Raw genomic sequence first — 57671 nt, forward strand, 5'->3', positions numbered from 1 at the left:
ACTTCTGGCTTCAGGTACTCACGGATTTACAACAGCGTGGATTGGAAGATATCCTGATCGCCTGCACGGATAACCTTAAAGGCTTTACAGAAGCGATTTTGAGCGTTTTCCCCAAGACCCAGGTGCAAAAGTGTATTGTACACCAGATCCGTAATTCCTTGAAGTATATCGCTTCCAAAGATCAAAAGGAATTTTTAAAAGACTTAAAGCGGGTTTACCGGGCCACCAATAAACAGGTGGCCGAAGACGAACTGTTGAACCTGGAAGAAAAATGGGGTCAAAAATATCCTGTAGTGATCGAGAGCTGGCAACGTAATTGGGAAGAACTTTCACAGTATTTTGAGTACACCGAACCGATTCGCAAGATCATTTACACCACCAATGCCGTAGAGGGCTTCCACCGCCAGGTGCGTAAGGTGACCAAGACCAAAGGAGCCTTTACCAACGATATGGCTCTGCTAAAGCTGGTGTATCTGGCCACCAAAAATATCGAGAAGAAATGGACCAGCCCCTTGCAAAATTGGAGTTTGACCATCCAGCAATTATACATTAAATTTGGGAACCGGATTCCCCTGGATTTAGCGGCCTCCCCTTCGGGGGGTACCCCCCGAAGGGGAGAACAATCAGACAGAGTTTAATTTACAGACCCCGGAAGAGATACTTATTTCCGTTTTACACCCTCTTAGACGAGCGTCAGCGAGGTTTATTTCGTCTTTAATTCTTTGATGTACTTATCTACATTAATTTCTAACTCAAGTAGAGTTATTGTCTTTAAATCCAATGCCTTGGCCAAAAGGATTAATTTATCTAAGGTAGGGTTTGCTTCTCCTCTTTCAACAGTCCCTATGAAGAATTTGGTTAAACCAGTATTACTGTCAGCGAGTTCTTGTTGAGAAATATGTTCTTTATCATACTCTTTACTTGGTATTTTTTCCCTAAGTTCTAATAAATACTTCCCAAGTTTTTCCTTTTCAGTCACGCCTTTTTTTATTTGGAATCTTTAAATTTCTTACTTATCTCAAGAAATAATGGTATGATATATCTTACCATTTATGATTTTTTATTATATTTGTATGGATTAATATAAATTTGCAATTCTTCAAATAGAAAATATTGGAAGCAATTGCTTTGAATCTCGAACAGAAAACTGGCACTTTTCATTTACAGCGAGAGGATAAGTAAGATTGCTCACGACCCGGGCGTGGGCTCTTTTATCGCTGTAAGGTATGCCAGTACCCCTGTTCGATAAGTAGAGTTCCACGCCCATCCATTTTCTATCATGGGCTTTCTCAATAACTCTTCTTTTCTAAAGCAAAGGTTTCTGCATAAAATCACTATGAAGTCTTGCAAGGGAATTTGTTGCCCTAAGTATTCCAAAAGCAAAATCCATCTGTAAAACTTTATACCCTATGAAAAGTATACACAATCCCTTGGCAAAGTATTTTGAGTTATTAAAAAGTGGGGAACCTTCTGCTTTAGAATACGTTCATGCTCAATATCGTGGTATCATATTTTGGGTCGGTAAAAGAATGCTAAATGATCATTTCGTCATAGAATCTTTGGTTCAGGATACTTTTTTAAAGTTATGGGTTCACAAGGATAGGATAGAAAGACCTGAGCACATTCTCTATTTCTTAAAGTTTGTGATGAAAAGGGAATGTATTTCATACTATACCAAACCCAGGAATAAATTTTTCAGGAAAATCAATTCCTTAGAGGATTACGACAATTACCAGGACTATATGGCAGGGTACGACCCGGCAAGTATGTCTGAAAACCTGGAAGACCAGGAGTCGGAGCAAAAGGCCTTCGACCGGATCAAAAGCGTATTACCCCTTCTCAATGCAGAAAGAAGGCATTTAATTGAACTCTGTTTAAAATACGGCTTTCGGTATAAAGCCATTGCCGAGGTTATAGGAAAGGGTATCACCGAAACCAGCAACGAGGTAAAAATGGCTATTCAGGACATTAAAACTATCGTCCATCATGGAAATACACCCACATACAGGCAAAAGTCTCCTGGTAGCGATATAAAGGTTTCGGACGTGATGAGCGAGGAACAGGAAAGGATATTGGAACTCAGATGCGACAAGAAATATTCCTTTGCGCTGATTGCCGAAACGCTGAACTTATCCCAAAAGCAAATTCACAAAGAATTTGTAACCGCGTATAAGTTCATCCAGGAGAAGCATAATCTACAATTAGAATCCGCTTAGTATGGAAAAATCTACCCTAAAATTGACCCGAAAAATCCAGTTACTGATTGATTTACCTACTAAAGAAGAACGGAAGGAAAAACTGGATAAACTCTACCAGTGGCAGAACAGATGCTTTAGAGCAGCTAACCTTATTGTTTCCCATTTGTATGTACAGGAAATGGTCAAGGAATTCTTCTATCTATCAGAAGGGATAAAGTATAAACTGGCCGATGAAAAAAAAGATGAGCAAGGAATCTTGCAACGCTCCCGTATCAATACGACCTATCGCGTGGTATCAGATCGCTTTAAAGGGGACATCCCTACAAACATATTGTCCAACCTGAACAGGACCTTGATCGCCTCCTTTAACAAAAATAAGTCCGAATACTGGAAAGGCGAACGCTCGCTGAAGAATTTCAGGAGGGACATGGCTTTTCCTTTTGGTCCCGAGTGCCTCAGCGGATTATCCTTTAACACGGAGAAACAGGTCTTTTGCTTTCGTTTGTTTCAAATCCCTTTTCGTACTTACCTGGGAAAAGATCACACCGATAAACGAAGACTATTGGAGCGAGTGATAAAAGGGGAAACCAAACTTTGTACTTCCCATATCAAACTAAAGGATGGTAAAATCTTCTGGCTGCCTGTTTTTGAAGTCGAAAAAGAAAAACATGGGCTAAGACCGGAAGTGATAGCGGAGGCTTCTTTGTCTCTTGAATATCCCATTGTAGTGAAGACTGTTAACGCCAGGCTCACCATTGGCACCAAGGAAGAGTTCCTGTACAGGAGATTGGCCATACAGGCAGCCCTTAAAAGGGCACAGATCGGGGCGACCTATTCCAGATCGGGCAAAGGGGTTGAAAGAAAATTAAAGGCGGTGAACAAACTCCGCAGTGCGGAAAGCAATTATCTACACCATCGTATACACGTATACAGCAGGAGATTGATCGATTTTTGCATTAAACATCAGGCAGGAACGCTCATTTTATTAAATCAGGAGGACAAGATCGGGATCGCTAAGGAGGAAGAATTTGTATTGCGGAACTGGAGTTATTATGAACTCATGACAAAAATAAAGTACAAAGCCGAGAAAGCAGGTATTGAACTCATCATAGATTAAGAAGTCTATCGAGGGTGCTTGTACACCCGTAAGGTGAGGTCAATGACACTCACTAAATACGAACAGTATATACAACGCGTGGGCTCTCTTATTTTACAGACCTAAATTTTCGGATAAACAGGGTCTGTAAATTAAACTCTGTCTGATTGTTCTCCCCTGCGGGGGGTACCCCCCGCAGGGGAGGCCGCCATTCCATTTTAATTCAACTCCATGGCTTTTAAAATTCTGCCATCACTTAATTTCCATTCCGTAAGCCCATTAGCACTTCTTCCCATAACAATAGCTGCGGCAGCCGACGGACTGGTAAATAAATAATCCTCTTTAAAAATATATTTACCATTGTTAAAAACAACCATCCCCTCTTCTAATAACCTTTCCCTAAGACGTAACCAATTTTTAGGAAATGATTTTGTGACAGATTTGGCTATTTCAGAATCTTTCAAAACCACAAATCCCTCAGTAGTACTTTGTCCTCGTGCATTGGCACCTCTGGCAGCTTCAATAAAAAAAGTATTATTGATTTGCTCTTCAACCGACTGATTATCTGGTCTTAGTTCCTCAAAGATTTTAAAACCAAGAGCATTAACAAGAAGCTTAATATTTTCAATAAATTCTTCCATTTCAGCTTCATCAGATTCAGCGATACTAGGCCGGGGAGGGATATTACCATTGTTTAAAGAATACCTGTTCACTTTAAGGGCAATTTCATAAAGGCGACTTTCAAGGTATTTAATATGGGCCTTGTTAAGGTTTTCATCTTTGCTAACAAAGACCAATGCTTCGGTCCAAAAATCTTTAGCAGATAGGTGCTGTGTAAGCCTTTTATAGATACCTTCGGCTTCTCCAATGTAGGCAAGATCCTTTTCATCAGGATCTTCGGATTTTCCAAATAAAATATATACCCCGGTGTTCTCTAGTTCTGGACGATCAAAAGAATCTTTTACCTTTTTTCGTGGTATCTTAAATGCTTTACCCGTCCAGTTAGATAATTCACATGTCATCCTACCATTGGGATGCCCATCAACAAGAAATATTTTAATGGTTTTGCCAAAGTTCTTCATTGATCAAAAATTCGAAAAATTAAATGTGGCACTTAAATATATAGCAAATTAATTAAACTGTCCTTTGTGTGTTTTTAAGTAATTAATTTTTAATTTCATACCATTAATATGATTGACAAATATTATGAAAAACATAATAACCTCCCATTCAGGACTCAACAAACAATAATCCACAATAGTATTCTGTCACAAATATTTACTAAATTTGTGACAAAACAAACATAACAAATATCCTTAAGTGACTAAAAAAGATATAGAAACAAAAATATTAAAATCTTCGAGAGGATCATTATTCTTCGCTGATAATTTTAGCACCTATGCCTCTCCGGATAACATACGTCAAGTCTTGTCTCGTTTAGAAAAAGAAGGTTTATTGGTACGTTTAGCCCACGGCATTTACCTCAAACCCAAAACAGACGAGATCCTTGGTGTCATTTACCCGGATACTGAAGAAATTGCCCGGCAAATTGCCAAACGGGACAAGGCACGAATCGCACCTACAGGTGTACTGGCATTATATCTCCTGGGCCTTACCACCCAGGTCCCTCTAAAAACCGTGTACCTTACTGACGGTTCGCAGCGAGAAATAAAAATCGGCAACCGCACCATAAAATTCAAAAAAACTGCTCCCAAAACGTTTGCCATTAAAGACGAACTGCTACAGCTTATTGTTCAGGCTTTTAAAGAAAAAGGGCAAAAAGAAGCAGTCGAAGATTTTTTGGTAAAAATACAACCTGCTATACAACAGCTCGAACCCAAAGTCATTGAAAAACAACTGCCATACGCCCCGGTATGGATTCAGAAAGCAGTCCGTAAACTTTATAAACCTGACAACGATGTGGAGTAATCTCAACGCGGAACAAAGGCAACAAATATTACAGCAGGTAAGTGCAAAAACCGGCTTACCTACCTATGTGATAGAAAAAGACTGGTGGGTTTGCCTGGTGTTAAGAGCAGTTTTTAAAACTCGATATGCCGGTTCCATTTTTTTCAAAGGGGGTACTTCGTTAAGTAAAGCCTATCAGCTTATCGAACGCTTTTCTGAAGACATTGATTTAATTATTGACAGGCATTTACTGGGTTTTGATGAATTAGACTCAAAAACCAAAATCAAGAAACTGAGAAAAGCTTCCGGTAGATTTATTATTACGGAATTTCAGAAAGCATTAACAGAGCAAATTAGCCTATTGGGAATAAAAGATCATCAATACGAAATACGATATAACGATCATGTAGATGATACAAGCGACCCTAATACCCTGGAAATAATATACGAGTCCCTTACCTCCAACCGGAATACCTATATTCAACCACGTGTTTTGTTGGAAATGGGTGCACGCTCGTTAACCGAACCTTCTGAAGACCGTTCTATTAACTCTTATATAGATGAGCAATACAAAGATCTGCCTTTTGCATTGCCAGCTTTTGATGTCCAGGTTGTAATTCCAGCAAAAACTTTTCTTGAAAAAACCCTGTTACTGCATGAAGAGTTTTCCAAACCAACGGAAAAAATAAGAACCGATAGGCTTACCAGGCATTTGTATGATTTGGAAAAATTAATGAACACTCCTCATGGTAAATTAGCTATAGAGGATGATGAGCTGTTTGCAACCATAGTAGCACATCGAAAAAAAGTAACTCCTTTGCGTGGTCTGGATTATTCCCGTCACAAAAAGGGAAAATTAAGCATTATTCCACCAGATACGGTTATCAAAGATTGGGAGCAGGATTACAAAACCATGCAGGAAAATATGATTGTGGGCGAAAGTCTGCCGTGGAGAAAACTCATGGAAAGAATGAAAGAAATAGAAAATAAATTGAACCAATTATAAAATTCAGAGATATTAAACTGTAGACTTCCCTTTTTAGGTGAGCCCATAAATTCCCTGACCGATTACAACCATTAAGAGGTCAGTCGCGACCGATTACGACCGATTAAACCCGTAAGGAGAAGAGCTATTTTACATACACTCCCCCAAGCACCACGCAAGTTACCCCGCATGTACCCCGCATGTACCCCGCATGTACCCCGCAAGTTCAATAATCTATATATTCAGTGGTAATGAAAAGCTAAAATATTCTCATTCAAGACGTAACAAAATCTATATATAATCGTCTTTCTATAAAATTTGGTTATAACAAAGGTTTTTACCATATCAACCCTAAGTCAAACAAAAAATGGATAACCAATTAATCGAACATAAAAGTTGGTGGAAACAAAACCGGAAATGGTTTGTCCCGGTTTGCGGAATGTTCCTGATTGCAGTTTATATCTTTTTCTCGTCCGGGGCACCCGGAGTTACCTCTGATATCGTACAAGCCTACAACGACACTGATCTTTATGAGAATGCGCTTAAAAAAGCAGCTTCAGACCCCAGGGTAAAAGATTTGTTAGGGGAAATAGAACCCATTGATAAAATGGCCATCATAGAAGGACAAGTTCAATATAGCAATAACAACATGACAGTAAATTCCACCATACGGATAAACGGGACTAAAGGTAAAGCCCGTATGGATATTTCGGCAAACAAGGTAAGGAATGCGTGGAATTACTCTAAAATAAACATCCGCATTAAAAATCCACCCGAAAAAAGACAAACTATTGAAATTAAAACAACGGATTAAAAAGCCATGTATATGACCCTTAAATCTGCACTTTTCAAAAGATTACACATACAGATTACTTTATCGGCTATCGGCTAAAAACAAACAAATATGAGCCGATTAAAAAGTTTAATTGGTTCAACACCGGAAATTTTCTACACCCATTCAGATATAATATCATCAAAAATAAAAGAAAGCAACTCAACCTGACACAACCTGAATTGGCCAAACACGCCAGTGTCGGGCTTCGCTTTATAAGGGAATTGAGACAGGGAAAAAACATCGGTTCGCCTGGATAAAGTGAATCAGGTTTTACCTTTATTCTCTATGATTTTTATTGTGCATCCTCATAATTCAAAAAATCTTTTTTCAGCCAGATGATATTCATCATGTCACAATTCGGTTTTACCGTTTAACTTCATCGTGAAATTTTAAAAACCGGAAAAATGAAAAGATTTGTTATATGGGCATTGTTACTGTGGGGAATCTCTCCCTATGCCCAGCATATTTCGGACATAACGAAAATAGGTCGCTGCTCCGAAGGACTTATTTCCGTGGAAAAGGACGGGAAATGGGGTTTTGTAGATACCGAAGGTACCCTGGTGATCAACTTCCGGGACGATATCGTAGCAAAGGAAAATTCCCCTTTTTACAGTGAAGGCCTTTGCCGGATCAGCGAGGTCAGGAACGGGATAGTATTTTACGGGTATATGGACCGGACCGGACAAACGGTCATTCCTGCACAATTTCTCAATGCCACTCCCTTTCACAATGGGTTTGCCATAGCTATTGTTACCTCAAAAAATATCAGGGGGAAAAATGAATACCTGAATATGGATATCGTAGTCAATGAATTCGACGAAGTAGTAATCAATACACAGGGCGAAATTGTCACCTACCTCAGGGAACTTAAGGGTATTTTATTATCCGGGAAGCGATATGAACAACCCAGGATAGCATCGGAAATGCTGTCAAACCATCTTGTGGCCATAAAAAACGAGGACGGAAAATGGAGTATTCATAAAATATAATATATCACGATCTGGAAGGCCGTTTTGTTCAACAGCCTTTTTCTTTCGGAAAAGTCGGTACAGGGTCTCAGAAAAGTTTACCCCCTAAAACAACTCAATAACCACTTCTCCTGAAACAATCAGTACATTTTAAACGTCATTACGGGAAACCGGGCGCGGTTGGCCACATCTTCGGCCAGACTGCCAATGAAAAAATGCGATAATCCTTTTCTCCCGTGGGTCGGGATCGCAATCAGGTCGGCCCCGGTCTTTTCGGCAAAGGCATAAATACCTTCTTCCTTGGTAAAAGCATTCCGGGAATATACTCTTTCCAGGTTCTTTAAACTTCCTTCGGCATGGTATAAAAAATGCTCGACTTTTTTATCGAATTGTACCGAATCCCGGAATTCTTCTCCCGGGAGGTTCACATAAAGCAGGCTGACCTCACTGTGAAAAGTGTCAAAAAAGCGCATGGCTCTCCGGTATACCTGGATACTTTCCAGTTCAAAATTGCAGGCGAAGACTACTTTCTTCATTTTAAACTTTTCCGCCGGTTTTTTAACCACCAGTACCGGGATGTCCGAGCTCCGCACTACTTTTTCCGTATTAGACCCGACAAACAGTCCGGATATCCCCCCCGTACCGTGAGACCCCATGACGATGAGATCTACTCCTTTTTCTTTGCCTACATCGTTTATTTCCGAAAAATCCTTGTAATTCTGTACCACTTCCTCCACACTTATCCCTTTTAAATAGTCTTTGGCCAGGAACCTGTCAAATTTTTTCCGGGCCAGTTTCATATAGTATATGGCTTCCGCGTATTCCTGTGATTCATCCTTGGTCAGGACTGCTTCAGAGACCCCTACCATATGGAACAGGACAATTCCTGCTCCTTTTTCCCTGGCGATATCCGCCGCAGTCTTTAATGCATATCCGGAACATTCCGAAAAATCCGTAGGGACGATAATTTTCTTCATGGTTTGTCGAATTTTTTGTTGTTTCTGAATTTCCGAAAGATAGTTAATGCTGTTCCGGATTTCCATGATAAATATCAATCGCTTCCTGTCCTGCTCATAATTTTTATGATTTTAGTCATTTTATACCTTAATTAGTACACCGTATTTTAGTTATAAGCAACAATGTATCAGACAAAAGGGATGACTTTAGTAAACAAACACGGGATCTTACTGGAAAAAACCGACAACAGTTTTGAGAACGAAGGAGTTTTCAACCCGGCTGTTGTGAAAGAAGGGAATTAAGTTAACCCGCTATTTTTTAATTGCGGGATAGACCGGACTCGCGTTATTCCGCCTTCTTTTCCCGCTGTCTTTCCAGTTTTCTGAAATACCCCCGGAACAAAAAGTTGTGTTTCAGGGCTTCCATGTTCTCGTTAAAACGGCCTGTTCCTTCTTCTATATGCTGCATGGTTTGTTCCAGTTGCCGGACGAGAACCGTATCGGTGGCCAGGTAATGCAGTGCGCCCTCGCCGTACCTGATCTCCGTGACCAGGGTATTCAGCTCTTTAACCGTTTGGCTGATCGTGATCGCCGAACTCTCCAGGTGTTCCAGGGTACTTTTCATTTTTCCTGTGGCCTGGGTATCACTGAGCAATACCCCCGCAACACTCTCTTCAAAACTTACCTCCTCCAGTATACGGTCCAGTTTGCCCACCACGCTATTGGCACGCATCCCGGCGTATTTCAGACCGGCTATGGTCTGCCGGAGGTCGGCGGCCATCACGGTATCGTTCAACAATCTTCCCAGTGTTCCTTTTCCCTGGGTAAGCGAACGGGTTACCTTTAAAAGATCGGCGGTAAGCAATGCTGCATTTTCGTTGGTAACACTCAGTGTATTCAGTATATCATCCGTTCCTATCCTGCTGTAAGACGGTATTTCATCTCCGTCCTTCACGTGCTCCGACGCATTCTTCCCCGGGATAATATTGACGATCATATTTCCTACAAGTCCGTCAGAACTTATAGTGGCCACCGCGTCTTTTTTAATATACCCCTGCATTTTTTCACTGATGGCCATGCTTACGCAGATGGCGGTATCATTCTCCATTTCGATGGCTTTTACGGTCCCTGCATCAATCCCGGAAAAGCGTACGTTATTGCCCTTCTGCAACCCGTTGACATTGGAGAAAACAGCTGTAACGGTAAAAGTCTTGCCGAACAGGTTCCGGTTATTACCGATCAGGTAGGCTGCTACCAGCAGGAAAAAAATGCCTGCTGTTACAAAAATACCCAGTTTTATGTTCTCTGAAGATTTTGTCATGATTCTGTTTATTTAAAAAAGGCTTTTACCTGAGGATCAGCTGACCGCTGTAATTCGCGGTAAGTCCCCTCCGCATAATTAATACCGTCTACCAGGAGTATCATACGGTCTGATATGACCCGGGCGCAATCTACATCGTGTGTAATGATGAGCGCAGAAGTACGGTACCTGGCCTGTATGATTCGCATCAGCTCAATAATTTCTTTGGCTGTTATGGGATCGAGACCACTGGTAGGTTCGTCATACAGGATGATCCTGGGATTCATAATTAATGTCCTCGCCAGTGCTACGCGGCGTTTCATTCCCCCGGAAAGTTCAGCCGGCATCAATGCTGTGGCATGCGAAAGCCCTACGCTCTTCAGGGCCTCCAGTACCAGGGTTTCGGTATCCGCCCGGTCCTTAAACCTTTCCTTGTGTCTTCTCAGGGAAAACTCCAGGTTTTCCCTGACGGTCATCGAATCGTAAAGCGCACTGCCCTGGAAGAGAAAGCCGATGTCGGCACGCAGCAGATCCAGTGCTGTCCTGTCCAGTTTAATAATGTCCTTTCCCATCACCTCTATACTACCACTATCGGGTTGCATCAGTCCCACAAGGCATTTAATCATCACGGTCTTCCCCGATCCCGACTTTCCCATAATGACCAGGTTCTCTCCCTGATGCAGTTCCATGTTGAAACCGTTGAGCACATGATTGTCTCCGAAACTTTTTCTGAGGTCCTTTATCCGGATGACTACCTCCTCCTCAGCTTCCCTGACAGGCAAAACAGGCGTTATGGTATTTTCCCTACTCATAATTCATAGAAAATATCAGAGATCAGCACCGCGATAAAATCCAGGATAAAAATAAGCATGGAAGCAGCTACCACAGCGGTATTGGCCGCAGTACCCACCCCCACCGTACCTTTGGCACAGTAATATCCCTTAAAACATCCTACCAGCCCTATGGCTAACCCGAAAAAAAAGGTTTTTACCGTATCCGGGATAAGGTCACTGAATTCCAGGGAATTAAAGACCTGGTTAAAATAAAGCTGAAAGGATACATTCCCCTTCAGGTGTTCTATAAGGAAAGAACCGTACAGTGCCAGCACATCGCCGAAGATCACCAGGACGGGAACCATCAGGGTGGTTGCGGTAATTCTGGTAACTACCAGGAACTTAAACGGATTGGTCCCGGAAACCTCCATGGCATCAATCTGTTCGGTAACCCGCATGGAGCCCAGTTCTGCACCAATACCGGAGGCCACCCTGCCCGCACAGACAAGAGCTATGATCACCGGGCCGATCTCCCTCACGATGGAGATCCCCACCATGGACGGTATCCAGGAAACCGCACCGAATTCCTGCAGGGTCGGACGGGTTTGCAGCGTCAGTACCAGCCCGATGATAAAACCGGTGATCCCCACCAGTGGAAACGACCGGTTCCCCACGCTATAGCACTGGTGCAGCAATTCCCTGATCTCGAAAGGCGGTTTCCATACTTCGGCAAAATAACGCCCGGCGAAACGGGAAAGTTCTCCGCTTAACCGGAAAAAACCGGCTACTTTTCCGGATATCCCCTTTATTCCATGCATATCCCTGCAATTATATATCCAAAGATATGCGCTGTTCGGCACTGTATAAATGATTAATATCATGCCTTGCCGACTGATATTTATCATTCCGAAACACCCGGAATACAGGTAATTTAGATGTGTTAATACTTAAATCATGAAACAGATCATCGACAATTCCGGCCTGCATTTTGAGCACAGATTATGGGAAAAGGAGATCCTCTTCTGGCTGGACGAAATCCGTTCTTTTGAGAACAGGTTAGAAGAAATACAAAGCAAGTGGACCCATCCTGATGTCCTGGTGGAAATGGGACAATTTCAGAACCAGTTTATTCTTCACCGGAATAAAATGGAAGAATTCAAAGAGGAAATAGAAACGCATGAACTTCGTATAGCCGGCCAGTTTATAACTCATGAAGATGCCATAGACCGGGTAGCCCTGAAGTATCACCAGGAAATGAGAGATAAGATGGAAACACAACGAGATCTGTATTTCAGTCTGAAAAAACGGTTTTTCTCCTTTCTGGGCAAATATATGTGACCACGGCTCGGCGAATATCCGGGCAAAAACCGGAAATATGCCGCACAAGCAGTCCGAACCTCTTAAAACAAACATAACATGAACATGATATTGCGATCGATAGCCCTCTTTGTTTTTCTCGGTGTAAATGCACAGCACCACCCGGATAACAATAATACTGCTGCGCAAAGATGGGCCCCTGTTTTGCGCGATATCACTATCGGGGATTATTTCAATTATATGGATTCGCTGGCAGACCGGTACCGTACCGGCTACCCCCTTACCGAACACCTCCTGGTACGGGCCAACCCCCGTATTATTGACTCGCTGGCCGATACGGATTACTACCGGCAGATGGCCCGCGACTCTTTTGTGTATGACCAGAAGAAAATGATTGCCCTGCACCGGGGAGATTCTCTTCTGATCCCCGATTCCATGACCGTTAATCATCTTCTGAAGGTTTTTGCCAACACCTTGATCGACATCAATATTCCCGAATTCAAGCTCCGGATCTATGAGGATACCGTATTGGTCCATACCTTCCCGGTAAGGGTAGGAAAAAACATGAAAAGATTCCTGGCCATGGGAAACCGGGAGACCAACCTGCGAACGATAAGCGGGGAAGGGACCATAGTAAGGCATGAAAGAAACCCCGTATTTTATAATCCTGTGAACGGCCGCCGCTTTTACCTCACCAAAAGAGATGACGAAAAAACCACCGTTATGCCCCGGATACCCTGGATAGAGACCGAGATCAACGGAGTGCGCAACGGGCAGATGATACATCCCACCACCAACCCGGAGACTCTCGGAAAAGCCTATTCCAACGGCTGCATAGGTACCCGGGAGGCCGATATGTGGTATATTTATTATAATGCCCCCATAGGAACAGCCGTTCGGATCAGGTATGACCTGGAGGTTACGGACGAAAAGGGCAACAGCATTACGCTAAAGGACATCTATAGCAAATATAAAGCTGCAGACGATGAATAATACTGTACGGCCGTACCAGCCATGCCGCCATTGTATCGAGAGAACCGGGAATTCCGGCCATAGTAGGGTGTATGAATGCCACAACAGTTTTGAGCTTAGTTCAAAGTGCGGTATTCATGGGGGGAATACCCTGTTTCCTTCTTAAACATCCGGCTGAAATGCTGCGGGTATTTAAACCCGAGTTCATAAGCGATCTCGCTGACGGTTTTCGTATCGTCAAAGATCTTTTCCTTAGCGACGGCCATGATCTTTAAATGAATATATTCCAGGGCGGTTTTCCCGGTTTCCTTCTTTACCAGTTCCCCGAAATAATTGGCTGAAAGGTTCAGTTTATCGGCAAAATACCCCACCTGGGGAAAGCCGGAAGTCTGTGGCAGATCCGAACCAAAGTAGGCATTCAACAACGTTTCAAACGATTCTAAAACTCCCTTGTTTACCGTTTCCCGGGTGATGAATTGCCGGTCGTAAAAGCGCTCGCAGTAATCTAAAAACAATCCGATATTGGATGCAATCAACTTCCTGCTATGTTTATCCAGCCGCTGGTCTATCTCATCAGACACCTTTGCAAAACACTCCAGCACCGTACGTCTTTCTTTTTCTGATATATGGAGGGCCTCATTGGTCTTGTAGGAAAAAAAGTCATAGCGGCCGATCTCCCTGCCCAGGGGAGTTCCCGTAATCAGGTCGGGGTGAAAAAGCAGGGCATGGCCTGCCGGTTGAAATTTTTTTCCGTCATTCTCCAGGGTAAGCACCTGGCCGGGGGCAAAAAAGACCAGGGTCCCTTCCTGGTAATCGTAATACGCCTTACCGTATTTAAAATCCCCGCATTTTACATCCTTCAGAAATACGGTATAGAAACCAAAGTTCAGCGAACCGTGACGGAGCGGTTTGCATTTTGAAAAATCTATAACGCTTACCAGGGGGTGCAGGGTTTCCAGCCCCAGCAGGGCATTGTAGTCTGCTATCTTTTCAAGCTGAATGATGTTGTCCATAATTCTTTTCCATTGAATACCACAAATTTACTACCTTATAATTTAAGAAAGGGCATGAAGTCTCCAGATCGGTAAAAATGGTATGCACCCCCGGACTTCCCGCCTAAGCCACGGTGGCCCTTAGCATCCAGGCAATTTTTTCGTGGTCCTCCATTAATCCGGTTAGAAAATCGGCTGTCCCTTCATCTTTATATTTTTCTGAAACAGGATTGATATGCTCCCGGATAAAAACAATGATGCTCTCGTGGTCTTCCAGGAGTTCCCTGAAGTATCCTTTGGTATCATTTTTTCCCTGGTAATGCTCTGTTAAATGAGTCAGTTCCAGGAATTCCTTTAAAGTCCCCGGAGCATAGTGCCCTATCTTACGCATCCTTTCCGCTACGGCATCTACAAAATCGTGAACCTGGTTATACTGGGTTTCCAGGTATAAATGCTGGGTATGGAAATCCATTCCTTCCAGATTCCAGTGTGCCTTTTGTGTTTTGGTATACAATACGTATTCATCCGCCAGTAACCTGGCCAGGATGTCGGCCACGGCACCGGTGTTCTGATTTGATATTCCAATGTTTGTTTTCATGGTATTTATTTTTTTAGTTATACTTCCCCAGAAAATAAACTGCCAGGCCATACATTCGCAGACAGCCGCTTTTCGCGTATCCGGAATTATACAATATAGTTTGCCACCCCTCCGTCTGCTCTCAGGGCAGCGCCATTGGTGGCGGAGGACAGCGGACTGGCAACATACGTCACCATATGGGCCACTTCCGCGGTATCGGCAAAACGCCGGATCAGGGATGTGGGCCTTCTTTTTTCAAAAAAATCTTCTATAACCGCTTCCACCGTCGTATCGTTTTCTTTCGCCTGGGCTATCAGGTCCTGTGTGTTGGCGCGGCTCATGGTAGGGCCGGGCAACACGCAATTGACCGTGACATCAGTGCCTTTGGTCAGCCTGGCCAATCCGCGGGAAACTGCTAACTGTGCGGTTTTACTGAAACCGTAATGCACCATTTCCGTCGGGATGTTCAAAGCGGATTCGCTGGAAATAAAAATGATCCTTCCCTCGTTCTTTTCCAGCATTCGCGGAAAATAATGCCTGGAAAGCCGAACGCCGCTCATGACATTGACTTCAAACATCTCAAACCACTCTTCATCTGTAATATCTTCAAAATCCACCTGGTTAAAGATGCCGACATTGTTTACCAGGATGTCCACATCCGGGATTTCTTTAAGCAGGTTGTCGATATCGCCTTTTTTTGAAAAATCGGCTACGATACCGGTGATCTCCTCATTCCCGGTTTCTTTTCTAAGGTCTTTGATCCGGTTTGCTACGTCTTCGGCTTTTCTTCCGTTAATAATAACGTGAACACCCTCGGCGGCCAGTCCACTTGCAATAGCATACCCGATCCCGGCAGTGGAGCCGGTAACCAGGGCGGTTTTTCCTTCTAACTTTAAATCCATGACGTATTAACTTTTTTTATCCGTAAATAATATCCTGTTGTAACCGGAAAAAAGGTAGAGCCCCACCAGGTAGATGCCGTAAAACATCTGAATGGATACTGCCGACCAATTTTCCTGGAATGAAGAACCTATGATCAGGATAACGATGGATATCACCCCGGCGGCAGAAACAGTTTTCATTTTCCAACCGGCAATAAGTACTATTCCCAGCAATAGTTCCACAAAGGGCCAGACCAGTGAAAAGGGCTTTACGATCTCAAGCGGGAACGGGGTCTCCGAAAATCCTTTTATCATGCCTTCGGAAAACTGCTGCAATTTGGGAATGCGGATAAACCCATGCCCCAAATAGCTGAAGCCGATAGGTAACCGGGCCAGGGTATACGCTGCTGTCTCGTTCTTCATGTCAGGAATTTTAAACAAAGTAACGAAGAGAAGCCGATAAATGTATTGTAAAAACAAGTGAATTTATTGTAAATTTGAATGATGAAACGCTATAAACAGTTCGACAGCCTGGTCATCAACGATTTTACCACATCGGTATGGGAACACCCGTTGCACAACCACAATCACTATGAATTTATTTTTATAGCCGGGGGAAAGGGAATGCACCATCTGAACAAACGGCTTTTGCCCTATCAGAAAGGATGCCTGTATTTACTGGGGCCGGAGGACGAGCACGAATTCCTGATCGACGAGGAAACGCACTTTGTCTATTTTAAATTCACCAAACTATACCTGGATTCTTTCCGTAATGAAGATGCCGGTGAGTGGAACAGGGACATTGACATTCTTTTAAAGATCCAGGAACACAAACGCGGCAACCTGCTGACCGATGCAGGAGATATGGTCCTTACAGGGCACCTTTTTGAGATTATAGCAGAGGAATACCGCTGCAACCATCTGTTGAGCAAGAAAATTATCTTTCAGCTGTTTAAATCCATTATCCTGGTGGTTAAGCGGAACAAGGTGGGTTATGGCATAAAAACAGGCCGTGATACAATGCCAGGGATTACCGGGGAGTTGCTGGAATATATCGAACTGCATATTTACGAGCCCAAAATGCTCACCAAAAAAGAAATAGCTGGTCATTTTCATTATTCCCCCCATTATATCGGTGCCTTTTTCAAAGAAAAGATCGGGACTTCGCTAAAAGATTATATCCGGCAATACCGCTATACCCTGCTCGAACAACGTTTAAAACACGGACACCACAGCACCAAGCAACTGGCCCTGGAATTTGGTTTTACCGACGAGAGCCACCTGCACAAGTTTGTAAAAGCATTTTCCGGCCAAACGTTTTCGGCGTTGAAAGCAAAGTATGATCAGGGAGTACCAGAGACCATCTCCCTTCCACAAAATTCTTTATCTTAGTGAACTCCCGTTTCGACAATTCCGGATTCCGGAGACTTAAACATACTAAAACCGCTTTATATGAAAACCTCATTCTTCCTGCTTATCCTGACCTTTACCGTACACTATGGCACGGCACAGAAAACCGTGGGAAGCATCGAACGTTCAGATCCCGGGCTCGATGCCATTATAGACCACACGGCCAGAGCCGAAGTCATAGCCGAAGGATTTACCTGGAGTGAAGGCCCTTTGTGGGTGGAACCGGAACAGATGCTCCTGTTCTCGGACGTACCGGAAAATACGGTATACAAATGGACTGAAAACGGGGGTACGGAAATTTATCTGAAGCCCAGCGGGTATACGGGAACAATACCCGGCCACAGCAAGGAACCGGGAAGTAACGGGCTGTTGCTGAATGCCGGGGGCAAGCTGGTATTATGTCAGCACGGCAACCGGCAGGTGGCCAGGATGGAAGCTCCGCTGGACGAACCCGAACCGGTGTTTCACACCCTCGCCGACCGGTATAACGGTAAAAAACTCAACAGTCCCAATGATGCGGTATACAACAGTAAGGGAGAACTCTTCTTTACCGATCCGCCTTACGGCCTTCCCGCACAAAACGATAACGATCCCACTAAGGAAATCGATTTTAACGGGGTTTACAAAGTAACAGCGGACGGACAGGTGGTACTGCTTACCGATAAGATCACCCGGCCCAACGGTATTGCCCTTTTTCCCGGGGAGAAAAAACTCCTGATAGCCAGTTCAGACTCCAACGCGGCCAACTGGTATGTGCTGGACCCGGAGAATACGGAAAAGGAACCGGAACTGTTTTACAGCGCCACCGATAAGAGAAAAGGACTGAAAGGACTTCCCGACGGACTAAAGATCGACTCCCGGGGCATCGTGTATGCCAGTGGCCCCGGGGGTATATGGATCTTTGACCGGAAAGGAAAAGTCCTCGGAAAAATACGATTGCAGGAACCCGCCTCCAATGTGGCCCTTTCCGGGGATGAAAAAACATTGTATATCACGAATGATATGTATGTACTACGGGTACGGTTGAATTAGGGAAAACGCTACTCTCCCCTGCTTTTCAATACCTCAAACAGCCTCTCGGGCTCGTCCGTAGTGATGACATCCATTCCGTGATCGAGCATTTCTTTCATATCTTCTTCCTTGTTTACCGTCCATACATTCAGGGTCATCCCTTCTTTTTTGGCTTCTGCGATCCACTCCGGGTTCTTCCGGTAAACCTTAATGTTATAGTCCAGGCCGGTATATCCCGCTGCCCTGGCCTCGGCAGGAGGCACATCGCCGTTCAGATAAGCCACCTCTGCCTCCGGGTCGAGCTCGTGTACCAGCTTACCGGCTTCGTAATTAAAGCAGATATATTCTACCATATCACGGGCATTCAGGCGCTGTACCAGGGCTACGGCCATACGGGTGAGTTTGAGGGTGCGTTCCGTTCCCGAAGGGGCGGTCTTGATCTCCAGGATCAGCTTTGTCCTGTCCTGTTTGAGCCCTTCTTCCAGGTATTCCTCAACCGTAGGGATATGTTCACCGTTGGGGAGTGTGGCAGCCCGCAATTGCTCATAGGTAGAACTCTCGATATCCATTCCCATAAAACCGGCATCGTGGTTTACCACCATCACATCATCGCTGGTCAGGTGCACATCGAATTCCGAACCATAGCATCCCAGGGCAATGGCATGTTGCAACGATGCGATGGAATTCTGGGGTAATCCTTCCGTTTTCCATGCCCCGCGATGTGCTATGACCTTATTGTTCTGTTCTCCGGATGTTCCGCAGCTTCCCAACAGCAATGCCAGTACCAGGGACATTGCAGCCGTTACGTTTACAAATCGTCTTATCATAATTGATTTTCATAAAAAAAGGTGCCCCTAACAATTGCGGGCACCCTGGTTATACTTAAACTTCTTAACTCATATTCAGCGTAAATGCTTTCGGACGTTCCATGCTTTCGGAATATTCCTTACCGAAGCGGTCTGTAACCCTGATCTCCAGGGTACTGTCTGCCGCACCGGCCTTTACCTTGAAAAAGTGGGCCGTCGTATTGGTCACAAAGGAAGAGGTGGGCACTGCCCCGGCATTGACGCGAAAAGCTTCATAGGAAACGATATGCAACGGGTCTTTCACCTTTACCCTGGTCACTTCCAGCGGGTTCCCGTTTTCAGTAACTTCCACCTTCCACTGGCTGTCATATCCCCATACGTTGATCAACACTTCATTTGCGGAAGCCGGTGTCGCATAAACTCCTGCATAGGGAGCCAGGTCGGCATCGCTGGCGTCAGGGGCAAATTCGGCTGCATTGATATGCACCTTGTTCAGGTCGTAGGCCCGGAACTGGTAATCTTCATCATAGCCTATACTCTTATAGCTCCACTGCAGGTCGGTGCCGTTGATCTTCCAGATACCGTATCCGCCGGGGCTTCCGTCTTTACAGATATGATTTCCGGCATAGCCGTTCCTGCCGGTCCACCACCAGGTTGCACAGATCGCCGCGGTATTGTGTTCCATGAGGTTGGATTCCTCCTCCACGGTATAATTGATATGCGTATGCCCGGAAAGTACATGTACGGTCGGGAACTCCTTCAGGCAATCTATCAGGGCACTTCCGTTGAGCAGGTCGATGGTGTCTGCCTGGTTTCCTCCGCTGTCCAGGGAGGGGTTTTTATACAGGGGAGTGTGCATGGCCACTACTACCGGGGTGCTTTTGTCCGTAATGGCTGCCAGGTCCTTTTTCAGCCATTCCAGCTGGTCGGAAGCGATAACTTCATTGTAATTACGCTGCCCTACATTACCTTCGGACCCCCCGCTGTTCAGGTATTCCACATCATCCAGTACCACATAGTGTACTTTACCCAGGTTAAAGGAATAATAGGTAGGGCCTATCACTGCCCTGTACTTATCCTCCGCTCCCCAGTCGTTGGCAACATAGGGGTCGTAATCGTGATTTCCTATAAGGTTAAACACCGGGCTGTTCAGTTTGTTCATATACGGGATATACTCGTTCAGCCCGAAGTTATTATTATACCAATAAGCATCCCAGGTCATATCGCCCAGGGTCAGCACATAGACCCTGGTACCGTCGGCGGCATATTTATCGATGGTCGCATTGACATCGGGCAATACCTTGCTGTTAAACTGGTCGAGGTCGTTATTCCTGTCGGCCAGGTGCCAGTCGGCCATAGGGATGACCACGTGATTTTCATTACTCACCCCGATCAGGGAAAAGTCCTGCTGCTCCACGGTCTGCGGGCTGCCGCTCAGCCGCTTAAAGAACTGGGGCGCATTTCCGTTGTTGGCCACCTCATAGTTTCCGGGTACCGAAATAAACACAAATCCCGTCTTTTTAAGCGAAGGCAGGTAATACCTTCCTTCCCCGTCGGTCACTGTGACCTCATACCCGTCGGAAACCACCACTCCGGGTATTCCTCTTCCGTCGGAATATACCAGTCCCTTAACCGTCATTCCCTCGATATCGGGAAGGTCGGTATCGGCTACCAGGTTGATCAGTACGCTTCCGAGCACCAGGCTCTCTTCGCCCCGGGTTACGGTAAGGCGGTATACCCCGGAAGTGAATTCTTCCGGTACGGGAAAGCTCACCGAATTATCGGTTACCGAACTCACCGTACTGCTGTATTCGGCGCCTCCGGACACCGTGGATGTAAGGGTGATAAGGTCTCCCGTCAGAAAGCCTTCCCCGGAAAGGGTCATTTCCCCTCCGGCCAGGACATCCAGCCCGGAAGGGATTACTACCTTTTTAATATTCAGGTTATTGTCCGGATCAAAGCTGTCGTCGTCATTTCCACAGCTTGAGAATCCCAGGCCTATACCGCTTAAACCGGCAAGGGTGGTGAGCCCTCCTATTTTTATAAATCGTCGTCTTGATTGGGTCATATGAACAGGTTTCATTTAATCTATGATTTCTACTTTAATATCATCCAGGAAAATACGGTTCTTGCCCTGGCCTACTCCGTTCAGGTCATAATCGTTACCGAGGAATTTGATCTGGGTGTCCGAAGTAGCCCCGGTAATGATAAAGCTGTAGGCCCGGTCTTCTGCCCAGATATCGTTTTCCACTCCCGCATCATCTTCGGCCCTGGAATTGGGAATATTGTCTATGGTAAAACTATCTGCGCTGGCTTCCCCGGCTCCGAGTGCAGATACCCTGAGGATCCTGTCGTCTACATTTCCTCCGGCAGAGATATAGGCTGCTGCCTTAAAGGTGACCTGTACATTGGCAGTCCCTTCTATATTCAGTTTCGGGGAAATAATATCTCCTCCTACATTGGTTTTGCCCAGTTTTACAAATCCCTGGCGGGCGTATACGATCTGCTGGTTGCCGGAAATTTCCACCGGGGTACTCTCCCACCCGTGGTTTTTCTCTTCCTGTGTCCAGGTGTCATAACGTTTCTCACCCGTAGTTTCATAGGGGATGGCATTTCCGTAAGACAACCAGCTGAAGTTTTCCTCGAGAATAACGGTATTGGACGATTGCGCTATGGTTACGGTCTGGTCCAGTTCCGGGTATTCCGGGGAGCTTACGGTAAGCGATACTTCACGCCCGTCACTCCTGTTTTCGGTACCCTGCAGTACAATACTGTTTTCAGTAACCTCCACCTCGGTAAGCCAGTCGTTGTTATCTACGGTATAGTCCCAGCCTACGGTAGCCTTGATGGCAATGGTAAGCTCGCCCCCCGCAGCAGGGATCGAATAGCCCGCTTCGGCACCTTCGAGGGTAATAAAGGGTACATTCTCCTGTTGTTCTACCGAAAACAGTACCGGTTGCTCTTCCCCGTTCACCACAAAGGCAAAACGGGCGCTCCGGGGCTGAATGGTCATATTCTCCTGTACGATGATACTGAAGATCCCCTCGTCATCACCTTCGTCAGGAAAGGCCCTTACCCAGTCGTTCTCTTCCTGGGCCACGACTTTCCACGGCTGGTTGGAACGCACTACGTATTTCCGGGTTGCTGCCGCAGGATCCACGGAAAGCCCTGTCGGGTCTCCCTCTATGGTAAAATAGGGATCTTCGGCCACCTCGTCGTCATCATTATTACACGACATAAAGACCAGGGGAAGGAACAACATCACGGCAAAAAGCCTCCTGAGTGTTTTTCCTGCACTGAAAATATCCTGTGTATTCATGTTTCTGTTTTTTTTGATTGGTTAGTTTCCTCCCTCTATGGCCTGTTTGCTCCACCATACGGGGGTTTTCATATTGTTTTCTCCTCCCATCCTGTCCAGGGCTTCCCGGGCATGGTCATTATTCGTAGCCATGGTAGTATTGGGATAGGCAAAACGGGTAGGCAGGATAAAGTCGTTATACACGGTCCCGTTTCCTATGGTGAGTTCCGGGTACCCGGTACGCCGGTATTCGTGGTAGGCTTCCATCCCTACCCAGAACAGGGCCAGGTATTTCTGGTTTGCGATCAGCTCCTCCTTGTCGGTTGCATCGTTCCAGGAAGCCAGCTCAGAATCGAGGAAGGTATCTATATCACTGTTGGAAATAGTGACAGGGGTTTCACTGTATTCCCCGTATTCAGACCACTTCTCCATAGAAGCCCTTATGGCGCTGGAATAGTATCCCTCAGCTGCAGACTCACCTCCGGGAATATCTCCTTTAAGGGCAGCTTCGGCGAAGATAAACTGCACTTCGGCATAGTCCATAAACCATCCCGGCGCATCCGGACGACAGAAAACGGCAGCGTTCAGCCAGGATGTGCCCCGGTCTACTTCGCCTTGCTCCTCCGGGGTACATCCGGCTACGGTACCTTTCCAGACATTGTTACCGGGATTTTTCTTCCCGATAATAGGTAAACGCGGGTCGGTATAGGTCTGTGCCCCGGTGCTGCTGGTTACCACCGTCATTTTTATAAGCTGTTCCGTAAGCTTCCTTCCCGAACTGGTAAAATCCCCCTCATTGGTCAGGGCAAATTCGTTCCGGTACGGATCACTTCCCGAAAAGATCACCGTGGCATTATCCGCATTAGACGTAAAAATGGGGTACCTGGACGGATTGTTCAGTATCTCGGTCATCTTGGCCGCCGTTCCCATTTCACTTCTTCCGCTTACCCTGCACAACAGCCGCAGGTAAAGGGAGTTGTTGAATTTCCGCCACTGTTCCATATCACCGCCATACATCCCGTCCAGTGCCGGCTTCAGGAATTCGGGGTTTGTAGCATAAAGGTCATTGGCCGTTTCCAGGGCCTCGAACAGCTGCCGGTATACCTCTTCCTGCGAATCGAATTTTGGTTTGAGGATCCCGTCGGCCTGCCGTGCCTGGAAGGCTTCCGTATATGGAATATCGCCAAAGATATCGGTAAGGTTAGACATATACATCACCTTTAAGGTCATGGCTATAGCCTGAAGGGATACATCTTCCTGCTCCACGCTCAGTTCATACATATGACTCACATTGTTCCCATAGCGGCCATACATATTCCACACGTTACTCCAGTTACTTTCACTGATGGAATACCTATGCTCTTGCCGGGTGGTTCCCCCGGTAAAGGCGGTAAACTGTATCAGTTCGTTATTCCAGAACCAGGTGTAATTCAGCCAGGCATTGGCCCCGTTATACAACAGGGGTTCAAACATCCCGCTGGCCTTTATCTGCCCTAACAGGGTAGCGTTCGGGTTCGTATTGATATCTTCGAAATCACCGGTACATCCCACTGTGAGAAGCAGTGCAAATCCGACTGTCTTTATTTTGTTTATACTTATCATAGCTGTTGAATTAGAATGAAAGTTTAACATTTAACCCGTAGGACCTGGTCATGGGAAAGGCCATGGACTCTATCCCCGGATGAATATCCGAACCATTCAGCATCCCGGTTTCCGGGTCGTATTGCGGAAAATCGGTCCAGGTAAACAGGTTAGTGGCAAAGGCCCCTATACTGGCACTCTGCAAAAACCCGGTCTTGCGGCATATCTCACCGGGAAAATCGTAGTCCAGGCGAACTTCCCTCAGTTTCAGGAAAGATGTATCGAAAGTATTCATCTCTACATTATCCCTGTTCCACACATACGTATTGTAATAGGTTTGTATGCTGTTGGTCACCGTAGTGTTTTTGGTATAGGTTACTGTACCGTCGGAATGCTCAATACGGTTAACCCCCGGATGTACCAGGCCGTCATACCTTCCTTTGAGGGAGTTTTTGAGTTTTCCCTGGTAGGAAAGAGAAAAGTTGGTCACCGAAAAGGCATTTCCTCCCCACTGCCCGGAAAAAGCGGCCATCAGTGAAAAGTTCTTATAGCGGAACCGTTGTATCATCCCTCCTCTCCAGTCGGGATTTACCTTTCCGATCCTCCGGTCCGGATTGGTATCAAGCTCCGGGTAGCCTTCAGAATTTACAATATGCATACCGGAAGCATCTACCTGTTCTCCGTTCTCGTCGACATAGAAAGCTCCTTCAGGTGCTCTCCGGAACCCTTTTCCGTAAATGACATTCATTTCTTCACCGAGATAGGAATACACGAAAACCCGGCTTCCGATAGTGGTTCCCCTACCCGGCTGATAAGGCTCGTCAGGGTCCCAGCCATCCTGCAGGCTTACCAGTTCATTAAAGTTCTTAGACCAGGTAAGGTCGAACGACCAGGTAAAATCTTCTGTTCTCATCGGCACGAACGTTCCGGCTACTTCAATCCCTTTATTTACGATCTCCCCGGCATTGATCTTCCGTCCGGTAGCCCCGGTAATCTGGTCGGTGGCAACCGTTATAATCTGATCAGTCATGGAAGAATAATACAAGGCGAGATCAAGTGAAATACGGTTCTTAAAAAGTTTGGTTTCCAGTCCTACCTCCCAGCTCTCCACATTTTCAGGCCGGATCAGCGGATCAGGAATGGTTCCCGGTACTACAGAACCTCCCGGAAATGAAGTGGTTCCATAGGTCTGATCTAACTGATAAGCATCGGTATCATTCCCCACATTGGCCCAGGAAAGGCGAAGTTTAAGCATATCTACCCAGGGCGCATTTTCCCGAAAGTTAAATATCCTGTCGGTCAATATACTTGCCGCTACAGATGGGTAAAAATAAGACCAATTGCCTCGTGCCAGAGTACTTGACCAGTCGTTACGCGCAGTGATATCCACAAAATATGTATCGTCCCAACTCAGCGAGGCCATTCCGTAAAGGCTGTTGATCATTTTTTTGCTATGAAAGTCATATACACTGGGAATTACACCGGTAGGCAAGTTGGTCGTGTGGTACACCCCTTCCTCCCCCAGCTCATCGAGGGTGGTTTTACTGTTGTGGTGTTTTTGGGTCATATTGTTTCCCCCCAACATCAAAGACAGTCCGAAACGGTCTTCCACAAGGGTATTATTGATATACCGCAGCATAAAATCGGTATTCAGTTCGTAATGCCCTATGGTTTGTTCCCGGTAAAAACCGTTCTGGTACCCCGCCGTATAAAACGGTTTACGCTGGGTACGAAAGTCATTAGACCAATCAAGCCCTGATCTCAGGTCAAGAGTAAGCCCTTCCATCAGGTCAAAAGACAGGGTCACATTTCCGAACACCCGGTTTTTATCATTACCGTTCAGCCCTTCGTACAGTGTCCTGTACGGATTAAAAGAATTGGCCGAAGGGTACACCAGTCCCTGGCCGTTCTCTCCCTGTGCATTCCAGTTGGTATAATTATAACGCCCTTCAAAATGTTCCTTCTTCCATTCGTCTATACTGTTGACATTAAATCCCCATACCAGGGCATACATGGGGTTGACCTCATCATATCCTCCTGCAGGCATATTATCGCTCTTCCGGTTGTAATAATTCACCTTGGTACTAAGCTTGATCTTGTCGTTCAGCGGTGTGGTAAACGACAAGGAAACCGAACGCTTATTAAACCCGGTATTGGGCAGTATCCATTCGTTTTCGTAATTGGTAAATGAAAACCGTGTGGAAGTCCCTTCCCCGTTACCTCCGCTTACGGTCACCGTGTTATTGGTAGTTACCCCGGTCTGAAAGAACCCGGTATACCAATCGTCCTGGTATACCCAGGGCAGCTTGGTATAGGTATTGTTATCCCAGTCTTTGGAGGCGTAGAGGTAACGCATTTTATTAGGATCGAATTTTTCCCCGAAAGTATATCTGGAATAACGGCGGGGGGTAGCCACCCCGTCAGGCGCCATTTCGGGAGTGAGTTCCCACATCGAAAATTCATTCAGCCCCATATCGGAACCATTCCCGTATTCGGTCTGGAAGTCGGGAAAATAACCGGCACGTTCAAAAGTCAGGGAAGAGTTTATGGTCACCCCAAGGCCCTTATCCTTACGTCCGGATTTGGTTGTAATGATAATCGCCCCGTTAGCGGCCCGTGAACCGTAAAGTGCAGCAGCAGCCGGGCCTTTAAGTACCGAAACGGACTCCACATCCTCCGGGTTGATATCACTGGCCCCGTTACCGTAATCTACCGGGGCATCTGCCTGGGCATAATTACTTACACTCCTGGTTGCTGTTATGTCATCATAAATGGGGATCCCGTCTACTACAAACAACGGACTGTTTTTGCCGTAGTCAAGAGACAGGTCGCCCCTGAGACTCGTTCTTACCGAACCGGCAGGGCCGGTACCTGCAGAAGAAAAGGATAATCCCGCCACTTTTCCCGACATATTGTTCATCCAGTTCCCGGTGACGGTCTTGGTCAGGTCGTCACCCTCTACCTTGGTCACCGCATAACCAAGGGACTTTTCTTCCCTCGTAATGTTGAGGGCGGTAACCACTACCTCATCGAGGGTCTCATTTTCCTCTTCCAGGACCACCTGGATATGGCTTCTGCCGTTTACGGCTACTTCCTGGCGTTTCATCCCGATATAGGTAAATACCAGCACGCCGTCGGCAGGGACCCCGCCAAGTTCGAAATTACCGTCAAAATCGGTTGTGGTCCCCAGGCTGGTACCCTTGCGCACAATGGTAACCCCTAACAGGGGCACGCCGTTGGCATCGGAAACGGTACCGCTCACCGCAGACCGCTGAACCGCCCTAAGGGTTACCGTATTTCCCGAGATGATATAGGTAACTCCGGCCGAACGGCCGATGCGGTCGAGGATGTTCTTTAAGGATTCGTTGTTAAAATTATAGGAGAACGACCTGCGGTCGTTAAGGATCTCATCGGAATACCTGAACTGGTAACCGGACTGTTGTTCCAGCTGTTTAAAAAGCTGGTCCAGCGTTGTATTTTCAATGTTAAGAGTCAGTCTTTCTCCAGCCTGGTTCTGCGCAAGAACCCCACTGGCCGGAAGGCACAGCAGGCATATCAAAAGGAGGTGCTGACACAGGCCTTTTACGAAAAGAAATTTCCCTTTTTCACGTAAACTTAATTTCATAACTTGGTAGTTTATTAATTTTAGTTAACTGAATTCCACAGAATTCACTTTCTTCCCACCGGAACTGGTGACGACAGTTCCGGTGTTTCTTTCGGTGCGATAGCGGTTTTTCCTCTTATAGTCGGTCTCCTTTAATGGTTATCGTATCGTTTTTAACTTCATACTTCATCCCTGTCATAAACTGCAGGCTCCGAAGTACGTTATCCAGGGATTCATTTTTATAAGTCCCCCTTATCGTACGTTGCAGAATAGCTTCCGATTCGCACTGCACCTTCACCCCGTACCAGTGTTCCATAATCTCAAAAGCCTCTCCGGCCGGGATCTCATCAAATCGCAAAATATTTTTACGCCATTCGGTAAAGCGGGCGGCCGCTACCGCAGCGGTGATAAATTTCTTCTTTTCCACATCGAAAAAGGCGCGGTTGCCCGGGGTCAGGATCACCCCGGCGCCGGTGTGTATACCGGATACCTTTACCTTTCCGGTCTCTACGGTTACGGCCATATCAGTGGTATCGGCATAGCTTACCCCGAAAGAGGTCCCCAGGACCGTAGTCCTGAAATCTCCCGAGCTTACCACAAAGGGCTGGTGCGTATTCTTCACAACCTCAAAAAAGGCTTCTCCCTCCAGCCTTACCTGTCTCTCCTTCCCTGAAAACCGCTCCGGGTATACCAGGCTGGCACCGGCATTGAGATAGGCCACAGAACCGTCGGGCAGGGTGAGTTGTTTTCTTTCTCCCTTCCCACTCATTGCGGTAACATACTCCGGGGCCGGCAAAAACATATCCGGGCCGGCAATATGGTAATATCCGAGCCCTATACTTATGAATACCAGTACGGCAGCAGCCCACTGTACCGCACGACGGCGCATCCGGTACCTTTTATGTACTGCCTCCGAACGAGCCCTTTCTATTTTTGAACGCAACATGCCAAGCCCCCTTTCCAGGCTGAATTCATCAGGACGGAGACCTGTATCCTTCTTCCATTCCCGGCTCAGCCATTCATACGCTTTGCGGTACGAGTCATTTTCCAGGTATCCTTTCAATACCCGCCGCTCGCTGTCCGAGGCTTCCCCGGTAAGGACTTTTGCTGCCAGTTCATAAAAGGCATCATTACTCATTAGGACATCGCTTTTTATTATTAAGACTGGAATTTGGTCAGGAACCTGCCATTGCAGCAGGTTAACAAATCGTTAACTAAACACCTGTATGCTTCAGAAGTGTACCTCCATCAACAGCAAACAGGGAATAAAAGAGGTCAGAAACCGGGATTCATACTGAGAAATATGCCTAATGGCCTCTATCATCTGCTTCTGTACGGTATTCACGGAGATCTGGAGCATTTCTGCTATCTCCCTGTATTTCATACCTTCCAGGCGGCTCAGTTTGAAAATGATCTTCCGTTGCGGGGGGAGTTCATCGATAATCGATGCTATATGCTTCTCCGTTTCCGAATACCGCAGCAGGGATTCCGCATTCATATCGGAAGCTTTCTCATGAGAACCGGAATGCTGTATTTCGAAGAAAGTCTCCCTGTTCTGATGCAATACCGTCAAAGATCGGTTTTTTATGGCGATAAAAAGATAGGATTTCAGATTTTTCACCTGAAGCTTGCGGCGGTTCTGCCAGATATTAAAAAAGACATCGGAAACCACCTCTTCGGCCACATCCGGGTTTTTTACAAAAGATCCTGCAAACTGGCAGAGCGGGTAATAATATTTTTGAAACAGTTGTTCCAGTGCCGACTGGTCATCGTCCTGTATCCGTTTCAGTAATAGATTGTCTTGCTCCATCCTTGCTGCTGATCTCCTTTTAACCGGGTTCATTTTTAGAGACGGGAAAATTACTGTGAAAGACATGCCTGTTTGTTATGGTATGGTTAAATAAAAATGGTGTTTATTACGATATTGTAATCACGTTTTCCGGAGGGTTTTGCACACGAGGATAAAAACCGATACTACCTCTTGTTTACTGTTGTATTTCCGGAAATATACTGGTCATTATGCTGTTATCTTCAGTTGTTGTTAAAAGCTCATATAGAGAAGGGCAGCCAGGGCAGCCCCTATTACCGGCCCGAATACGGGTATCCAGGCATATCCCCAGCCGTTACTGCCTTTTCCTTTTATGGGCAGCAAGGCATGGACAATACGCGGGCCGAGATCACGCGCCGGGTTGATAGCGTATCCCGTGGTTCCTCCCAGCGACAGCCCGATGGCCCAGACCACAAAGGCTACGGGAAGTGCCCCTATGGACCCGAGCCCTATGGTGGTCCCGTTTCCGTCATTGACTTCCGGGTCTGTAAAATAAAATACGCACACCAGCAGGACAAAAGTTCCGAGGATCTCACTGAGCAGGTTCCTGAAATTATCCGGAATGGCCGGATCGGTACAGAATACCGCTCTTTTAAGGCCGGGATCGTCCGTGGTATCGAAATGGTCCTTATACATGGAATAGGCCAGAAAGGCACCGGTCATGGCCCCGATAAACTGGGCCGCTACATACACGGGTACCTGTTCCCAGGAAAATTTTCCCGCAATGGCAAGTCCGACAGACACCGCCGGGTTCAGATGGGCCCCGCTGTATGGCCCTGCCACTACAACACCTACAAACACGGCCAGTGCCCATCCCGTAGTAATGGCGATCCAGCCACCGGCCTTTCCTTTGGTTCCGTTCAGAATGGTATTGGCTACGATACCTGCCCCGAGTAATATCAGCAGGGCGGTACCCAGAATTTCTGCGACAAATGGTGACATAAGCTAAAGATTAATGTTCCGTCCAGTATTCCAGCGCCCTGATCGCCTTATACCATCCCTCAATTCCTTTTTCTATCTGTTCCCTGTCCTGCGTTGGAGTATACCGGGTATCTTCCTCCCAGTTCTTATTGATCTCCTCCACGTCCTTCCAGTACCCCACGGCCAGTCCGGCGAGGTAGGCCGCTCCGAGGGCCGTGGTTTCCGTAATACGGGGGCGTACTGTTACCGTGTCGAGCACATCGGCCTGGAACTGCATCATCATATTGTTTACCGTAGCTCCCCCGTCTACCCTCAATTCTTCTATATCTATTCCGGAATCGGCTTCCATGGCCTTGAGGATATCCATGGTCTGATAGGCGATCGCTTCCAGGGCGGCCCGTGCAATATGGGCATCGGTAGTACCCCTGGTAATACCGAAAACAGTACCCCTGGCATTCTGGTTCCAGTGCGGCGCACCCAGTCCTGCAAAAGAAGGTACGAAATAGACTCCTTCAGTACTTTCTACCGATCCGGCCAGGCGCTCGACATCTTCAGACCGCTTGATAATATTCAGTCCGTCGCGGAGCCATTGTACAACGGCCCCTCCTATAAAAACACTCCCTTCGAGGGCATATTCCGTTTTACCGTTTATCTTCCACGCTACCGTAGTGAGCAGGTTGTTTTCCGACAGTATGGGTTTTTCTCCTATGTTCATCAGCATAAAACAGCCTGTTCCATAGGTATTTTTCACCATTCCGGGTTTGGTACACATCTGTCCGAACAAGGCAGCCATCTGGTCTCCGGCAATCCCTGCGATCGGGATTTTGGAAGCGAATACGGTGGTCTTGGTATGGCCGTAGACCTCACTGCTCTCTTTCACTTCCGGCAACATGCTTTCCGGAATGCCGAAGAAGTCGAGCAGTTCCCTGTCCCACTCCATGATATGTATATTGAAAAGCAGGGTACGGCAGGCGTTGGTCACATCGGTCACATGCAGTTCTCCCTTGGTAAAATTCCATATGATCCAGGTATCGATGGTCCCCATGACCAGGTCTCCCGCCTCTGCCTTTTCCCTGGCCCCTTCCACGTGGTCCAGTATCCACTTTACCTTGGTCCCGGAAAAATAGGAATCTATGACCAGGCCGGTTTTCCTGCGGATCATTTCGGCCTGCCCGGTTTTTTTCAGGTCTTCACAGTATGCCGAAGTCCTTTTGTCTTGCCACACTATGGCATTATAGACCGGTTTCCCGGTATGCCTGTCCCATACCACTACGGTTTCGCGCTGGTTGGTAATTCCTATCGCGGCTATATTAGTGCCGTTGAACCCGGCCTTGGTAGTAGCCTCGGCAGCCACTCCCGCCTGGGTAGACCAGATCTCGAGAGGATCGTGCTCTACCCACCCCGGTTGCGGAAAATGCTGTGTGAATTCTTTCTGGGCTACAGAGATAATACTTCCCTTCCTGTCGAAAAGAATGGCTCTCGAGCTGGTGGTACCCTGATCCAGTGCCAGAATATACTGTTCCATAATCTGTTTCGTTATTGTATGTTGGTTTTTATATATTGATCTCGTTTAAACTTCCTGTCAATTCAGCACATAATGCCCGGCTATCGTTCTGAAACTATCCACCTGTTTTTCCTGCCATTCCCCGTCTTTTTCCAGTTCACGGGCCATCATTCCCGCCACATCGGGGGCCATTTCTATCGCCGCCCTGGCATCGAGAAACAGCGCCCTCACCCTTCTGGCCAGCACGTCTTCGACGGTTCGCGCCATTTCGTGGCGGACCGCCCATACGACTTCTGCCTTCAGGAACGGAAGTCTTTCATGCAGCCGCTCCCCCAGTTCCGGATGTTCTGCTATCATCTGGTGTATACCGCTTTGGTCACTGCCGTATATATAGAGGTGGTTATTCCGGTCTACAGCTTCCATAGCCCCGTGCAACGGCAGTGATTTTGTCTTACAGGCCTTTCTGGGAAGCATTCCTGCCGATATGGCCTTATCTATGGTATCCTGGGCCATACGCCGAAACGTAGTCCATTTTCCTCCCGTAATGGTAATCAGTCCCGTTTTGGAGAGGATCACCTTATGGCTCCTGGATATTTCCTTGGTTTTCTGCGAGTCTCCCTGTGGTGCCGCCAGCGGCCTGAGCCCGGCAAACACACTCCGTACATCCTTGCGCGTAGCCGGTTTTACCACATACCTGTTAAAAGTTTTCAGGATAAAGTCTATTTCTGTTTCCAGTGCCGTAGGTTCCAGGCAGTGTTCATCCAGCATGGTATCGGTAGTTCCAACGATCAGTTTGTCATGCCACGGCACTACGAACAATATCCTTCCGTCATCGGTTTTCGGGATCATGATCGCATCTTCTCCAGGCAGAAAGGAACGGTCGAATACCAGGTGAACGCCCTGGCTGGGGCGAACCATATTCGGTGCTTCGGGGTTATCCATTTTCAGGATCTCATCGGTAAAGACCCCCGTTGCATTGATCACGGCCTTTCCCTTAAACCGGTAAGTCAGGCCGGTTTCCTCGTCTCTTCCTTCCACACCGCAAACCTTTCCTTCCCCATCTTTAAGCAGGCCGCTGACCTTAAAATAATTCAACAGGCACGCACCTTTTTCCAGGCAGGTCTGTGCAATATTCACGGCCAGCCTGGAATCGTCGAACTGGCCATCCCTGTAACTGACCCCTCCCCTTAAGTTGTCCTGTTTTATCGTTGCCAGCCTGCGTACGGTCTCTTCCTTCCCGATGTGGGTAGACTTCCCGAGGCTCAGCTTACCGGAAAGAAAATCGTAAACCTTGAGCCCTATGGAGTAATACATGCCTTCCCACCACCTGTAATTCGGGATAATAAAGGTCTCGTTCTTAACCAGGTGAGGTGCATTCCTGGAGAGAAGCCCTCTTTCATACAAGGCTTCCCTGACCAGGTCTATGTTTCCCTGCGCCAGGTAACGCACGCCTCCGTGAACCAGTTTGGTGCTTCTGCTCGAGGTTCCCTTGGCATAATCCACCTGTTCCAGCAATAGTGTCTTGAATCCCCTTGTGACACTGTCCAGCGCTACTCCCAGGCCTGTTGCTCCCCCACCTATCACAATAACGTCCCAGTCTTCGGTATGAACCAGCGAATTCAGTATGGAATTTCGGGAATAGATATTTTCAGGTGCCATATTTTTCTATCATTTCAATTTTTACCAAAAATAATAATTTTTTGTTAAAACGAAAGCAAAAACAATAATTAAATTAAAAACGAAACCCTAACACGAAAATATAAGAAATAAAAAGAGGGCCTCTCTTATTTCGTTTTTTATTAGTTTTATTTCGAAAATATAGTTTTTATTATCTTTGCCCTGATATCAAATTTTCCGCTTATGAAGAGACACCAGATTATTCTCGAAATCCTGCAAAAGGACAAATATGTATCGGTCTCTGATCTTTGCGAACGTCTTAAAGTCTCTGCGGTCACCATCAGGAAAGACCTGAAACTGCTCGAAGACAAGGGCCTGCTGTTCCGCACCCACGGGGGGGCATCGCTGGAAAACCCTTATATTACCGACCGGCCTGTAAACGAGAAAGAAAAAGTATATGTAGAGGAAAAACTGGGAATAGCCCAGGCGGCTGCCCGGCTGGTCAGGGAAAATGATTCCATCATCATCGCTTCCGGTACTACGGTACAGGCATTTGCCCGTTCCATTCAGCCGGCGGGACGCCTCAACGTGATCACCTCCTCGCTGAACGTAGCCTTGCAGCTCATTGAACATCAGAATACAGAAGTCATACAACTGGGCGGGCATGTCAGGCATACCTCGTCGTCTACCATAGGTAATTATGCCAAGGCCATCCTGGAAGATATTTCCTGTACCAAACTATTTATGGGTGTAGACGGCATAGACCTGGAATACGGTTGTACCACCACCAGCCTGGAAGAAGCCATGCTGAACAAAAAGATGATGGAAACGGCCCAGAAAAGCTATGTCCTGGCAGATTCCTCCAAATTCGGAAAGAAAAGTTTCGGAAAAATATGTGCGATCGAGGATATTCACCATATCATTACGGACAAGGGTATATCTCCGGCCATTGTAAAAAAGGTAAAGGAAATGGGCATCAAGATCACCGTGGTCTGACAGATTTCCGATCGGCTTCCGAAAAACGAAAGGTTTCGAAACAACCCTGACTATGTCGTGGCCACTCAGCCACCTTCGGGGCACCTTTTAAATCTAAACCAGGAACCTGTAAAAGACGAAACAGAGATGGCTGATTGTCCCGCCCTCCGGCCCGGATGTATCGAAGCCACCAGTACGAAAAAACACTCCTTATTTTATCAATGTGACAAAAATCTTCAAAAAGTTATAATTCTTTCCTACATCAGGGCAATAATTTCACAATTTACGGGTTACCCTATAGTATTGTTTAAATTTTATTCCATTTTACAGCCCTATGAACAAAATCCAGAAATTAATCGTCAAGAAAATGGCCGACGGATACAATCAGCAGGAAGTATCCAATTATCTGAAAAAAAGAGAGATAAAGCCCAATAGTCTCAGTACTATAGAAAAGGAGCTCAAAAAGCTGAAAAAACAGTTCGGCGCCCATACGATCATTCACCTGTTTATGATACTGGTCAAGGAAGGACGCCTGAAAGTTTGAGAAAACAACCTCTTTTCCACAACCGGTCTATGCATATCAGGCACGGCTATGATGGCTGCCCGGTTTGGCCTTTCTCCTGAAAAGCTCGCCGGGGCTCAGCGTTTTATTGGCAACTATCGGCCTGGCGTAAACGGCTACGAAATAGATATATCCCAGGGTCAGGTATATAAAAAGATAGGCCGTTCTCAGTCCCACCCAGTCTCCCAGAGCCCCTACGATCAAGGGGATAAGGGCCCCTCCGAAAATCCCGGAACACAATATCCCCGAAAAGGAACCGTGGTGCAGGCTTATGGAATTCAATGCCAGGGAAAAAATAATGGAGAACATGACAGATATAAAGAACCCGGTAAGCGGAAAGGTGTACAATGCCATTGTACCGGGGCCAAAGACGGCCATACTGAAGACAATCGCCGTACAGACCACCGCAACTTTCAGGACTGCCCTGGAGTCCCATAATTTTAAAAGGGCCAGCCCCAACAGGCATCCGGCAGACATTAGCCCCCAGAACCACCCTACGGCCCTTGCACCCTCACCTTCCGGTGCAAATCCGTGATAGGTACTCAAAAACTCAGACATCCAGTTGGCCAGTGCCTGCTCTGTACCTACATAAGCCACGATACCCAGAAAGAACAGCAAAACCTCCTTTTTCCCGAGCAGCATGATATAAGTTTCCAAAGCCCCGGATTTCTCATCTTCCTTAAGCTTTACAACCGGAATCCTCAGCAGGTATATAAGAGCGAACATCAGGACAAAGATCAGGGTAAAAAGCCAGTACAGGGCAGTCCAGTCGGGATGGTCGCCCACCAGTGTGCCCAGAGCCGAGGTCAACAGATTGGCCCCGGGGTTTTCCGAGAGTGTCCGTACCAGGTAAGAAAAGACAAACGGGCTTAGGAAAGAAGCCAGTCCGAAAACGAGTTGCCCCATTACCGAATAAAAAGCAAAGTTCTCTTCTCCTCCCGCCGTTCTCATTAACGGATTGATGATGACCTGCAACATGGCCATTCCCATCCCGATGGCAAACAATGATATGAGAGCTATCTCATACAACGGGTAAAAGGAAAATAATGCCGCCCCGGTAAAATTCAGGCCAAAAGCTATTAACATAGACCTTTTTTCCCCTATTTTTTCTATGAGCATTCCTGCGGGTATGGACATAATTCCGTATGCCAGAAAAAAAGAAAACGGGAGGAATGCAGCCATGGTAAGGCTCAGTTTGTACGTTTTGATGATTACAGGCATCAAGGGCCCCAGGATATTAGTGACAAACGATATCACAAACCATATCAAAAGGATGACTACTACTACCAGTCTACTTCGTTTCATATTGAATCTGATTTTAATGAAAAGACCCTGCCGGCGCTTCCGAGGCATCCCGCCAGGTTTCCTAATTTCGCGGCTACGATCAAGGTGTTGGCTATGGCATCTCTCATGGCCAATACAGAGGTGCGCGCCCTGAGTGCCTCTATATAAAAGTCGCCAGCCTGTGCAATTCCCCCACCTATGATCACCCTTTGCGGACTGAAAATATTGACCAGGCCGGCTATACCGGCAGCCAGATAGTCAAAATGCCAGTTCATTACCGCTATGGCTTCCGGGTCGCCGTCCAGGTAATCCCGGACCAGTATTTCCCCGCTTATCCCGGTATTGTCTTTCCCCTTGACCCGGGCGTAGCGGGTAATCAGGGCTCTGGTGGAGGCATAGGCTTCGAGGCATCCCGTTCCTCCGCAGGAACAGGCAAGCCCTCCTTTTTCTACAATAATATGTCCCAGTTCGGCTCCCCTGTTCCCGTATCCGCCGTATATTTCACCATTTACGATCATTGCCCCGCCGATACCCGTACCGATCGTCAGGAAAACAGCATCCGAAATATGTTCCGCACAGCCATACATTACCTCTCCCCATCCCATCATATTGGCATCATTATCTGCAACAACGGTTTTTATTCCTGTTTGTCGGGAGATGATCTCCGCAAGCGGGATGTTATCAAATCCGGTCAGGTTGTCCGCACCGCCCACTACGATGCCGTCAGAAACGATACCGGGAAAGCCTATTCCGGCACCTACCAAACGTCCGCCGCGTTCGCCAACCTGTTTCCTGCAATCGTCGATAGCCTGCCGGATCAATGAGATCACCTCCTGTACCGATGCATGCTCTTTCACCGGCAATTTTGAGGAGAAACCGATATTTCCCTCCGGATCTGCAAAAGCATACTTGACGAATGTTCCGCCTACATCTATACCTGCGGCATAATCTGTAATCATAGCTCTTATACGTTTTATTACATTGTATTACTTTACCGGTAGTGATCTTCTGAAGGGGTCCCCGGGTACCGGAAAGCCCTGTTCAAAAAGGATCTTTCTCCTGATCAGTGAAAAGGTTTATGCTCCTCCTCCGAAGTGGTCACCTCATGATCTCCTCCCCTTTTATCCTGTTTCAGTTCCATATGCTTCGTAGGGATGTAACCGAAATACTGCTTAAAGCTGGTAGAGAAATAAGACGGTGAATTAAACCCGCTCATATAGGCTACCTGTGCCGTAGTGTATTTTTGGGACTCTATGAGTTTTACGGCCTTGTTAAACCGTACCCTCTTGATGAAATCCGTAGCCGATTCGCCCGTAATAGCCTTGAATTTCAGGTAGAGGTTAGAACGGCTCATCCCGATCTTTTTACTGAATTCCTCTACCGAAAAATCCGGTTCCGCAATGTTTTCCTCCACGATGTGCAAGGCTTCATTGAGGAATTCCTCGTCTCTCTCGTTATGTGCTATATTTTCCGGGATCACCTCTTTACTTCTGGCATAGTATTCCCTGAGCCGTTTTCTGGATTTTATAATATTTTCAATCTTGGCATGCAGCAACCTGATCGAGAACGGCTTGGTCACATAATCATCGGCGCCCGTTTCAAAACCCTCGATCTGCTGGTCGAGCTCTTTTTTTGCCGTCAGGAGAATAACCGGTATATGGCTGGTCCGGATATTCTGTTTGATCTTTTTGCAAAAGGTAAAACCGTCCATTTCCGGCATCATAATGTCACAAACCACCATATCGACATATATGTTGCCGATGATGTCCAGGGCTTCCCTGCCATCGGATGCCGTAACTACGGCATAGTGCTTCGCAAAGTATTCTTCCAGGTAATTGACGATCTCTATATTGTCTTCAACGATCAGTAGTTTTTCCCTTTGGTCTTCTTCCTGTACCAGGTCGTCGAATTCCATCTCATTCCTTTCATTCAGCAGTTTGATCTCTTCTTTCAGCGGTTCCCCGTCATCTTTTTTATCACCTGCATCACCTGTTTGCTCCAGGGGAAGCATTACGATAAAGGACGCCCCCTTTTCAGGGCAACTTTTCACCTCTATAAAGCCATTGTGCTCCTCTACCAACCGCCGGGTAAGTGCCAGGCCGATACCTGACCCCAGCCCGTTCTCACTCCTGTTTACCTGGTAGAACCTTTCAAAAATGCGTTCCTGGAGATCTTCTGCAATACCTATGCCCGAATCTCTTATTTCCATCACCGCATACCCATCTTCCGAACGGGATAGCTTAAATTCTACACTTCCCCCTTCCCGGGTAAACTTAAAGGCATTGGAAAGGAGATTGAAACAGATCTTTTTAATACTGTCCTTGTCAAATGTCGCCATTAGCTCGGCCTCTGTGGTACGATAGGTGTATTTAAGGTTCTTTTTATTGGAAAGCGGGGCAAAACTGGTATAAATATCATGTGTAAACCCCACCAGGTCGGCTGTACTTTTGTTCAGGTGGAAAGAGCCGAGTTCCACTTTCCTGAAATCCATCAGCTGGTCTACGAGAAACAACAGTCTTTTGGTATTCAGCATGATAAGATGCAATTGTTTTTTGACAAACTTGTCTACAGAGGTATTGTTCAGTATTTCTTCTACCGGGGCGAGAATCAGTGTTAAGGGGGTTCTGAACTCGTGCGACACATTGGTAAAGAACTCCATCTTCATTTTATTGACAGCCTCACTTTTTTCCCTTTCTATCCGCTCTATTTTCAACTGGTGAAGCGTACGCAGCCGCTCGGTGACTACCCGGTAAGCTATATAGACTCCCGCTACAAATACTACTGCCAGCAAAACATAAAACCAGCCGGAGTTCCACCAGTAAGGAAGTACGCTGACCGCTATGGCACGTACAGCACTGCGTCCCCCCTTAGGGCCTACGGCACGAACCTGCAGGTGGTAAGTACCCGCCGGAAGGTTGGCATATGAAGCCCTGGGGGTTTCCTCGGTGGTTTGCCATTGCTGGTCATACCCGTCCAGTTTATACAGGTAGGTTATCTTATTGGGAGAAATATAGTTGAAAGCATTGAAGTAGAAGGTAAACTGTTTCTGATCGGGTTCGAACACTACTTTTTTTACCTCGTTGATATGCCTGTTCAGGGTAGGATTTTCATTTTCAGGATTTACGCGATCGTTATAGATATCCAGCCCTGTAAAGGTTATTTCCAGCTTCAGCGGTTCCTGCCTGATCAATTCCGGGTAAAAATAGGAGACCCCGTTTATCCCCCCGAAAAGCATCATACCGTCCGATGCCTTATAAAAGGCATGCAAGTTGAACTGGTTACTCTGCAAGCCGTCTTTATGATCGAAAAGCTGCACCTGCCGGCTGTCGGGATCAAACCGTGCCAACCCGTTGTTGGTAGATATCCACAGGGCCCCCTCTTCATCCGCAAGTATCCCGTAAATAACATTGTTCGGGAGTCCGTCTGAAGTATTGTATACCGTAAAGCCCTCTTTCTCATCGTAACACCTCAGTCCGTTACGTGTACCTATCCATATACGTCCTTTTCCGTCTTCAGCGATACAGGTTACCACGTCCTTATTCAGCGCTTCCCCCCCTTCGGTACCCTTCAAAGGATCGAAAAGCATCTTATCGGGATAGAAAATATTCACCCCCTGCGTGGTTCCGATCCATATCCTGTGCCGGGTATCTTCCAGCATATAGGTGATCTGATCGGAAGTAAGCCGGTTGCCTACCTTGTCCAGGTAAAAATGCGAAAATGTTCCCCGGGAAGGATCAAACAGGTCGAGACCGCTCCGGGTTCCGACCCATATTCTATTACTGTGGTCTTTCAGCAGGGCATAGACCATATTACCCGAAATGCTTTCCGGATCATCGGGAACATGCTTATACTTGATATTCTTTCCCGTAACCGGGTTGAAATAATTGAGCCCGGCATTGTGGGTCCCTATCAGCAGATTTTCTTTTTCATCAAAGACAATGGCCTTGATGTTATTCGAGCTCAGGGACCCCTGTACCGTTTCATCGTGGGAGTAAAACCTTACCCTGTTCTTTTTCCGGTCCCAGTAGTTCAGTCCCTTGTCATTGGAACCTATCCAGAAATTTCCCTTGCTGTCTTCCCTGATCACATTGACTACCTGGTCGTTCAAAGCCACGGTACCGCTGTTAAAATTCAGGAGGTTAAATTTTATATCGTTCCTGTGATAATAATTTACGCCCCCGTAATAGGTTCCGAGCCACATGCCTCCCTGCTTGTCCCTGTAAATGGAGCGCACGGAATTCTGACTGATGGTATACGGTACTGCAGAGGAATGATAGTAATTGGTAAAGCTGCCTTTACCGGTATCCAGGATAGACAGCCCCCGGAAGCTTCCGATCCACAGGAAACCTTCGTTATCCATTTTAATACTTCTCACGGTATTGTCGGCCAGGGAATTCGGGTCTCCTGTTCTGTGGAGGTACTGTTTCCACGATTCGTCCTGATCCCCGTAACACAGCAGGCCTCCTTCTTCGGTTGCTATCCACAGCCTGTTTTCATCCGGCAGCAGGTCGTTGACCATAAAAGTGAGGTTTTCCGGATGAACGGCCCGGAGCATTGCCGTACCGGGCTGAAAGCTGAACAAGCCTTCATCAGTACCTATATAGAGCAGATCACCTTTCCACAACAATGCATTGATACGGTGTATATTGAGGCTGACCTCATTGAATTTCAGCTGTTCAAAACGGGGCGCTCCCTCTTTCAGGTAGAAGATTTGCCCGCTGTTTGACCCTACCCACAAGACCCCGTTCTCATCTTCGGTCATCGACGAAATAAACCACTCTCCCGATTTATATGGCAATGTGAAATTGGTAAAATCATCAGAAGTATAATTATACCTGCTCACCCCCTTGTTGCCTCCTATCCACAACCTGTCGCGGCTGTCCCTGAAAAGCGATCGGATATAGGCCGACTGCAGGCTTGCTGCATTTCCGTCGGCAGGCCGGTACGTGGTAAAAGACCTGCCGTCATAACGATTAAGCCCGTCCTGGGTACCCATCCATATAAATCCCAGTGCCCCCTGTACTATACTGAACACCGTACTTTGAGAAAGCCCGTCGTCTACGGAAATACTCCGGAAATACCGCATTTCGAGACTGTCCCTTTGCACCGAAGCCCTGCCGTAGTTACCCTGTGGCAGCAGGAAGATCAATACCAACACCATATGCAGGTAAAGGGTATACATACGTGTTTTCATAAACAGTACGCTACGACAACGCGCTGTCGTGTTTACAAAACCCGTATGGTGTCCCGGTACGGGTTCCAGGCGTTCTCCTCGCTTGTTCATTCCGGTCAATATCTGGTTATCTGGTGATGCCTTCCACATCAAAATTATCTCCTGTTTCCCCGCACCATCCCGACAATTGCCTGCGAAGTGCGGAAAGTATTTCCTGGTGTTCCCGGGAGAAGACCAGGTTGTTCATCTCTCCCCCATCAGCGGCGAGATCAAACAATTGTTCTTTTAGCTCTCCCTTGTCGTACACAATGTATTTGTATTGATCCGTTATGATCGTCCGGCCCCTTATGCCGAGAGATTTATCGTTGAGGGCAAATTCGGTTTCCGCAATGATAAACGGACGGGATATCGCGGTTTTATCTCCCGTTGCTTCCGGTTTCAGGCTTATACCTCTTAGCCCGGAAGGCAGTTCTGCCCCGGTAAAATCACATACCGTCGGGAACAGGTCAAGCCCGGTGTTGACCAACAGCTCTGCTGTTACATCCTGGCGTACTCCGGGGCCCGTGATAATAAACGGAACGTGGACAGATTCTTCGTAGAGCACCTGTTTCTGGTTCCACTTATGTGCGGCATTTCCATCTCCGTGATCACTGGTAAAAATAATGACAGTATTGTCTATCAGGTTATTTCTTCTCAATGATTCTATGACCCTGCCGATATAATAATCCACCTTTTCCACCAGGCGGTAATATGCCCAGCGATACTGCCGCCACCGGTCTTCCGACCAGTCTACGGTAGGATAGGTCTTAAAGTCTACCTGCTGTGCCCTGACAATATCGGGCTCGAGATCGGGTATAGCGTAATTCGGGGGAAGCGGCGGACATGCTTCGGGTGCCGGGGCATTGGTCAACTCATCCGAACGGAGTTCGTCTCCCCTGGCCCATTCGCATATATCGTGCGGGTTTTCAAAAGAAGTGACAAGAAAGAAGGGCTCATCTTTATGCTCCTTTAAAAAACGCGCTGCATACGATGGTATGGAGGCATCTTTCCAGTCGCTCCTGCTGGTATTCTCTATATAATCAAAGCCGTGGTGCTCCTTGTCGGCAATATCCACCGGCATATGCCATTTCCCTACATATCCTGTCCGGTATCCTGCCTTATGCACGGTTTTGCCCAGCATTTCCCACTGCCGGGAAAGTTTGTCTCCGGGGCCTGCATTTATCGTAATGCCTGTTTCATGCGGCATTCTCCCCGTAAACATGCTTACCCTCGAAGGGGTACACAGCGGCTGGGCACAATACGCCCGGGAGTAGCGGACACCGCGACGTGCAAGCCAGTTCATATTCGGGGTGCTGAGATAGGTATTCCCGGCGGCCTCCATAGCCGTGGCTGTCTGCTGATCGGTCATAATAACCAGAACATTGGGCCTGCCGGTACCTTGCTGCCCGAAACCGTCTGCCCACCATACCAAACACAGTATTACCGGCAGTATATTTTTTATAAAGATACATATTCTCATATTAAAGCTGTAATTATCGGTTCTACAGGGAATATCTCTTTGATGTCCCAATATAAAAACATAAAACAGTACTACAAATCGTTTTCGCTACTCCAGGTAGTTATATATACTATCCAGGTCAAATATCCGTATCGCTTCTTCACTCGGCCTGGGGGTCTTGTCAATTTCACTAAAATATTCGGTATCGTCCCATATTATTTTTCCCCCTGTTTCCCGGGGATCGCCGGTCGACCTTAAATACGTTACCATCCGGGACAACAGTGAGTCCTTCAATGCCGCATACTCCGGGTCTGCAGCGAGATTGTGCAACTGATAAGGATCGTTCTTTATGTCGTACAATTCGTCTGCCGGTCTTTTGGCAAAGGCCAGATCAAAGGCTTTCCGGGCAGACGGTTTGTCCTTGTTTTTCAGGATATAGAATTTCGCCGGACCGGGATAGTTCAGCATATACGGATCTACATCCCCGTACAGGGGCGGGTCTCCTGCCGGCCAGCGCGACGGCTCATAGTTCCGTATATACAGAAAGTCGCGGGTCCTAATGGCCCTTCCGGGGTATCCCAGTCCGTGCTGCCTTACGAAAGCATGGCGTTCTCTCCCGTACACTACAAAATCCCTTTTTGTATACTCCTTATCTTCGAACAGCGGTAGCAGGCTTTTACCCGTCATATATTCAGGAATATCCACACCGGCCACATCGAGGAAGGTAGGGGCCAGGTCTTTCAGGGTAACCAGGTTTTCCAGGGACCCATTTTTCTTTAGTCTCTCCGGCCAGTACACGATCAGGGGAACGCGTGTTCCGAAATCGTATAAATTGGCCAGCCCCCTGGGCATCTGCCACCCGTTATCACTGCATATTACCACTATGGTATTGTCCAGTTCGCCGCTGTTTTTCAACGCTTCCATGATGGCTCCCACTTCCTGGTCGAAAAGTTGTATGGCCGCATAGTAATCTGCCATATCCAAACGAACATCTCCGGTATCCGGAAGATAGGGAGGAACTTCTATCCGCGAAAGGTCGATCCCGGCTTTTTGGCCCGAACCTACCTCGTAGGGACGGTGCGGGTGAAGACTGTTAAACCAGTAATGCCAGGGTTGTCCCTCTTTTTTAGACTTGAGAAAGGTGTTAAAATCATCATACCTGTTTCCCCCGGGGTTCCGCGGCCGGCCATTGGCTTCATAGCTTCCCGGGCCCCAGCCTTTACCGTCGAACCCTACCTGGTAGCCGGCCGCTTCCAGTATATCCGGATAGACCTCGAACTTTACGGGAAGTATGCCCCACAGGTTGGCCCCGTCTTCAATCCTCCAGATGTCCTGCCCCGTAAGCATGGAGGCACGGGCCGGGGTGCAGGAAGGTGAATTACAGAAAGCATTGTTAAAACGGACGCCTTGCCGGGCCACTTTATCGATATTCGGTGTTTTCACCACTTTATCACCATAGATCCCGAGGTGGTCCCAGTTGTGATTGTCAGACATCAACAGCAGGATATTGGGTCTCGGTTCTGCCCGGGCTTCCTTCTTTTTCCCGTTTGAGATACAGGCCGTGAGAAGTATCAGCAAAGAAGCTGTAATACTCAGTGTAACTGTTTTCATTCTCATTTAGTTTATTAGCTCTTAGTTCTTAGTTACTGTCAGGTTGGCGGCTTTGATAGTGTTTATCACTGACGGTATCTCTTTCAGTCGGATCAGTATCCTTATATCTGAGCTGTAGTTCCTTCAGTTGCTCTTTTAGCTTTTCCACTACCTGCCGGTATTCGGGATGGTGAAAGAGATTGTTCATTTCCTTCGGGTCATTCTGCAGGTCGTATAGCTCCCACTCATCGATATCATTGTAAAAACGGATCAGCTTATACCGTTCCGTCCTGATGCCGTAATGTCTTTTTACCATATGCCATGACGGATATTCATAGTAGTGATAATACATTGCCTTACGCCAGTTTCCAGGGGCCTTTCCGGAATTGTCCATGACAGGCCTCATGGATGCCCCCTGCATGCTTTCCGGGATCTCTATCCCCGCATAATCCAGGAAGGTAGGTGCAAAATCAAGGTTCATCACCAGTGCATCAGATACAGTACCTGCAGCTATTTTTTCCGGATACCGGATCATCAATGGGGTACGCAGGCTCTCTTCATACATAAAACGCTTGTCGAAAAAACCGTGTTCCCCCAGGAAAAAGCCCTGATCCGAGGTATACACTATAATGGTATTATCCAGTTCTCCCTGCTTCTCCAGGTAATCCATAAGCCGGCCTACATTTTCATCCACAGCTACCACACACGCCAGGTAGTCTTTCATGTATTGCTGGTATTTCCACCGTACCAGGTCGTCTCCCTCCGGGCGGAGCCGTTCGAACTCTGCGACCCGCCTGTCATACACCTTGCTCCACGCCGCTTTTTCTTCACCGGTCATCCGGTTATATACCTCGAGGAACCTCGCCTTGTCCGTAGATTTATCATTGGCGTGTTCGAAGTCGTCCTCTTTGGTATCCCCGAACCGATGCCCGGCAGCAATCCCGGTCAGGGAGTCGAGCTCCCGTGCCGTTGCCAGTTTGAGATCCCAGGCTTCCATCATATCCGTCGAAATATTCATCAGCTGTTCTTTGGCCGCCCTTCCCCTGCCGCTGAAATTGTCAAGCAGGTTACCGGGTTCGGGAAAAGTCACGTCGTCAAACATCCCGAGGTGCCGTGTGGCAGGCATCCAGTTGCGATGCGGTGCCTTTTGCTGATAGATCATCAGAAAAGGCTTGTCCTTATCCCTGCTTTCAAGAAACCCGATGGCCTTATCGGTAACAACATCCGTTACATATCCCGCTTCGGTAATACGTTTCCCGTTTTCTATAAAATCAGGGCGGTAATACTGCCCCTGGTTGGGCAGGATACTGTAATAGTCAAACCCTACCGGGGCCGACCCCAGGTGCCACTTTCCGATCATGGCGGTCTGGTACCCTGCTTTTTTAAGGAGCTGGGGATAGATCACCTGGGTACTGTCAAATACCTTCGAGTTATCGGTAAGCCCGTTTATATGACTGTATTTACCTGTGAGAATGACCGCCCTGGACGGGCCGCATATCGAATTGGTCACAAAACAATTCTTAAAAAGAATACCTTCTTCAGCAATACGGTCGATGTGCGGGGTGGAAACATACCTTTGGTCATAAGCACTTATGGCCTGTGTGGTATGGTCATCGGTCATGATGAAAATAATATTCGGCTTTTTCTCCTCTGCTCCCTTTTTGCCAGCCTCTTTACACGCCGCCATAAAAAGCAGTAAAACCACTATGCCGTAACTATTGAGAGTTTTCATGTTCATCCTGTTAGTCCATCCTCTCGGTGATAATCAGTTTCGGCGCCACTTCGTCCCCGGTTTCTCTCGAGCCATAGAATAACCGCTGCCCCAGGGTGTTTACCGTGGTAAGCCTCACCGATAGTTTTCCGTCTGTTTCCGTCTGCAACTTGTCGGTAACATCAAATTTGTGTTCTATACCCGAATCAGCGCTGCTGCCTATGAGATAGTTGCTGGTATAAGTAGCCAGGGGCGTTGTTTCCGATGCCGGTTTGGTATTGGCGGTAACCGTCATTTCTCCCCACGAATCATCGCTTACATAAAACAAGGACTGGGTAGTAGGGCCTCCGTAATTGGTTTCCGCATTTTTCCAGTTGCTTTCCCTGATAGTGGTCAACACGACCTGGGCATCAATGATCCGTCCGGGATCTATACCTTCCAGGTCAAATTTAAAATAGCATTCGCGAAAATCATTATCCGAATTACCGTCACTGACCACCAGGCTCGTCTTGTCCCCTCCGTTGTCATCCGAATTACCGGAACCATTCCTGCCCCGGGTCCAGGCGTCGGCCTCTACGATAATTTCAGATACTTTTGTCGGCAGATCGTCATCCACGATCTCCAGTTCGTACTCCAGAATATTGCCGGGGAACAGGTTCTTTCCCATATCATCGAGTAGCAGTACTACCGTTTTGTTGCCTTCTATGGCCCCGTTATCTACCGGGGTGATCTCAAATTCAATACCGGTAGTCCCCGCAGCATAAGGCACCTGCATATACCCGTCGCTCAGGGAAATTCCTGTGGTAAAGTCTGTTTCGGGTACGGCGGTACCACTCACTTTGATACCCAGTGTTCCGGATAATGATGTCGCCTCCGATAATTCCAGGCTTACTCTGGCCGGTTCGGTGCTGTTTTCCTGAACAACCCCCTCAGCTGCGGCAAACTGGATAAAAGGCGGTATGGGTTCGTTCTCCAGTACGTCAATGGTGAGTTCGGCAAATATCTGGTTGTTGTCGTCCCTGGAACCTTTATTGGATGCTATGAGAAAAGCCCCTTCCCCCTCCAGGTTCTTCAGGAGCACTTTTACCTTCCTGATCCCATCCTTATCGCCGTTGTATTCCCCGTCATCTGCAGGAACAAAGACAAAACTCATTATCTCCTGGTCCGGCTTGATGGAAAAGAGGCTGTCCATGCTATCTCCCGGTAGCATAAACACGTCGCCTTCCACATCCGAACTGTCTGCCACAATTTCAAAGGACACGCTGTTGAACAACCTTTTGGATACCCCCACCTGTATTTCGGCAGAGGTTTCTCCTTCCCTTACCACTGCGGTATCTTTTAGAAATCCTATGGCTGCCCCGGGTTCACGGTCCATTCCGTAACTGGGGCTATCATCTGTTCCGCAGGAAACCAGTAGCAATAACAGGAGTGCCAGTACGCATCCCGGTATAAATCCCGGTGTGTTTTGATTATATATAGCTGTGATCTTCATATTCACTGATTTTTATTTGCTTGACATTTATCTGTACCCGTTATTGGTCGGGTCCGTTTCGAGAATTGCCGGGTTCTGGCTGATCTCCGCGGAGAAAGGAATGGGCAGTAACACATGCTTATCCTGTATATTATAGGCCGGAAGATAGTCCGTTTCCTTATCAAAGCCCTGGGCTACCATTTTGGTCCCGGTCTCTTTTACGGTCTCGACCAGTATACCCCATCTTACCAGGTCGGGTTTCCTGAGGTTCTCAAAAGCCAGCTCCCATTTCCTCTCATTCCTGATCTGCTGACGGAACTGCTCACCCGGACCACCGCTAAGATCAACTTCCGCATCGGGGGCATCAGGGTTCAGGGCACGGGCATTCCTTCGCACCTGGTTAATGGCTTCATAGGCATTATTTATAGTTACTCCGGGAGGTAATGTACCGCCGTTCATCACGGTTTCATTAACACTTTCTGCCAACATTAAAAGTACGTCGGCATACCGGATAACCGGCCAGTTCATGATATCGTAATTCTTATCGGGTGATATTGACCCTATCAGGTATCTCCTGAATTTTCCCGCTCCCCATTTCAATTGTTGCCGCTGCAGCGGTACGAATTCATCGTCATTGTTAATTTCGAATTGTGCAATGGTCCAGTCCCTTCTCAGGCTGTCTCCCTCTTCATACGAATCAAAAAACGTAGGCAGGGGATATCTTCTCGGGGCCCCGCGGCCATAACTGGAATTATCGGCCTGTTGGACTCCGTGCCATACGCCTACGGTACTGGCATCTCCCCTTGTACTTCCCTGAAAGGAAAAATGCACCTCCCACATACTCGATCTCAGGTCGTATACTTTTTCGGCCAGGTTGCGGAAAACCTGTGGAAAGGGCTGGTCAAAATCTCCGCCGATCCCTACGGGTGCTATGGTCGTGTTTAACTGGTGTTCACCACCGGACACCACGGCCCAGGCCTGTTCTGCCGCTTTTTCAAATTTCGATGTATCCTGCACGGGGTACCCTGCCCAATTGAGATAAATACGGGCCAGGATGCCCTGTGCAGCTCCCTTATTAATTCTTCCCGCAGATTTTACTGCCGAGGCGGGGGGCAGATATGCGATGGCCTGAAGCATATCGGCCTCTATCTGCTGATATACTTCTTCTTTCGGGGCCCTTTGCGACTGTAATTCGTCCAGAGATATCTCCGAACTCAACCTGAGGGGTACATCTCCCCAGTTTTTCACCAGTTGGAAATACATAAAACCTCGAAGGAAATACGCATCTCCCAGGATATTATTATAGGCATTCAGGTCTGCCGTTTCCTCGTCTGAAGGATCTTCGATCTCCGCCTGCCTGTCGCGTAATGCCGTAACCCTGTCAATGACCAGGTTGGCCCTGTTTATCCCGTCGTAAAAGGCTGTCCATACCTGTCCTATCCATCCGTTGTTCTCCTGTATCTGGTAATTGGCCAGCATATCATCGTCCAGCCCCCTGTTCTGACGCCAGTACCGCTCGAGGTCGGTCCCGGAATGAAAATACAGTAAGTATCCTCTTCCGTACAGGTCTTCCGTGCCCAGTACGTCGTATACCCCCATCAGGCCCAGTTCGGCCGAGTTGACATCCGTAAAAAAATTGTCTCCTGTAAAATCGGAATACACTTCTTCTTCCAGGTCCTTCTCACATCCGGTAATTGCAAAGAGCATTAATACGGGGATAATAACCCGGAGTACACTCTTCTTATTCAATATTGTCTTCATACTCAAGTTTTAAAAATTAGGAATGGTTTAAAATGCAACGGAGATCCCTCCTACAAATGTCCTGCTCCTCGGATAGGCTCCGAAATCCACCCCGGAGGTCAGACCGTTACCCCTTGTACTCACTTCCGGGTCATACCCCGTATAGCTGGTCCACGTAACAAGGTTCTGTGCTGTCACATAAATTCTCAGTCTTTTGATAAACATTTTGTTTAACCATTCTTCGGGGATCCTGTATCCCAGTGATACTGTTTTTAACCTGAGGTAAGAGCCGTCTTCTATGTACTGGCTGGTAAGCACCTGGGTATTGTCGTCTATGGTCCTGAAGGTTGCGGCATTGTTTTGTTCCTCGGTATTGTCTGCCCGCCACCGGTTTACGATTTCAGGGATAAAGTTCCGGACACTTTTCAGGTTGGAGGTCCACAATACCCGGTTTGCATTGTACACATCATTACCGTACGACCATTGAAGAAACACACTCAGGTCAAAGCCCTTATAGGAAAATGTGTTATTAAACCCTCCGAAAAAAACCGGGTTGGGATTACCGAGAACCACTTTGTCGTCATCATTGATCACGCCATCTCCATTGACGTCTACATATTTTCTATGCCCCGGGCTGGCCTCACCGAAAGCCACATCCACATATGGTGCCCCCGACTCATCAAAGTCATCCGCCCTGTAAATACCGTCGTCCTTAAAGCCGTACATCCGTCCGAAAGGCTGTCCCACTACGGTGATAAAGTCGTTGACATAGGGGTCCTGGCTCGGGGTATTGTTATACCAGGAAGAACTGCTGTACAAGGTGTCGTTTTCCACCAGCCCGAGGGTCTTGCTCTTCGGGAAAGAGATATTAAAATCGGAGGTCCACCGCAGTTCATTATCTATATTCACGGTACTCAATGCCAGTTCGAGACCTTCGTTCCTGATCTTTCCTATATTCCTGTATACACTGCTTACGCCCACCGTTGCAGGGGTCGGGGCCCTCAGTAACAGGTCCCTGGAATCTTTGCGGTACAGGTCTGCAGTAAACAGCACGCGATTGTCGAGCAATCCTATATCAAGCCCTATATCTACCTGTTGCTGGGTTTCCCATTGTATGTCCGGGTTTGCAAGGTTGGCCGGCCGCACCCCGGCGGCAATACCGTTTTCCATTCCGTATGTTGTGGTACTCAGGAGTGCGGAAGACACAAATGCGGGAATACGGTTGTTCCCTACCTGCCCCCACTCTACTCTTAGTTTTCCATCGCTTAAGACATCAGACCCAAGCAGGAAGGATTCTTGGGAAAACCTCCAGGCACCGGACAGTGAGGGGAACAGACCGAACTTTTTATTCTTTCCGAACCTGGAAGACCCGTCTCTTCTTACCGTGGCGGTAAACAGGAACCTGTCGTCATAAGTATAATTTACACGGGAAAAGTAGGATATCAACTTGTTGGTAGGGCTTTTGGACGAAGCGGGAAAACCCGCCTCGGTAGCCGCGCCTATATTATCCAGCCCGAGGTTGGGCTCGGGAAAAACACTTCCCGAAGCTTCGGTATAATAATCTTCGGCATTCTGATAATCAAATCCGAGGAGTCCCGAGAAACGATGTTTCTTGCCTATTTTCCTTTTATAGGACAAGGTTGTGGACAACAGCATGTTAGTAGCTTCCTGTTGTATGATGGTCCCCCTGGTAAAGCCATTTCTCCTTTCAAAGGCGCTGTTCTTTTCATCAAAACTTCCCCGTTTCCTGAACACCTTGCGCAGTCCGCCCATAACCCTGAAATCCAGATCCTTGAGTATACTGTATTCCAGGTACCCGTTAAAGCTGAAGGTATGCCTGTCATCTTCCCTCACCTGTGTACGGGAATTTACTATGGGGTTACTGATGGGGGCCCCTTCTTCGGTATCCGGATCTTCCGGCATGTTGATCAGGTCTTCGTTGGTATAGAACAATCCCCCTGTCGGCCTCCCCTGAACGATATCCTTCAGCAGGTTGAAACGCGCATTACTGGCCCCTCCTTCGACACTCGGGTCAAGGATATTGGTAGACGTATGGGCTCCGGTTATCCCGGTTTTGGTGTATGAGATATTGGCCCCGGCCTTTAAATTATCATATATTTTCTGATCCAGCTTTAATTTCAGGTAGGTACGTTCAAAACCGCTGTTTTCCAAAAGTCCCTCTCCCTTATAATTGGAAAACGACAGATTGTACTTTGTTTCTTCACTGCCTCCGCTTACCGTAGCAGAGTGACTTTGCACCTCGGTCTGGTTGAATACTTCCTCCTGCCAGTCTATTCCTTTTATACTGGAACCGTCTTCCTTCCGGTACAGGCTCAGAGGGCCATATTTACGGTCGGCATTCTGGGCATTTATTTCGTATTGCAGGTCTACAAAATCGTAAGGGCTGAGCACATCTATCCTCTTGGTGATATTTTCAATACCGTAAAACATGTCATAACTCACTTCGGTTTTTCCGGCAACTCCGCCTTTGGTAGTGATCATGACGACCCCGTTACCCCCCCTGGAACCATATATGGCTACTGCAGAGGGGCCTTTGAGGATCTCCATCGATTCAATATCGGATTGTGCAATGGTAGACGGATCAAAATCTTCCACCGGAAACCCGTCTATGACATACAGGGGAGAATTGGACTGTGTCAGGGACCCTGTTCCCCTGATTTTAATGGAAGAACCAGAACCCGGACGTCCCTGGCTGGAAGTGACCTGCACCCCGGCCACCCTTCCCGCAAGGGCATCGTCAAACGATCCCACCGGCGCCTTGGCCACACTCTCCACATCTACGGAGCCTGTAGCCCCGGTAAGGTCCCGTTTTCTGGCCTGACCATACCCGATAACAACTACTTCATCCAGTTTGGACACATCTTCTATCAAAGTAATATTCACCTGGTCTTTTCCGGATGCGGGTACTTCCTGCGTGATATACCCGAGGTGACTGAAGACCAGTATATCATTTTCACCTTCCAGTGATATGGTATACAGTCCGTCAAAATCAGTGATCACCCCCCTGGTGGTATTTCTGACCGTTACCGTAACCCCGGGCATGGGCATTCCATCTTCACTAACTACTTTCCCGCTTATTTCCGCCTGTTCCTGGCTGTATACCACAATATTCAGGGACAGTATCAATAATAAGGAAAAAAGAGGCCTGGAACTACTCCAGAACAAATTCTTCAAATAGGATATGTGTTTCATAAAATATAGTGTTTGGTTCATTTTTCCCTAACAAACATAGAGTTAACCTCAAAAGAGACGTTAAAGTTTTGTTTAAAATCGTTTTGATTTCGTTGAAATATCCGCACAATAAGCAGGTATAAGGGAGGAAGAGACCGTTACCTCTTCACAGCGGCAGGTTCAGGGCTTACTACATTGCCGAATACACAGGCTGGTTCGGGGTTCTGACAGAAGTATGACCTGTATCCCGGCACTTCACCGAAACAGGTAAACGGGGCACATACCCTCAACGAGGGGTTTCTTTATACCCGGCAAGATTATATATTACGGGAACCGTACTGTTCCCTACACGATAGATGCCGAATTTGAAATAATAACCATCTTCATCATTTCTTCCTATAAGGATTTCCGCATTATCCGCAAGTTGCCTGGTTATTTCTTTTCCCTTATCGGTATAGATCATACCAATATTTATGCGGCCCGGTTTTACCACCGTGTTTGCCTCTTTACCGTAAACGGTCCAGTCTATATCGATATCAAAGGTGATCCATTGGTCCTTGGGAAATTCCGCAAAAGGTTCTTTATACACTATGGTAGAAGCCTTATACCTGGAAGTAACGGGTTTCATGACCGGTGTTTTGGCGGGGTTGGCATTACACCTGTCGGTCTTGTCGGTGAGCCATTTTTTATCCGAATTGGCCTTGATATAAAAATAGCCGTTAGAAAAACCAAATGCCAGCGGAGGATAGCCTCCCTGTTCTATAAGCCAGCCATTGGGTTTTCCCGTTTTATAGGTGACCTCCCCGTTCCGGTCCTTTTTTGCTATTTTATCGTAAGCGATGTTCTTTTTAAAGATCATCCTGTCATACATGGAGAGAAATTCGTCTGCACTCAGCATTTTCACTTCTCCCTCCGGGGTAGAAACCAGCCTTCTGGAAGGCATACCGTGCCACTGGGCAAAAATGGCAGATACATCCTTCGGTAAGGAGGAAGGAATAAACACTGAAAAAGTATAACTCATGGATGCTCCCTGCGGGCTTATCCCCTTCCCGTGATGATATACCGTTTTCATTTTGCCAGCATGCTCGTAATCACTTGCCGGAAGGCCTTTAAAATCATCACTTGTGGCATAACAATACGAAAGTTCGGCCCTTCCCTTGGTCGTTCCCCTGGCATAGCCTTCCAGCGTATTGTCTTCCCCTTTCAGTTCAAAGCGATAGGAAGGTTTTCCCTGAAAGGGCAAGGAGTAATCACGCTGAATGGCATAGGGTCGGTTTATGCCGACGCCCACCCATTGTTTATCTATGATATCACTTTTTGCTGCAGTGTCTGACTGGATATTTACACGTGGGGTCAAAGGTTCTTTGCCTTGTTCCTGCCCTTTTGTTACCGTAACAGAACACAGCAGGAAACAGCCTGCCGTAGCCCATAAAACTGATTTTTTCATCGTGGTGAATTTAAATAATTTAATCGGAAATTTTCCGGTTGGTTTCTGAGTAATACAAATGCTTCCGGGGGCCATCCCCCGGTTGCTCCGGCGCTCCTGCTTAACCGTTTTCCCGTTTTTTCAACGGTATGTCTACGCTTTTTCCGTCTTTACAGAACACTTCGAGAACAGTATGGCCACCCGAATGCGCCAGCGATTTCAATCCGGGGGCATTACCGGCTTCATACCATTCTCCTTTCAGTGTGATGGTAAGCAGACTGCCTTTGCCGGCCCCGTTAACGATCTCATCCGGCATGCGCGACATATTGTGGTTCCAGGGTTTTAACCTGATATCCGGATCTGTTACGGTAAGCAGCGAATACTTTCCAGGTTCTCTGAACATGACAAGGGCCGGAATATCGACGGCCACCACAGGTCCTTCGCCCAGCGTAGCCCGGGGGGTAAACACCGCGTATGCCGTGATCCCCGACTGTTTGTGATAAATGCTGTGCACGTCGTTGTTCTTTTCCAGGACCTTATAGCTTTTATGGGTTACAAACGGCTTCAGGGCATTTTTCGAAGTGTTCAGCAATATCTGGTACTCGTACTGCCCGCCTGCCGGGGAAGCCCCGTGGTCGAGGTAGGCCCTGACCTGAGGGACTACTACCTTTTTATAGTTTTTACCATCGCGTACAAGACACTCCTGAGCGGCTTGCTCCATATGTATATTTCCCCCGTTCCTTATGATATAATGTATGTTGTTCTGGTCTGTGATATACCCGTCCTCTTCCGTTCTGTTTAAGGCAAGGTCCGTACCGAGTGATTCCCCGTTGTAACGGGTCTCCCGCCGTGTGTCCTGCCTGTATTGAAACAAAGTGGTCACCGTATGGTAGCGGTCGTCATCATTGCAGATCCCGGACCCCAGGCAAATGATCTCATTCCCGATAAAAAAATAGGATTTTTTGGCCCTGAAAGTATCGTCAAAAAGGATTTTTTCCTTATCAGGGCCTACATCATCGCGGAGTTCCATGGCAAACATTCCGTTCCTGCCCTCCTGGCTCAGTCCGTTGGCAAAAGCAGTACGGGAAAAACTTCTGTGATAGCCTTCGATATATTTTTCGGTGGCCTTATTCTGAAAAAATACCTTCTCCACAGGAAGTGCCTTTGTGGTGGCCCCTGGCAGAAATGCCCAGTGATAACCGCTGTTCATAGATATCCCAGCCCCCTCAAAACCTTTTTCTTCATCGCCCTGTACGGTGATGAGGTAACCAAAGCTCAGGTACCTGCCCAGGCTGTTCTCCCCGTTTGAGCTCCCGGTCTCAAAGTCCCAGATATATTTGTTATACCCCTTTACCGCGGCATAGGCACTGTCTTTCCTGTGAACAGACAAACCGGAATACGGCATGGTATAATTACCGTTACCCGGACTGCTTTCGCGCATGCCCGTTTTCCTGTGCAGTCTCACCAGCAGATCGAGGGTCCCGAAGGTGCCCGAGTAGGTCAATGCCGGTACCAGGATACCGGTGATCTCCCGGGGGTCGGTGATCCTGTACAGGTAATTGAACCGCTCCGCCAGCAGGGTACTTCCTCCGTTTTCATTTTTCTGCAATGCCATAAATGCATATGCCGGCAAAAGAAACCTTCCTATGGCACTGTTCTGATGCGGGAACCGTCCGGAAACTCCGTAATGCAGATCGGTTCCATACGCGATCTGGGACTGTTTTACAAGCAGTTCCTCCAGTATATTCAGCGATGTATCCGATAAGGCATAGGGAGTATCCCGGAGCAGCCATCCTATCATCGCCATAGTATTTACGGCCTGTATGCCGTACGAATTCAGGTAGGTACCCCTGTGATGATACACTGAATAATCCGGTTTTATCGTATCGCTATAGCCCGGGGCAAAACCTACCACATAATCCATATATTCCTTGAATGCACCTAACAGGGCCGACTTTGAGGCATTGTTTTCCATCAGCAATATGGCTATCAGTTTTACCAGGGCTCCCCCGCGTACTTTATCGGTATTCTCTCCCCGGGTGTAGTCGATATCCAGTATACTGCCCATACGGGTATGCCACAGCAACATGTCTATACGGGAATCCAGTTTATTCTCCTTTTTGAGTTTGTCCCGGATAAGAAAAATGCTGTTGGCTATGGCGTTCAGGCGGATTACGTGGTCTACTGTTCCCATGGCACTCCCGGCCGCGAACCCCTGGTCTTCAAAATAATCCAGTACGTCGACCAGCTTTCCCCCGGATGCCGTTTTTCCGTTTATCCTGTAATCCATAGCCAGGGGAAATGTAACCTCCTGGGCCACTTTCTGAAACACAAGCCCGTTTTCTGCCGGATGCTCATCACGGGAGGCAAACATGGGGCGGCCGTTGACAAAACCGTGATCACGGTGCAGGTGTAGCTCATCGTAATAAGACAAGCCCGATCTTATATCCGCATCGATCTTTTTCTCCATGCCCGACCTTCTTTCTTTCCAATCGCCGGACGAATCTCCGAGGATCAGGAATTCGAGCCGCTCCGCAATAATTCCGGCATTTGTACCGAGGGCTACGGAGTCAAATGCCGCGCTGTCTATACCACTTTCGAGATAGTTGCGGTAGGGTTTCAGTATTTCATAGGAATCAGCCTGCCGGAATTCCTGTTTGTTATTGACAAACTGCAGATCGGAATGTCTTTTGTTGGAAATAAAACTCAGAAGGCTCAGGTGATCTATAAACAGTTCTCCCTGTTCCTGAAGGTTACCGGCCATATGGGCCACCATACTGTTCATCGTATTGCTCCCGGAATACGAAGGTACCCTGGCATCTTCTTCCAGGTTTACCCATACGGCTCTCCACCCGGTAAAATCCAGGTTTACCTGAAATTTATATTTGGGCTGTTTCCGTGCGGTTTCCGGGCTGCTGCCCACCTGGAACACCAGTACCCCTTTTTGCGGTTTTTCCTGGTAGAGCCACATTTTCAGTCCGCCGTACCTCCCTTCAGGGTAAAAAGCAGGTTCGTAGAATTCCGGGATCCCCCCGGGATAAACCCCGCAGGCCGCTTCCAGTCCTTCGAGATGACCGGCCTCCAGTGTACTGCCTTTTTTCCAGCACCATAGCATCGAAGTGTTTCCATCTTTATAATGTCTTGACGAAATCCCGACATTGCCTTTTTCCGTCTTCCAGCCATGCAGTTCTGACGGCGACTCAAACCGAAACTGTCCTGTTAAAACAGCATCCGAAACAGTGTCTTTCTGCAAACGGGCGCTATCTTCCGGAACTGCCGGTATTCCTGCCAGGGCAGTATTTAGCACAGTGGCCCCAAAAAAGCACGTGATAAGTAAAAAGTAAAATAACGTTTTCATATAAGAACGGTTTGGTGGTTTTTCATCGTCCGGAAATCAATTTTTACCATCGCCCGGAATCATTTCACTATGGTTATTAATTTTGCGATAAATGTATCAATCCGTATCTTCTTCACCTTTTAATAATCGATAAAAACATTTTAATTTCATTTAATTTATGCTTTGATTTAATTTCAAAACCCCGATATAAAAGCTAAAACCGTAAACAGGACAAAAATTGGATCATTCCAGGAGTTTTCATCATTTCTTGAATAAAAAAAGTTTAAATCTAAACGGTCTCCCCCGGGCTACTCCTACTTTTATGACTCCTAATCTATTTTAAATATATTGTGATCATGAAGAGAAAAATTTCT

45 protein-coding genes and 1 pseudogene (2 of these 46 running past the window's edge) are annotated in these 57671 nt (G+C 47.2%); 15 read left to right on the forward strand and 31 right to left on the reverse strand.

What is annotated here, in order from left to right; all coding sequences use genetic code 11:
* Positions 1–638, forward strand: partial view of an IS256 family transposase gene (locus DN748_RS10925; RefSeq protein ID WP_112371869.1) — the 3' portion only. 628 nt of this gene lie to the left of the window's left edge; only the last 638 of its 1266 coding nucleotides appear in the window; the start codon falls outside the window, past its left edge; the stop codon is at positions 636–638.
* Between the two features lie 65 nt (positions 639–703).
* On the opposite strand, the gene DN748_RS10930 is transcribed toward DN748_RS10925, so the two are convergent.
* Complete coding sequence (locus DN748_RS10930) at positions 704–979, reverse strand: helix-turn-helix domain-containing protein (RefSeq protein ID WP_112371870.1); 276 nt, start codon at positions 977–979, stop codon at positions 704–706.
* 430 nt (positions 980–1409) lie between these two features.
* Here DN748_RS10930 and DN748_RS10935 point away from each other — a divergent pair, with 430 nt between their 5' ends.
* Both DN748_RS10935 and DN748_RS10940 read left to right on the forward strand, forming a co-directional pair.
* Positions 1410–2216 carry an RNA polymerase sigma factor gene (locus DN748_RS10935; protein ID WP_112371871.1) on the forward strand — a complete coding sequence of 269 codons (807 nt, stop codon included), beginning with the start codon at positions 1410–1412 and terminating at the stop codon, positions 2214–2216.
* A 1-nt stretch (position 2217) separates the two neighbouring features.
* A complete protein-coding gene (locus DN748_RS10940) occupies positions 2218–3315 on the forward strand; it encodes a hypothetical protein (RefSeq protein WP_112371872.1) in 1098 nt (365 codons plus the stop codon).
* Positions 3316–3512: 197 nt separating this feature from the next.
* Here DN748_RS10940 and DN748_RS10945 read toward each other — a convergent pair whose 3' ends face one another.
* A complete protein-coding gene (locus tag DN748_RS10945; RefSeq protein ID WP_112371873.1) occupies positions 3513–4376 on the reverse strand; it encodes a GIY-YIG nuclease family protein in 864 nt (287 codons plus the stop codon).
* 238 nt (positions 4377–4614) lie between these two features.
* Here DN748_RS10945 and DN748_RS10950 point away from each other — a divergent pair, with 238 nt between their 5' ends.
* The 4 genes from DN748_RS10950 (at position 4615) to DN748_RS10970 (ending at position 8011) form a co-directional block, all read left to right on the forward strand.
* Positions 4615–5223 carry a DUF6088 family protein gene (locus DN748_RS10950; RefSeq protein WP_112371874.1) on the forward strand — a complete coding sequence of 203 codons (609 nt, stop codon included), beginning with the start codon at positions 4615–4617 and terminating at the stop codon, positions 5221–5223.
* Positions 5213–6208, forward strand: a complete 996-nt coding sequence (locus DN748_RS10955; protein WP_112371875.1) for a nucleotidyl transferase AbiEii/AbiGii toxin family protein — start codon at positions 5213–5215, stop codon at positions 6206–6208. Before DN748_RS10950 ends, DN748_RS10955 begins: the two co-directional genes overlap by 11 nt.
* Before the next feature lie 346 nt (positions 6209–6554).
* Positions 6555–7001: a cytochrome c oxidase assembly factor Coa1 family protein gene (locus DN748_RS10960; protein ID WP_112371876.1), complete on the forward strand. Its 447-nt coding sequence runs from the start codon at positions 6555–6557 to the stop codon at positions 6999–7001.
* A gap of 425 nt (positions 7002–7426) precedes the next feature.
* Entirely contained in the window at positions 7427–8011 is a 585-nt protein-coding gene (locus DN748_RS10970) for a WG repeat-containing protein (protein ID WP_112371877.1), read from the forward strand.
* A 119-nt stretch (positions 8012–8130) separates the two neighbouring features.
* On the opposite strand, the gene DN748_RS10975 is transcribed toward DN748_RS10970, so the two are convergent.
* The 4 genes from DN748_RS10975 to DN748_RS10990 form a co-directional block, all read right to left on the reverse strand.
* Positions 8131–8967 (reverse strand): universal stress protein, encoded by an 837-nt coding sequence (locus tag DN748_RS10975; protein ID WP_112371983.1) that lies wholly within the window; start codon positions 8965–8967, stop codon positions 8131–8133.
* 325 nt (positions 8968–9292) lie between these two features.
* Entirely contained in the window at positions 9293–10267 is a 975-nt protein-coding gene (locus DN748_RS10980; protein ID WP_112371878.1) for an MlaD family protein, read from the reverse strand.
* 8 nt (positions 10268–10275) lie between these two features.
* Positions 10276–11058 (reverse strand): ABC transporter ATP-binding protein, encoded by a 783-nt coding sequence (locus DN748_RS10985; RefSeq protein ID WP_112371879.1) that lies wholly within the window; start codon positions 11056–11058, stop codon positions 10276–10278.
* Entirely contained in the window at positions 11055–11837 is a 783-nt protein-coding gene (locus DN748_RS10990; RefSeq protein ID WP_112371984.1) for an MlaE family ABC transporter permease, read from the reverse strand. The genes DN748_RS10985 and DN748_RS10990 overlap by 4 nt, the downstream gene beginning before the upstream one ends.
* A gap of 136 nt (positions 11838–11973) precedes the next feature.
* Between DN748_RS10990 and DN748_RS10995 the strand changes: the two genes are divergently transcribed.
* From DN748_RS10995 to DN748_RS19430, 3 genes and pseudogenes are all read left to right on the forward strand, one after another.
* Positions 11974–12357, forward strand: coding sequence for a hypothetical protein (locus DN748_RS10995; protein WP_236636842.1), 384 nt, complete (start codon positions 11974–11976; stop codon positions 12355–12357).
* A 78-nt stretch (positions 12358–12435) separates the two neighbouring features.
* Complete coding sequence (locus tag DN748_RS11000) at positions 12436–13329, forward strand: L,D-transpeptidase (protein WP_112371881.1); 894 nt, start codon at positions 12436–12438, stop codon at positions 13327–13329.
* 2 nt (positions 13330–13331) lie between these two features.
* Positions 13332–13409: pseudogene (locus tag DN748_RS19430) on the forward strand (PEP-utilizing enzyme); the annotation flags it as partial.
* A gap of 15 nt (positions 13410–13424) precedes the next feature.
* Here the strand turns inward: DN748_RS19430 and DN748_RS18985 are convergent.
* From DN748_RS18985 to DN748_RS11020, 4 genes are all read right to left on the reverse strand, one after another.
* Positions 13425–14321 (reverse strand): helix-turn-helix domain-containing protein, encoded by an 897-nt coding sequence (locus DN748_RS18985; protein WP_146746597.1) that lies wholly within the window; start codon positions 14319–14321, stop codon positions 13425–13427.
* A gap of 103 nt (positions 14322–14424) precedes the next feature.
* On the reverse strand, positions 14425–14898 hold the full coding sequence (locus DN748_RS11010) for a Dps family protein (RefSeq protein WP_112371985.1): 474 nt from the start codon (positions 14896–14898) through the stop codon (positions 14425–14427).
* 86 nt (positions 14899–14984) lie between these two features.
* Positions 14985–15779, reverse strand: coding sequence for an SDR family NAD(P)-dependent oxidoreductase (locus tag DN748_RS11015; RefSeq protein WP_112371883.1), 795 nt, complete (start codon positions 15777–15779; stop codon positions 14985–14987).
* A gap of 6 nt (positions 15780–15785) precedes the next feature.
* The gene (locus DN748_RS11020) at positions 15786–16181 is read right to left on the reverse strand and encodes a DoxX family protein (RefSeq protein ID WP_112371884.1); all 396 of its coding nucleotides are present in this window, start codon (positions 16179–16181) and stop codon (positions 15786–15788) included.
* A gap of 78 nt (positions 16182–16259) precedes the next feature.
* Here DN748_RS11020 and DN748_RS11025 point away from each other — a divergent pair, with 78 nt between their 5' ends.
* Together DN748_RS11025 and DN748_RS11030 are read left to right on the forward strand one after the other, a co-directional pair.
* Entirely contained in the window at positions 16260–17150 is an 891-nt protein-coding gene (locus DN748_RS11025; protein ID WP_112371885.1) for an AraC family transcriptional regulator, read from the forward strand.
* Positions 17151–17210: 60 nt separating this feature from the next.
* Positions 17211–18200 carry an SMP-30/gluconolactonase/LRE family protein gene (locus DN748_RS11030; protein ID WP_112371886.1) on the forward strand — a complete coding sequence of 330 codons (990 nt, stop codon included), beginning with the start codon at positions 17211–17213 and terminating at the stop codon, positions 18198–18200.
* A gap of 8 nt (positions 18201–18208) precedes the next feature.
* Here DN748_RS11030 and DN748_RS11035 read toward each other — a convergent pair whose 3' ends face one another.
* The 10 genes from DN748_RS11035 to DN748_RS11080 form a co-directional block, all read right to left on the reverse strand.
* Positions 18209–19006 carry a glycerophosphodiester phosphodiesterase gene (locus DN748_RS11035; protein WP_112371887.1) on the reverse strand — a complete coding sequence of 266 codons (798 nt, stop codon included), beginning with the start codon at positions 19004–19006 and terminating at the stop codon, positions 18209–18211.
* Positions 19007–19070: 64 nt separating this feature from the next.
* On the reverse strand, positions 19071–21068 hold the full coding sequence (locus DN748_RS11040) for a calcineurin-like phosphoesterase C-terminal domain-containing protein (protein WP_236636843.1): 1998 nt from the start codon (positions 21066–21068) through the stop codon (positions 19071–19073).
* Positions 21069–22304, reverse strand: coding sequence for a BACON domain-containing protein (locus tag DN748_RS11045; RefSeq protein WP_112371888.1), 1236 nt, complete (start codon positions 22302–22304; stop codon positions 21069–21071).
* Between the two features lie 21 nt (positions 22305–22325).
* Positions 22326–23885: a SusD/RagB family nutrient-binding outer membrane lipoprotein gene (locus tag DN748_RS11050; RefSeq protein WP_161554539.1), complete on the reverse strand. Its 1560-nt coding sequence runs from the start codon at positions 23883–23885 to the stop codon at positions 22326–22328.
* A gap of 10 nt (positions 23886–23895) precedes the next feature.
* On the reverse strand, positions 23896–27489 hold the full coding sequence (locus tag DN748_RS11055; RefSeq protein WP_112371890.1) for a SusC/RagA family TonB-linked outer membrane protein: 3594 nt from the start codon (positions 27487–27489) through the stop codon (positions 23896–23898).
* A gap of 115 nt (positions 27490–27604) precedes the next feature.
* Positions 27605–28606 (reverse strand): FecR family protein, encoded by a 1002-nt coding sequence (locus DN748_RS11060; RefSeq protein WP_112371891.1) that lies wholly within the window; start codon positions 28604–28606, stop codon positions 27605–27607.
* Positions 28607–28699: 93 nt separating this feature from the next.
* Complete coding sequence (locus DN748_RS11065; protein ID WP_161554540.1) at positions 28700–29278, reverse strand: RNA polymerase sigma-70 factor; 579 nt, start codon at positions 29276–29278, stop codon at positions 28700–28702.
* Between the two features lie 231 nt (positions 29279–29509).
* On the reverse strand, positions 29510–30238 hold the full coding sequence (locus DN748_RS11070) for an MIP/aquaporin family protein (RefSeq protein WP_112371893.1): 729 nt from the start codon (positions 30236–30238) through the stop codon (positions 29510–29512).
* 10 nt (positions 30239–30248) lie between these two features.
* Positions 30249–31742 carry a glycerol kinase GlpK gene (gene glpK, locus DN748_RS11075; RefSeq protein ID WP_112371894.1) on the reverse strand — a complete coding sequence of 498 codons (1494 nt, stop codon included), beginning with the start codon at positions 31740–31742 and terminating at the stop codon, positions 30249–30251.
* A 57-nt stretch (positions 31743–31799) separates the two neighbouring features.
* A complete protein-coding gene (locus DN748_RS11080; RefSeq protein WP_112371895.1) occupies positions 31800–33380 on the reverse strand; it encodes a glycerol-3-phosphate dehydrogenase/oxidase in 1581 nt (526 codons plus the stop codon).
* A gap of 201 nt (positions 33381–33581) precedes the next feature.
* Between DN748_RS11080 and DN748_RS11085 the strand changes: the two genes are divergently transcribed.
* A complete protein-coding gene (locus DN748_RS11085; protein WP_112371896.1) occupies positions 33582–34334 on the forward strand; it encodes a DeoR/GlpR family DNA-binding transcription regulator in 753 nt (250 codons plus the stop codon).
* 313 nt (positions 34335–34647) lie between these two features.
* A complete protein-coding gene (locus DN748_RS18990; RefSeq protein WP_146746598.1) occupies positions 34648–34857 on the forward strand; it encodes a hypothetical protein in 210 nt (69 codons plus the stop codon).
* A 36-nt stretch (positions 34858–34893) separates the two neighbouring features.
* Here DN748_RS18990 and DN748_RS11090 read toward each other — a convergent pair whose 3' ends face one another.
* The 11 genes from DN748_RS11090 to DN748_RS11140 form a co-directional block, all read right to left on the reverse strand.
* A complete protein-coding gene (locus tag DN748_RS11090) occupies positions 34894–36180 on the reverse strand; it encodes an MFS transporter (protein WP_112371897.1) in 1287 nt (428 codons plus the stop codon).
* Positions 36177–37118 (reverse strand): ROK family protein, encoded by a 942-nt coding sequence (locus DN748_RS11095; RefSeq protein ID WP_112371898.1) that lies wholly within the window; start codon positions 37116–37118, stop codon positions 36177–36179. The genes DN748_RS11090 and DN748_RS11095 overlap by 4 nt, the downstream gene beginning before the upstream one ends.
* A 104-nt stretch (positions 37119–37222) precedes the next feature.
* Positions 37223–41443, reverse strand: a complete 4221-nt coding sequence (locus DN748_RS11100; protein WP_201741468.1) for a hybrid sensor histidine kinase/response regulator transcription factor — start codon at positions 41441–41443, stop codon at positions 37223–37225.
* 16 nt (positions 41444–41459) lie between these two features.
* Entirely contained in the window at positions 41460–42851 is a 1392-nt protein-coding gene (locus tag DN748_RS11105; RefSeq protein WP_112371988.1) for a sulfatase family protein, read from the reverse strand.
* Positions 42852–42938: 87 nt separating this feature from the next.
* Positions 42939–44441: a sulfatase family protein gene (locus DN748_RS11110; protein ID WP_112371899.1), complete on the reverse strand. Its 1503-nt coding sequence runs from the start codon at positions 44439–44441 to the stop codon at positions 42939–42941.
* Between the two features lie 28 nt (positions 44442–44469).
* Positions 44470–46152, reverse strand: coding sequence for a sulfatase family protein (locus DN748_RS11115; RefSeq protein WP_112371989.1), 1683 nt, complete (start codon positions 46150–46152; stop codon positions 44470–44472).
* A 10-nt stretch (positions 46153–46162) separates the two neighbouring features.
* Positions 46163–47623, reverse strand: a complete 1461-nt coding sequence (locus DN748_RS11120; RefSeq protein ID WP_112371900.1) for a CBM96 family carbohydrate-binding protein — start codon at positions 47621–47623, stop codon at positions 46163–46165.
* Between the two features lie 27 nt (positions 47624–47650).
* On the reverse strand, positions 47651–49363 hold the full coding sequence (locus DN748_RS11125) for a RagB/SusD family nutrient uptake outer membrane protein (protein WP_112371901.1): 1713 nt from the start codon (positions 49361–49363) through the stop codon (positions 47651–47653).
* 27 nt (positions 49364–49390) lie between these two features.
* A complete protein-coding gene (locus tag DN748_RS11130; RefSeq protein WP_161554541.1) occupies positions 49391–52555 on the reverse strand; it encodes a SusC/RagA family TonB-linked outer membrane protein in 3165 nt (1054 codons plus the stop codon).
* A 265-nt stretch (positions 52556–52820) separates the two neighbouring features.
* Positions 52821–53981 carry a heparin lyase I family protein gene (locus DN748_RS11135; RefSeq protein WP_112371990.1) on the reverse strand — a complete coding sequence of 387 codons (1161 nt, stop codon included), beginning with the start codon at positions 53979–53981 and terminating at the stop codon, positions 52821–52823.
* 100 nt (positions 53982–54081) lie between these two features.
* Positions 54082–57318: a chondroitinase family polysaccharide lyase gene (locus tag DN748_RS11140; RefSeq protein WP_112371903.1), complete on the reverse strand. Its 3237-nt coding sequence runs from the start codon at positions 57316–57318 to the stop codon at positions 54082–54084.
* 335 nt (positions 57319–57653) lie between these two features.
* Between DN748_RS11140 and DN748_RS11145 the strand changes: the two genes are divergently transcribed.
* Positions 57654–57671, forward strand: the 5' portion of a protein-coding gene (locus DN748_RS11145) for a YyaL domain-containing protein (protein ID WP_112371904.1). 1185 nt of this gene lie beyond the right edge of the window; 18 of the gene's 1203 nt are visible here — the first part of the coding sequence; it begins with the start codon at positions 57654–57656; the stop codon falls past the right edge of the window.

Source organism: Sinomicrobium soli (assembly GCF_003285545.1).
Classification (GTDB): Bacteria; Bacteroidota; Bacteroidia; order Flavobacteriales; family Flavobacteriaceae; genus Sinomicrobium.

Bases quoted from the DNA above. Each gene is read 5' to 3' on its own strand.
- DN748_RS10995 (WP_236636842.1), top strand. From the start codon at position 11,974: ATGAAACAGATCATCGACAATTCCGGCCTGCATTTTGAGCACAGATTA.
- DN748_RS11060 (WP_112371891.1), bottom strand. From the start codon at position 28,606: ATGAGTAATGATGCCTTTTATGAACTGGCAGCAAAAGTCCTTACCGGG.
- DN748_RS11065 (WP_161554540.1), bottom strand. From the start codon at position 29,278: ATGGAGCAAGACAATCTATTACTGAAACGGATACAGGACGATGACCAG.
- DN748_RS10975 (WP_112371983.1), bottom strand. From the start codon at position 8,967: ATGAAGAAAATTATCGTCCCTACGGATTTTTCGGAATGTTCCGGATAT.
- DN748_RS10940 (WP_112371872.1), top strand. From the start codon at position 2,218: ATGGAAAAATCTACCCTAAAATTGACCCGAAAAATCCAGTTACTGATT.
- DN748_RS11080 (WP_112371895.1), bottom strand. From the start codon at position 33,380: ATGGCACCTGAAAATATCTATTCCCGAAATTCCATACTGAATTCGCTG.
- DN748_RS11110 (WP_112371899.1), bottom strand. From the start codon at position 44,441: ATGAAAACAGTTACACTGAGTATTACAGCTTCTTTGCTGATACTTCTC.
- DN748_RS18990 (WP_146746598.1), top strand. From the start codon at position 34,648: ATGAACAAAATCCAGAAATTAATCGTCAAGAAAATGGCCGACGGATAC.
- DN748_RS11125 (WP_112371901.1), bottom strand. From the start codon at position 49,363: ATGAAGACAATATTGAATAAGAAGAGTGTACTCCGGGTTATTATCCCC.
- DN748_RS11055 (WP_112371890.1), bottom strand. From the start codon at position 27,489: ATGAAATTAAGTTTACGTGAAAAAGGGAAATTTCTTTTCGTAAAAGGC.
- DN748_RS10935 (WP_112371871.1), top strand. From the start codon at position 1,410: ATGAAAAGTATACACAATCCCTTGGCAAAGTATTTTGAGTTATTAAAA.
- DN748_RS11105 (WP_112371988.1), bottom strand. From the start codon at position 42,851: ATGAGAATATGTATCTTTATAAAAAATATACTGCCGGTAATACTGTGT.
- DN748_RS11030 (WP_112371886.1), top strand. From the start codon at position 17,211: ATGAAAACCTCATTCTTCCTGCTTATCCTGACCTTTACCGTACACTAT.
- DN748_RS11070 (WP_112371893.1), bottom strand. From the start codon at position 30,238: ATGTCACCATTTGTCGCAGAAATTCTGGGTACCGCCCTGCTGATATTA.
- glpK (WP_112371894.1), bottom strand. From the start codon at position 31,742: ATGGAACAGTATATTCTGGCACTGGATCAGGGTACCACCAGCTCGAGA.
- DN748_RS11135 (WP_112371990.1), bottom strand. From the start codon at position 53,981: ATGAAAAAATCAGTTTTATGGGCTACGGCAGGCTGTTTCCTGCTGTGT.
- DN748_RS10970 (WP_112371877.1), top strand. From the start codon at position 7,427: ATGAAAAGATTTGTTATATGGGCATTGTTACTGTGGGGAATCTCTCCC.
- DN748_RS11140 (WP_112371903.1), bottom strand. From the start codon at position 57,318: ATGAAAACGTTATTTTACTTTTTACTTATCACGTGCTTTTTTGGGGCC.
- DN748_RS11020 (WP_112371884.1), bottom strand. From the start codon at position 16,181: ATGAAGAACGAGACAGCAGCGTATACCCTGGCCCGGTTACCTATCGGC.
- DN748_RS11115 (WP_112371989.1), bottom strand. From the start codon at position 46,152: ATGAAAACTCTCAATAGTTACGGCATAGTGGTTTTACTGCTTTTTATG.
- DN748_RS11040 (WP_236636843.1), bottom strand. From the start codon at position 21,068: ATGAAACCTGTTCATATGACCCAATCAAGACGACGATTTATAAAAATA.
- DN748_RS11085 (WP_112371896.1), top strand. From the start codon at position 33,582: ATGAAGAGACACCAGATTATTCTCGAAATCCTGCAAAAGGACAAATAT.
- DN748_RS11100 (WP_201741468.1), bottom strand. From the start codon at position 41,443: ATGAACAAGCGAGGAGAACGCCTGGAACCCGTACCGGGACACCATACG.
- DN748_RS10980 (WP_112371878.1), bottom strand. From the start codon at position 10,267: ATGACAAAATCTTCAGAGAACATAAAACTGGGTATTTTTGTAACAGCA.
- DN748_RS10960 (WP_112371876.1), top strand. From the start codon at position 6,555: ATGGATAACCAATTAATCGAACATAAAAGTTGGTGGAAACAAAACCGG.
- DN748_RS11035 (WP_112371887.1), bottom strand. From the start codon at position 19,006: ATGATAAGACGATTTGTAAACGTAACGGCTGCAATGTCCCTGGTACTG.
- DN748_RS11090 (WP_112371897.1), bottom strand. From the start codon at position 36,180: ATGAAACGAAGTAGACTGGTAGTAGTAGTCATCCTTTTGATATGGTTT.
- DN748_RS10945 (WP_112371873.1), bottom strand. From the start codon at position 4,376: ATGAAGAACTTTGGCAAAACCATTAAAATATTTCTTGTTGATGGGCAT.
- DN748_RS11120 (WP_112371900.1), bottom strand. From the start codon at position 47,623: ATGAAGATCACAGCTATATATAATCAAAACACACCGGGATTTATACCG.
- DN748_RS10990 (WP_112371984.1), bottom strand. From the start codon at position 11,837: ATGCATGGAATAAAGGGGATATCCGGAAAAGTAGCCGGTTTTTTCCGG.
- DN748_RS11025 (WP_112371885.1), top strand. From the start codon at position 16,260: ATGATGAAACGCTATAAACAGTTCGACAGCCTGGTCATCAACGATTTT.
- DN748_RS18985 (WP_146746597.1), bottom strand. From the start codon at position 14,321: ATGGACAACATCATTCAGCTTGAAAAGATAGCAGACTACAATGCCCTG.
- DN748_RS11095 (WP_112371898.1), bottom strand. From the start codon at position 37,118: ATGATTACAGATTATGCCGCAGGTATAGATGTAGGCGGAACATTCGTC.
- DN748_RS10955 (WP_112371875.1), top strand. From the start codon at position 5,213: ATGTGGAGTAATCTCAACGCGGAACAAAGGCAACAAATATTACAGCAG.
- DN748_RS11045 (WP_112371888.1), bottom strand. From the start codon at position 22,304: ATGAATACACAGGATATTTTCAGTGCAGGAAAAACACTCAGGAGGCTT.
- DN748_RS11010 (WP_112371985.1), bottom strand. From the start codon at position 14,898: ATGAAAACAAACATTGGAATATCAAATCAGAACACCGGTGCCGTGGCC.
- DN748_RS11050 (WP_161554539.1), bottom strand. From the start codon at position 23,885: ATGATAAGTATAAACAAAATAAAGACAGTCGGATTTGCACTGCTTCTC.
- DN748_RS11130 (WP_161554541.1), bottom strand. From the start codon at position 52,555: ATGAAACACATATCCTATTTGAAGAATTTGTTCTGGAGTAGTTCCAGG.
- DN748_RS11015 (WP_112371883.1), bottom strand. From the start codon at position 15,779: ATGGATTTAAAGTTAGAAGGAAAAACCGCCCTGGTTACCGGCTCCACT.
- DN748_RS11000 (WP_112371881.1), top strand. From the start codon at position 12,436: ATGAACATGATATTGCGATCGATAGCCCTCTTTGTTTTTCTCGGTGTA.
- DN748_RS10985 (WP_112371879.1), bottom strand. From the start codon at position 11,058: ATGAGTAGGGAAAATACCATAACGCCTGTTTTGCCTGTCAGGGAAGCT.